At 69.7% G+C, this 57,671-nt stretch carries 49 protein-coding genes and 1 pseudogene (2 of these 50 running past the window's edge); 20 read left to right on the forward strand and 30 right to left on the reverse strand.

Annotation, left to right across the window (positions count from 1 at the left end; translation table 11 throughout):
• A protein-coding gene (locus tag PFX91_RS16580) for a non-reducing end alpha-L-arabinofuranosidase family hydrolase (protein ID WP_285733017.1) crosses the window boundary here: on the reverse strand, window positions 1–1,137 show its 5' portion. 288 nt of this gene lie to the left of the window's left edge; the window shows 1,137 of its 1,425 coding nt (coding positions 1–1,137); it begins with the start codon at window positions 1,135–1,137; the stop codon falls past the left edge of the window.
• A 346-nt stretch (window positions 1,138–1,483) separates the two neighbouring features.
• Complete coding sequence (locus tag PFX91_RS16585) at window positions 1,484–1,684, reverse strand: hypothetical protein (protein WP_285732888.1); 201 nt, start codon at window positions 1,682–1,684, stop codon at window positions 1,484–1,486.
• A gap of 386 nt (window positions 1,685–2,070) precedes the next feature.
• On the opposite strand from PFX91_RS16585, the gene PFX91_RS23165 reads away from it, so the two are divergent.
• The 3 genes from PFX91_RS23165 (at window position 2,071) to PFX91_RS16600 (ending at window position 4,706) form a co-directional block, all read left to right on the forward strand.
• Window positions 2,071–2,592 (forward strand): VOC family protein, encoded by a 522-nt coding sequence (locus PFX91_RS23165; RefSeq protein ID WP_352231695.1) that lies wholly within the window; start codon window positions 2,071–2,073, stop codon window positions 2,590–2,592.
• A gap of 225 nt (window positions 2,593–2,817) precedes the next feature.
• Window positions 2,818–3,795 carry an aldo/keto reductase gene (locus tag PFX91_RS16595; protein WP_285732892.1) on the forward strand — a complete coding sequence of 326 codons (978 nt, stop codon included), beginning with the start codon at window positions 2,818–2,820 and terminating at the stop codon, window positions 3,793–3,795.
• 209 nt (window positions 3,796–4,004) lie between these two features.
• Window positions 4,005–4,706 (forward strand): response regulator, encoded by a 702-nt coding sequence (locus PFX91_RS16600; protein ID WP_285733020.1) that lies wholly within the window; start codon window positions 4,005–4,007, stop codon window positions 4,704–4,706.
• Window positions 4,707–4,751: 45 nt separating this feature from the next.
• Here the strand turns inward: PFX91_RS16600 and PFX91_RS16605 are convergent, their stop codons facing one another.
• Together PFX91_RS16605 and PFX91_RS16610 are read right to left on the reverse strand one after the other, a co-directional pair.
• Window positions 4,752–5,513, reverse strand: coding sequence for a hypothetical protein (locus tag PFX91_RS16605; protein ID WP_285732894.1), 762 nt, complete (start codon window positions 5,511–5,513; stop codon window positions 4,752–4,754).
• A complete protein-coding gene (locus PFX91_RS16610; protein ID WP_285732895.1) occupies window positions 5,510–6,418 on the reverse strand; it encodes an ABC transporter ATP-binding protein in 909 nt (302 codons plus the stop codon). The genes PFX91_RS16605 and PFX91_RS16610 overlap by 4 nt, the downstream gene beginning before the upstream one ends.
• A gap of 118 nt (window positions 6,419–6,536) precedes the next feature.
• Here PFX91_RS16610 and PFX91_RS16615 point away from each other — a divergent pair, with 118 nt between their 5' ends.
• Window positions 6,537–7,838, forward strand: coding sequence for a sensor histidine kinase (locus PFX91_RS16615; RefSeq protein WP_285732897.1), 1,302 nt, complete (start codon window positions 6,537–6,539; stop codon window positions 7,836–7,838).
• 52 nt (window positions 7,839–7,890) lie between these two features.
• Here the strand turns inward: PFX91_RS16615 and gdhA are convergent, their stop codons facing one another.
• From gdhA to PFX91_RS16630, 3 genes are all read right to left on the reverse strand, one after another.
• Window positions 7,891–9,261 (reverse strand): NADP-specific glutamate dehydrogenase, encoded by a 1,371-nt coding sequence (gdhA, locus tag PFX91_RS16620; protein WP_285732899.1) that lies wholly within the window; start codon window positions 9,259–9,261, stop codon window positions 7,891–7,893.
• Window positions 9,262–9,578: 317 nt separating this feature from the next.
• Window positions 9,579–10,895 carry a hypothetical protein gene (locus PFX91_RS16625; RefSeq protein ID WP_285732901.1) on the reverse strand — a complete coding sequence of 439 codons (1,317 nt, stop codon included), beginning with the start codon at window positions 10,893–10,895 and terminating at the stop codon, window positions 9,579–9,581.
• A 794-nt stretch (window positions 10,896–11,689) separates the two neighbouring features.
• Window positions 11,690–11,899 (reverse strand): hypothetical protein, encoded by a 210-nt coding sequence (locus PFX91_RS16630; RefSeq protein WP_285732903.1) that lies wholly within the window; start codon window positions 11,897–11,899, stop codon window positions 11,690–11,692.
• On the opposite strand from PFX91_RS16630, the gene PFX91_RS16635 reads away from it, so the two are divergent.
• A complete protein-coding gene (locus PFX91_RS16635) occupies window positions 11,894–12,064 on the forward strand; it encodes a hypothetical protein (RefSeq protein WP_285732905.1) in 171 nt (56 codons plus the stop codon). The genes PFX91_RS16630 and PFX91_RS16635 overlap by 6 nt on opposite strands.
• Window positions 12,065–12,362: 298 nt before the next feature.
• Here the strand turns inward: PFX91_RS16635 and PFX91_RS16640 are convergent, their stop codons facing one another.
• Together PFX91_RS16640 and PFX91_RS16645 are read right to left on the reverse strand one after the other, a co-directional pair.
• Entirely contained in the window at window positions 12,363–12,866 is a 504-nt protein-coding gene (locus tag PFX91_RS16640; protein ID WP_285732907.1) for a DUF4265 domain-containing protein, read from the reverse strand.
• Between the two features lie 657 nt (window positions 12,867–13,523).
• Window positions 13,524–14,093 (reverse strand): dihydrofolate reductase family protein, encoded by a 570-nt coding sequence (locus PFX91_RS16645; protein ID WP_285732909.1) that lies wholly within the window; start codon window positions 14,091–14,093, stop codon window positions 13,524–13,526.
• Window positions 14,094–14,327: 234 nt separating this feature from the next.
• On the opposite strand from PFX91_RS16645, the gene PFX91_RS16650 reads away from it, so the two are divergent.
• Window positions 14,328–15,287: an EamA family transporter gene (locus tag PFX91_RS16650; RefSeq protein WP_285732911.1), complete on the forward strand. Its 960-nt coding sequence runs from the start codon at window positions 14,328–14,330 to the stop codon at window positions 15,285–15,287.
• A gap of 52 nt (window positions 15,288–15,339) precedes the next feature.
• Here PFX91_RS16650 and PFX91_RS16655 read toward each other — a convergent pair.
• The 7 genes and pseudogenes from PFX91_RS16655 to PFX91_RS16685 all read right to left on the reverse strand — a co-directional run bounded on the left by PFX91_RS16655 (window position 15,340) and on the right by PFX91_RS16685 (window position 23,632).
• A pseudogene (locus PFX91_RS16655) lies at window positions 15,340–16,486 on the reverse strand (RNA polymerase sigma factor).
• A gap of 6 nt (window positions 16,487–16,492) precedes the next feature.
• On the reverse strand, window positions 16,493–16,900 hold the full coding sequence (locus PFX91_RS16660; protein WP_285732912.1) for a YciI family protein: 408 nt from the start codon (window positions 16,898–16,900) through the stop codon (window positions 16,493–16,495).
• 171 nt (window positions 16,901–17,071) lie between these two features.
• The gene (gene rox / locus PFX91_RS16665; RefSeq protein ID WP_285732914.1) at window positions 17,072–18,502 is read right to left on the reverse strand and encodes a rifampin monooxygenase; all 1,431 of its coding nucleotides are present in this window, start codon (window positions 18,500–18,502) and stop codon (window positions 17,072–17,074) included.
• Between the two features lie 792 nt (window positions 18,503–19,294).
• Complete coding sequence (locus tag PFX91_RS16670; protein WP_285732917.1) at window positions 19,295–20,185, reverse strand: dihydrodipicolinate synthase family protein; 891 nt, start codon at window positions 20,183–20,185, stop codon at window positions 19,295–19,297.
• A gap of 266 nt (window positions 20,186–20,451) precedes the next feature.
• On the reverse strand, window positions 20,452–21,777 hold the full coding sequence (locus tag PFX91_RS16675) for an ABC transporter substrate-binding protein (RefSeq protein ID WP_285732918.1): 1,326 nt from the start codon (window positions 21,775–21,777) through the stop codon (window positions 20,452–20,454).
• An 18-nt stretch (window positions 21,778–21,795) separates the two neighbouring features.
• Window positions 21,796–22,671: a carbohydrate ABC transporter permease gene (locus PFX91_RS16680; protein ID WP_285732920.1), complete on the reverse strand. Its 876-nt coding sequence runs from the start codon at window positions 22,669–22,671 to the stop codon at window positions 21,796–21,798.
• Complete coding sequence (locus PFX91_RS16685) at window positions 22,661–23,632, reverse strand: carbohydrate ABC transporter permease (RefSeq protein ID WP_285732922.1); 972 nt, start codon at window positions 23,630–23,632, stop codon at window positions 22,661–22,663. Before PFX91_RS16685 ends, PFX91_RS16680 begins: the two co-directional genes overlap by 11 nt.
• Window positions 23,633–24,061: 429 nt before the next feature.
• Here PFX91_RS16685 and PFX91_RS16690 point away from each other — a divergent pair, with 429 nt between their 5' ends.
• The 5 genes from PFX91_RS16690 (at window position 24,062) to PFX91_RS16710 (ending at window position 29,535) form a co-directional block, all read left to right on the forward strand.
• Window positions 24,062–25,381, forward strand: a complete 1,320-nt coding sequence (locus PFX91_RS16690) for a Gfo/Idh/MocA family protein (protein ID WP_285732924.1) — start codon at window positions 24,062–24,064, stop codon at window positions 25,379–25,381.
• Complete coding sequence (locus PFX91_RS16695; protein WP_285732926.1) at window positions 25,378–26,550, forward strand: Gfo/Idh/MocA family protein; 1,173 nt, start codon at window positions 25,378–25,380, stop codon at window positions 26,548–26,550. The genes PFX91_RS16690 and PFX91_RS16695 overlap by 4 nt, the downstream gene beginning before the upstream one ends.
• Window positions 26,547–27,392 (forward strand): DUF6807 domain-containing protein, encoded by an 846-nt coding sequence (locus PFX91_RS16700; RefSeq protein ID WP_285732928.1) that lies wholly within the window; start codon window positions 26,547–26,549, stop codon window positions 27,390–27,392. The genes PFX91_RS16695 and PFX91_RS16700 overlap by 4 nt, the downstream gene beginning before the upstream one ends.
• A gap of 108 nt (window positions 27,393–27,500) precedes the next feature.
• Window positions 27,501–28,436 carry an NAD-dependent epimerase/dehydratase family protein gene (locus PFX91_RS16705; RefSeq protein ID WP_285732930.1) on the forward strand — a complete coding sequence of 312 codons (936 nt, stop codon included), beginning with the start codon at window positions 27,501–27,503 and terminating at the stop codon, window positions 28,434–28,436.
• Window positions 28,437–28,503: 67 nt separating this feature from the next.
• Window positions 28,504–29,535: a LacI family DNA-binding transcriptional regulator gene (locus PFX91_RS16710; RefSeq protein ID WP_285733022.1), complete on the forward strand. Its 1,032-nt coding sequence runs from the start codon at window positions 28,504–28,506 to the stop codon at window positions 29,533–29,535.
• A 290-nt stretch (window positions 29,536–29,825) separates the two neighbouring features.
• Here the strand turns inward: PFX91_RS16710 and PFX91_RS16715 are convergent, their stop codons facing one another.
• The 6 genes from PFX91_RS16715 to PFX91_RS16740 all read right to left on the reverse strand — a co-directional run bounded on the left by PFX91_RS16715 (window position 29,826) and on the right by PFX91_RS16740 (window position 36,640).
• Window positions 29,826–31,133 (reverse strand): MFS transporter, encoded by a 1,308-nt coding sequence (locus tag PFX91_RS16715; RefSeq protein ID WP_285732932.1) that lies wholly within the window; start codon window positions 31,131–31,133, stop codon window positions 29,826–29,828.
• Window positions 31,134–31,358: 225 nt separating this feature from the next.
• A complete protein-coding gene (locus tag PFX91_RS16720) occupies window positions 31,359–32,447 on the reverse strand; it encodes a mandelate racemase/muconate lactonizing enzyme family protein (RefSeq protein WP_285732934.1) in 1,089 nt (362 codons plus the stop codon).
• Complete coding sequence (locus PFX91_RS16725) at window positions 32,448–33,353, reverse strand: 5-dehydro-4-deoxyglucarate dehydratase (protein ID WP_285732936.1); 906 nt, start codon at window positions 33,351–33,353, stop codon at window positions 32,448–32,450.
• Window positions 33,354–33,414: 61 nt separating this feature from the next.
• On the reverse strand, window positions 33,415–34,332 hold the full coding sequence (locus tag PFX91_RS16730; RefSeq protein ID WP_285732937.1) for a sugar phosphate isomerase/epimerase family protein: 918 nt from the start codon (window positions 34,330–34,332) through the stop codon (window positions 33,415–33,417).
• Window positions 34,329–35,489 carry a dihydrodipicolinate synthase family protein gene (locus PFX91_RS16735; RefSeq protein WP_285732939.1) on the reverse strand — a complete coding sequence of 387 codons (1,161 nt, stop codon included), beginning with the start codon at window positions 35,487–35,489 and terminating at the stop codon, window positions 34,329–34,331. The genes PFX91_RS16730 and PFX91_RS16735 overlap by 4 nt, the downstream gene beginning before the upstream one ends.
• The gene (locus tag PFX91_RS16740) at window positions 35,486–36,640 is read right to left on the reverse strand and encodes a Gfo/Idh/MocA family protein (protein WP_285732941.1); all 1,155 of its coding nucleotides are present in this window, start codon (window positions 36,638–36,640) and stop codon (window positions 35,486–35,488) included. The genes PFX91_RS16735 and PFX91_RS16740 overlap by 4 nt, the downstream gene beginning before the upstream one ends.
• A 1,041-nt stretch (window positions 36,641–37,681) precedes the next feature.
• On the opposite strand from PFX91_RS16740, the gene PFX91_RS16750 reads away from it, so the two are divergent.
• Entirely contained in the window at window positions 37,682–39,226 is a 1,545-nt protein-coding gene (locus tag PFX91_RS16750; protein WP_285732944.1) for a sodium-dependent transporter, read from the forward strand.
• Entirely contained in the window at window positions 39,226–39,339 is a 114-nt protein-coding gene (locus PFX91_RS16755) for a methionine/alanine import family NSS transporter small subunit (RefSeq protein WP_285732945.1), read from the forward strand. Before PFX91_RS16750 ends, PFX91_RS16755 begins: the two co-directional genes overlap by 1 nt.
• A gap of 83 nt (window positions 39,340–39,422) precedes the next feature.
• On the opposite strand, the gene PFX91_RS16760 is transcribed toward PFX91_RS16755, so the two are convergent.
• From PFX91_RS16760 to PFX91_RS16770, 3 genes are all read right to left on the reverse strand, one after another.
• Window positions 39,423–39,968 (reverse strand): type 1 glutamine amidotransferase domain-containing protein, encoded by a 546-nt coding sequence (locus PFX91_RS16760; protein ID WP_285732947.1) that lies wholly within the window; start codon window positions 39,966–39,968, stop codon window positions 39,423–39,425.
• 177 nt (window positions 39,969–40,145) lie between these two features.
• Complete coding sequence (locus tag PFX91_RS16765; RefSeq protein ID WP_285732949.1) at window positions 40,146–40,847, reverse strand: hypothetical protein; 702 nt, start codon at window positions 40,845–40,847, stop codon at window positions 40,146–40,148.
• Window positions 40,848–41,004: 157 nt separating this feature from the next.
• Window positions 41,005–42,387: an FAD-binding oxidoreductase gene (locus tag PFX91_RS16770; RefSeq protein WP_285732951.1), complete on the reverse strand. Its 1,383-nt coding sequence runs from the start codon at window positions 42,385–42,387 to the stop codon at window positions 41,005–41,007.
• Window positions 42,388–42,585: 198 nt separating this feature from the next.
• Between PFX91_RS16770 and PFX91_RS16775 the strand changes: the two genes are divergently transcribed.
• A complete protein-coding gene (locus tag PFX91_RS16775) occupies window positions 42,586–43,338 on the forward strand; it encodes an SDR family oxidoreductase (protein WP_285732953.1) in 753 nt (250 codons plus the stop codon).
• Window positions 43,339–43,396: 58 nt separating this feature from the next.
• On the forward strand, window positions 43,397–43,816 hold the full coding sequence (locus PFX91_RS16780) for a DNA-binding protein (protein ID WP_285732955.1): 420 nt from the start codon (window positions 43,397–43,399) through the stop codon (window positions 43,814–43,816).
• A 175-nt stretch (window positions 43,817–43,991) separates the two neighbouring features.
• Here the strand turns inward: PFX91_RS16780 and PFX91_RS16785 are convergent, their stop codons facing one another.
• The gene (locus PFX91_RS16785; protein ID WP_285732957.1) at window positions 43,992–44,534 is read right to left on the reverse strand and encodes an MOSC domain-containing protein; all 543 of its coding nucleotides are present in this window, start codon (window positions 44,532–44,534) and stop codon (window positions 43,992–43,994) included.
• Window positions 44,535–44,700: 166 nt separating this feature from the next.
• Between PFX91_RS16785 and PFX91_RS16790 the strand changes: the two genes are divergently transcribed.
• Both PFX91_RS16790 and PFX91_RS16795 read left to right on the forward strand, forming a co-directional pair.
• Window positions 44,701–45,426: a Mut7-C RNAse domain-containing protein gene (locus PFX91_RS16790; RefSeq protein WP_285732959.1), complete on the forward strand. Its 726-nt coding sequence runs from the start codon at window positions 44,701–44,703 to the stop codon at window positions 45,424–45,426.
• A gap of 198 nt (window positions 45,427–45,624) precedes the next feature.
• Window positions 45,625–51,087: an ATP-binding protein gene (locus tag PFX91_RS16795; protein WP_285732962.1), complete on the forward strand. Its 5,463-nt coding sequence runs from the start codon at window positions 45,625–45,627 to the stop codon at window positions 51,085–51,087.
• 260 nt (window positions 51,088–51,347) lie between these two features.
• Here the strand turns inward: PFX91_RS16795 and PFX91_RS16800 are convergent, their stop codons facing one another.
• Complete coding sequence (locus PFX91_RS16800; protein ID WP_285732964.1) at window positions 51,348–52,088, reverse strand: VOC family protein; 741 nt, start codon at window positions 52,086–52,088, stop codon at window positions 51,348–51,350.
• A 519-nt stretch (window positions 52,089–52,607) separates the two neighbouring features.
• Between PFX91_RS16800 and PFX91_RS16805 the strand changes: the two genes are divergently transcribed.
• A complete protein-coding gene (locus PFX91_RS16805) occupies window positions 52,608–53,612 on the forward strand; it encodes a DUF2804 domain-containing protein (RefSeq protein WP_285732966.1) in 1,005 nt (334 codons plus the stop codon).
• A gap of 60 nt (window positions 53,613–53,672) precedes the next feature.
• Here PFX91_RS16805 and PFX91_RS16810 read toward each other — a convergent pair whose 3' ends face one another.
• Window positions 53,673–54,269: a helix-turn-helix domain-containing protein gene (locus PFX91_RS16810; RefSeq protein ID WP_285732968.1), complete on the reverse strand. Its 597-nt coding sequence runs from the start codon at window positions 54,267–54,269 to the stop codon at window positions 53,673–53,675.
• Window positions 54,270–54,348: 79 nt separating this feature from the next.
• Here PFX91_RS16810 and PFX91_RS16815 point away from each other — a divergent pair, with 79 nt between their 5' ends.
• Both PFX91_RS16815 and PFX91_RS16820 read left to right on the forward strand, forming a co-directional pair.
• A complete protein-coding gene (locus tag PFX91_RS16815) occupies window positions 54,349–55,332 on the forward strand; it encodes an NAD(P)/FAD-dependent oxidoreductase (RefSeq protein WP_285732969.1) in 984 nt (327 codons plus the stop codon).
• 25 nt (window positions 55,333–55,357) lie between these two features.
• Window positions 55,358–55,978, forward strand: a complete 621-nt coding sequence (locus PFX91_RS16820; RefSeq protein ID WP_285732972.1) for a class I SAM-dependent methyltransferase — start codon at window positions 55,358–55,360, stop codon at window positions 55,976–55,978.
• A gap of 19 nt (window positions 55,979–55,997) precedes the next feature.
• On the opposite strand, the gene PFX91_RS16825 is transcribed toward PFX91_RS16820, so the two are convergent.
• Together PFX91_RS16825 and PFX91_RS16830 are read right to left on the reverse strand one after the other, a co-directional pair.
• On the reverse strand, window positions 55,998–56,780 hold the full coding sequence (locus tag PFX91_RS16825; RefSeq protein WP_285732974.1) for a putative protein N(5)-glutamine methyltransferase: 783 nt from the start codon (window positions 56,778–56,780) through the stop codon (window positions 55,998–56,000).
• A gap of 647 nt (window positions 56,781–57,427) precedes the next feature.
• Window positions 57,428–57,671 carry the final stretch of an HD domain-containing protein gene (locus PFX91_RS16830; RefSeq protein ID WP_285732976.1) on the reverse strand. The gene runs 395 nt beyond the window's last position, so the window shows 244 of its 639 coding nt (coding positions 396–639); the start codon falls outside the window, past its right edge; its stop codon occupies window positions 57,428–57,430.

Raw genomic sequence — 57,671 nt, forward strand, 5'->3', positions numbered from 1 at the left:
GATCGCCTCGACGAGCATGAGGTACCGGTTCTCGCCCTCCAACTTGTAGACCTGCACCCCTTCGAACAGGTTGTTGGTGCTGTCGGACATGATGGTCGTGTAGGTCGATCCGAAGCTGCCCGGGAAGTCGCCGATGGGCATCCTGGACCGGTAGATCCTGCCGTTGTCTCCGGCGAAGAACAGGTACATGTGCGTGTCGTCGCCGATGAGCGCCTGGTCGATGGGGCCGGTGGAGGAGTCGGCGATGCTTCCGTCGAAGAGCGTCCGCGCCGACGACCAGCTGTTCACATCGGTGGGGTCGGTCGATGTCCGGTAGGAGAAGGCGGGGCCGCCCCACTGGTAGGCGAGCACCCAGATGTCCCGGGGAGCGAAGTAGAAGAGCGTCGGTGCGACGGCGGCGAAGGGCATCGGGTTCTGGGCGGCCGAGGCCATGTCGGACCAGTCGTCGAAGAGGCCGAAGTTCATCGAGCCCCAGGACGTTCCCGTGTCATGGGTGGTCGCGTAGACGAGGTGCCGGCCCTCGTAGGGGGCGTGGGTGAAGTCCTTGAGCGAGACCCATCCCGGTCTGGGCTGCGCCAGCGGGCCGCTCGAGGCCCAGTCGTACGTCGAGGGAAGCGCGCACGTACCACCCGGGCCTTCGGCGTCGACGCGGACGAGTCGCCACTGCTGGTTGTCGCCGCCCCAGTCGCGGTACTGCACGATGTCGGCGCCGTCGGCGGTCGAGGCGCCCTGCACCTCCACGGCCTTGCCGCTGTGCCGGTTGATCAGTCGGAGGTGGCCTGCGGAGGAGTCCTCCAACCGGAACTGCTGGTTGGCCTGGTCATGGTCGGTCCACTGGACGATGGCGGCGCCATCGGCGGTCGACCAGTCGTGGACGTCCAGTACCTTGCCCGAGAGGCGTGACTCCAGCCGGTAGTAGCCGCCGCCGGAGTCGATGAACCGCCACTGCTGTTGGTCCTGGTCGTTGCGGGCCCATTGGGTGATCCGCGCCCCGTCACCGGTGGCCCGGTTGTACACGTCCAACGCCTTGCCGCTGCCGCGGTTCACCAGCACGTACCAGGCGTCGGTGTCGACCTCCGCCGCGGCGGCGGGCATCGGCGCCATCATGGCACCGGCGCTGCCGGTCACCAGGGCCATCACACCGGCGGTGACGAACCGCAGTAACCGTCCTCGCCGGTGTGAGGGTGGTGAGCTGGGGAACCTGCTCAATGTCGCCATGGTCCTTCTTCCAAAGGCCTGAGCCGCACGGTCCGCCCGAGGGGGGTGTGTTCGCGGGTCCTGGGCCTGCACTCGGGAATGTTAGCGTTAACATTTGCTCGGACGATCCGCCGCATGCCTGGATCGGGTTCCGCCGCGACAGTCTTGTCCGGAAGCCGGGGCGTCCTTGCCCTTGCCGTCGAATCTGAGCGACGACACATCGGAAGTCAAGACCCGTTTTGCAGAGAAGTTCCGGAAAAAGAAGGTCCGCCGCCTCGTCATGGGGTCATCGTCGACCCCTTCTTGTGGGCGTGGACCAGGACCATCGCGTGACCGCGTCCCAGCCCGTGGTCCTGGGCGGGTCACTCGAGGACGGTGTCCGGGCCGAAGAGGCGTCGTAGCCCTTCTCTTCCACGCGATCGACCAGAAGGCGGGGCACCAGATCGGCCTCGTCCTCGATGGTGTCCAGATAGGCCTGAAACGACACGGAGCCCTCCTCTGCCGGAAGGGAACCCGAGGTCCTCGGCTCGGCTGCCCAGGACATTTCGAGGAAACCCCGAGTGCGTCCGCCCCTTGGCCTTGAGAGTGACCCGGATCACCGGGCATGAGAGCGGCGGATGTTTAGCCCTGACGAAGCGGGTAGGAAGTCGAGCACGCGTCTGTGAGCCTCATCCGATCGGACGCGGTCGGATGGAAGGGGTCGCAGACGCGGGGCCGAGCGCCTACGGGGGACGTACGGGGGATGTGTGCCGCTCGGCCGCGCCGGACCGACGGTGTCGGGGGGCCCGAAGGTCCCGGCGGTGACATGAGGAAGCCCCCGCGTGACCACGCGTTGCGCGGGGGCTTCCTCATGTTCTGGCTCCTCTCCTTCCGATGGATCGGATCGGCGGGGTGGGCGGCCCGGCCTCGATCATCCGTATCCCCCGGAGTGGATCGGGCCTTGCCAGGCGGCCAGGGAGAAGGCACGCGCCGGGGCACGCCGGCACGGCCCCTTGTGCTCGTGCGCCTTCGGGCGTGTACAGGTGGAGCCCCTGTACAGGGGTGTGTCCGTGCGGCGACGTCGGTACCGGACGTTCGTGGGGCCGAGTCGGTGGTCGCCCTTCAGGGCGATGGCGATCCCCCGTCCGGTGCCGCCGGAGTCGAGACTCGACCTCGGCGGCGGCCTCGCCCGCGCGAAAGGAAACGGGCACACGGTCGTTTCCTCCCCACCAGGTGGACGGCGCCTTCGACGCGGCCGTGCGGGCCGGTGCCAAGGCCGTGGCCGAACCGGTGGAGCGTCCCTGGGCAGGGCGGTCCGCCTACGTCGCCGACCCCGAGGGCGACCGTTGGGAGATCGCCTGGGTCCCCGGGGCCGGGTTCGACGAGCGAGGCGCGCTGACCGGCTTCGGCGGCTGACACCGTCCCGGGACCGCCACCGCGGCCATGTCCCGAAACCGTGCGGCACAGCGGCACAGCCGTACCCGCTGTGAGATGCGGGGCCTTGGCCGTCACCGTCCGGCGTCGTGAGGTGCGCGCCCCAGGCCCCGGTGGGGCGAAAGAGCGGGCCGATGCTGTGGGAGGGGAGACAGAACACAGTGGTCACCCGCCTGGGAACGCTCCCACGGTCGTAGGATCGCAGTCATGGAAACACGTGTACTCGGCCGTACCGGCACCAATGTGGGCGTCATCGGCTTCGGCGCCTGGCAGATCGGAGACGCCTGGGGTCAGGTCAGCGAGACCGACGCCATGGCCGCCCTGCACGCGGCGGCCGACGCCGGGGTCACCTTCTTCGACACCGCCGACGTCTACGGCGACGGCCGCAGCGAGCAGCTCGTCGGCCGACTGCTCAAGGAACGCCCCGACATCACCGTGGCCACCAAGATGGGACGGCGCTCCGAGCAGGTCCCCGCCAACTACAACCCCGACAACTTCCGGGCCTGGAACGACCGCTCCCGTAAGAACCTGGGCGTGGACACCATCGACCTGGTCCAGCTGCACTGCCCGCCCTCCCAGGTCATCGACACCGACGCCGTCTTCGACGACCTGGACGCCATGGTCGCCGAGGGGCGCATGCGCGCCTACGGGGTGTCGGTGGAGACCTGCGCCGAGGCTTTGGCGGCCATCGCCCGACCGGGCGTGGCCACCGTCCAGATCATCCTCAACGCCTTCCGGCACAAGCCCCTGGAGGAGGTGCTGCCCGCCGCGCGCCGGGCCGGCGTCGGCGTCATCGCCCGCGTCCCGCTGGCCAGCGGCCTGCTCTCGGGCAAGTTCACCGCCGCCACCTCCTTCGGCGAGGACGACCACCGCAACTTCAACCGTCAGGGCCAGGCCTTCGACAAGGGCGAGACCTTCTCCGGCCTCGACTACGACACCGGCCTGGAGGCGGTGGAGCGTTTGCGTCCGCTGGTGCCCGAGGGCGTGGCCATGGCCCAGTTCGCGCTGCGTTGGATCCTGGACCAGCAGGGTGTCAGCGTGGTCATCCCCGGTGCCCGCAACGCCGACCAGGCGCGCGCCAACACCGTGGCCGCCGAGCTGGCTCCGCTCTCCGCCGAGGTCCGGGCCCGGGTGGACGAGGTCTACGACGAGCTCGTCCGTCCCCAGGTCCACCACCTGTGGTGAGGGTCGGCCGACAGCGGGAGGCGTTCTTGGCGTCGCGGGACGCCGGGCCGGCTTCCGCCCGGTAGCTCCGCACCCGTGTGAGCGGTCCCCCTCTTCGGACGGGGACCGCTCCTCGTCGTGGGTCCGCTGGGCCGCCGCGGCCCTTCGACCGGCCTAAGACCCCTGCTCAAGGTGAGGGCCTGGTAGCGGTATCGCCTACGATGAGCGGCGTGATCCGGGTACTGCTGGTCGATGACGAGGCGATGATGCGGGCCGGGCTGCGCGCGATCCTCTCGGCCGCCGAGGACATCGAGGTGGTCGCCGAGGCCGCCGACGGTCGGGCCGCTGTGCGGACCGCGTTGGCGCACCGGCCCGACGTGGTGCTGCTCGACATTCGCATGCCCGTCCTGGACGGGCTCAGCGCCGCCGACGAGCTGCGGCGGGTGCTGCCGCGAACGGCCGTGATCATGCTGACCACGTTCTCCGAGGACGAGTACATCGCGGGTGCCCTGGAGGCCGGGGTGTCGGGGTTCCTACTCAAGTCGGGCGACCCCTACGAGCTGATGGCCGCAGTGCGCGCGGCCCACCACGGGGCCTCCTACCTCTCCCCCAAGGTGGCCCACCGGGTGATCCAGCACGTCAGCACCAGTGCGCTGACACGGCGTTCGGCCGCCAGGGAGCGCGTGGAGACGCTCACCCCGCGCGAACGCCAGGTGTTGGCGTTGGTGGGCGCGGGGTTGTCCAACGCCGAGATCGCCCAGCGCCTGTTCCTGGTGGAGGGGACGGTCAAAGCGCACGTGAGCACCGTGCTGACCCGGTTGGGGTTGCGCAACCGGGTGCAGGCGGCGGTGCTCGCCCACAAGGCCGGCATCGTCGACGAGACCGAACCCGACCCCGCCGAGGGTCCCGGCACGGGCCCGGCGCACGGGTAGAGCCGGTCGGGCGCCCATGAACGCCCCTCCCGCCCCCTGCGGGGGTCACACGTCGCGCGCCCGCAGCACCCAGGCTCCGGCTCCCACCGCCGCCGCGGCCCAGGCCGCCAGTACCGGCGCGTACTCCCACCGCCCCGACATCAGCAGCCACCCGGCCGGTGAGGGCGTGTACTCGGCGAACGTGGCGAGCCAGGGGGCGGAGAGCCTGTCCGCGGCGAAGCCCAATAGTTCGGGGACCAGCAAAAGCAACACCACGAGGATCGCCAGCGCCCCGGCGGTGCGCCGCACCAGGGTGCCGACGCCCAGACCGAGCACCGCCAGCAACGCCAGGTACAGGCCCATCGCCACCACCTGACCGGCGTGCTGGGCGCCCATCGTCCCCAGTTCGTCGAATCGTGCCCCGGCCACGCCCACGCCCAAGGCCGCGATCGCGGTTCCGACGGCGAACACGGTCGTGCCCACGACCAGGGTCTTAGCTGCCAGGACCCGGGTGCGTGAGGGGGTGCAGGCCAGTGTCACGGTGATACTGCGGGAGGCGAACTCGCTGGTGGCGACCAGGACCCCCAAGGCGAGGAGGATGTACTGCACGTAGTACAGCAGTGCGTGCACGGCGGCCGTGACCGCCGGCACGGTGGTCGGGTCGCCGTCGTCGGGCTCGGACAGTGTGGACGCGAGCATGACCGCCGCCGCGCCGCCCAGGAACCACCAGGTGGAGCGGACGCTGGCGAGCTTGTACGTCTCCGCCAGGAAGGTCGAGAACGTGGTCGCGGCGGCGGGTGCGGGGAAAGCGAGGGAAGGGGTGTTCACGTGTTCTCCTGTGGTGCGGTGGCGACTTCGGCGGCGTACTCCACGCTGTGCGCGGTCAACTTCATGTAGGACTCCTCCAGCGAGGGCTCCACGGCCTCCAGCCCGTGCAGTCGCACCCCCAGTCGGTGCGCCAGCTCTCCGACCCGTGAGGGCGGCACGCCCGGCACGGTGAGTTCGTGGGGGCCGCTCCAGGTGGCTTCGGTCAGCGTTTGGGCCAGCGGCCCAAGGTCGGGGCCGCGGACCGTGGTGCCGGTCGCGGCACGAAGACCGGCCATCGTGGTGTCGGCGACGAGCCGACCCCTGCCCAGCACGATCAGCCGGTCGGTGGTCTGTTCCATCTCGCTCATCAGATGGGAGGAGACCAAGACCGTGCGCCCCTGTTCGGCCAGGGATCTGAGCAGGGTACGGATCCAGCGGACACCGTCGGGGTCCAGGCCGTTGACGGGTTCGTCGAGCATGAGGATCTCGGGGTCGCCCAGCAGCGCGCCCGCGATGCCGAGCCGTTGACTCATTCCCAGCGAGTAGGTGCCGGCCCGGCGTCGCGCGGCCTGGGTCATGCCGGTCAGTTCCAGCACCTCCTCCACCCGCCGCAACGGGATGCGCTGGCTCAGGGCCATGGCCCGCAGGTGGTCGCGCCCCGAACGGCCCGGGTGCACGGCCTTGGCGTCCAGCAGCGCGCCGATGGTGCGCAGCGGCTGCCGTAGTTCGGCGTAGGGCACGCCCTTGACCAGGGCGCTGCCGCCGGTGGGTGTGTCCAGGCCCAGGATGAGCCGCATCGTGGTGGACTTGCCGGCGCCGTTGGGGCCCAGGAATCCGGTGACGGTGCCCGGTCGCAGTTCCAGGGTCAGGCCGTCGACGGCGGTCTTGTCCGCGTAGCGTTTGGTCAGTCGGTTCAGTCTGATCACGGTGGTGAACCTACGGTCGCGTGCACCGGCCCGCACGAGCCGATCGGCATCCCGGGCCCCTGACTTTCGTCGGGGGTGGGCGGGGCCCGCGGCGGCATAGTGTGGGGCCGTGTAAGGGATGGAGAGGATGCCGGGCGGCCGGTGGATGATCGACGCCCTGGTGGCCCTGGTCCTGTTGGTGCCGGTTCTGGCGGCGTCCGGTCTGCCTTCCCAGGCCCGGATGTCGGTCACGGAACTACAGGTCCTCGCCGTGCCCGTGGTCGTCGTCGCGGTCCTGGTCTCGCGCCGACTGCCCACGGTCGCCGCCGCGGCCCCCGCGGTGGTGTCGGTGGTGGTGACGGGCAGCCTGTACACCGACCACCTGGCCTTCACCGGGATGCTCCTGGCCTGTCTTTTGGGCCGTCGGACCGGGGGAAGGCGGGCCGTGGTCTCACTCGCCGCCTGTCTGGGCGTCATCGCCCTGGCCCGGTTGACCTGGCCGGGTTCGGGCACCGACGACTGGTTCGAGTTGGGTAGTACCGCGTTGCTCCTGGTGGTGCTGCCATGGACGGTGGGGCAGTTCGTCCGTCGTCAGGAACAGCTCATCCGCGCGGGCTGGAACCTCGCCCGGCAGCTGGAGCACGAACAGGACCGGGTCGCCGAGCAGGTGCGGTTGCGTGAACGGACCCGGATCGCGGCCGACATGCACGACTCCCTGGGCCATGAGATCAGCCTCATCGCCGTGCGCGCGGCGGCGTTGCAGGTCGACCCCCGCACCGGGCGGGAGGGACGTCGGGCCGCGGGCGAGCTGCGCCAGAGCGCGGCCGATGCCACCGAACGTCTGCGGGCGATCATCGGCATGCTGCGCGAGGAGGGCGACACCGCACCGGTGTCGTCCACAGGTGATCCCGTGGCCGAACTGGTGCGCCGCGCGGCCGTCTCGGGCATGGACGTGCGGCTGCACGGATCCATGGTGAACCCCGGTGCGGCCCCGCCGTTGTGGGAGGCCACCGCCCACGCCGCCTACCGCGTGGTCCAGGAGGGGTTGACCAACGCCGCCAAGCACGCTCTGGGCGGCCCGGTGCGCGTGTGTCTGCGACACCGGCGAGAACACCTGGTCGTGACCGTGACCAACGCCCTGACCACGACGGTCGAGCAGGAACCGGGCGGATATGGGCTGGTGGGGCTGGACGAACGCGTCCGCCTGCTGGGCGGCCGGTTGGAGGCCGGGCCCAGGGACGGTGAGTTCGTGCTCCGCGCGCATCTGCCGCTACAGGCGTCGGTGGTGCCCTCCCCGCCGTCCAGGGCCCCGCGTTCCCGTCACGCCGAGGCCGACGCGCGCCGTGCCCTGCGACGTGGCCTGGTCGGCACGTTGTGGCCCGCCGTGGTGATCGTGGTGCTCCTGGCGGTGCTCTACCTCGCCGACCACGGATGGGGGTGAGCGCGGCGGTGGCCGGCCCGGGGGGAGGGGCGCGGCCGGCCACCGTCGCCGATCAGATCAGGCCCTGGGCGAGCATCGCGCCCGCCACCCGCTCGAACCCGGCCACGTTCGCGCCCAGCAGGTAGTCGCCCGGGCAGCCGTAACGCTCGGCCGCCTCCTCGCAGCGGTCGTGGATGTCGGCCATCGTCGCGGCCAGCTCACCCTCGGCGTGCTCGAAGGACCAGGAGGTGCGTCGGGCGTTCTGACGCATCTCCAACACGCTGGTGGCCACCCCTCCGGCGTTGGCCGCCTTGCCGGGGCCGAACAGCACCTTGGCCTCACGCAGCACCTTGGCCGCCTCGGGAGTGGTGGGCATGTTGGCGCCCTCGGCCACCGCCACCACCCCGTTGCGGGCCAGAGTCAGGGCCGCCTGGGCGTCCAGCTCGTTCTGTGTGGCGGAGGGCAGCGCCACCTCGCACGGTACGTCCCACACGCTGCCGCCCTCCACGTAGTGGGCGCCGGCGCCGCGTCGTTCGGCGTAGACGCTGATGCGTGCCCGCTCCACCTCCTTGACCTGCTTGAGCAGGTCCAGGTCGATACCGTTCTCATCGACCACGTAACCGCAGGAGTCGGAGCAGGCCACCACCTTGGCGCCCAACTGCTGGGCCTTCTCCACCGAGTAGATCGCCACGTTGCCCGAACCCGAGACGACCACGCGACGGCCGTCCAGGCTCTGCCCCGAACGCTCCAGCATCCGCTGGGTGAACAGCACGGTGCCGTATCCGGTGGCCTCGGTGCGTACTCGCGAGCCGCCCCACTCCAGCCCCTTGCCGGTGAGGACCCCGGCCTCCCAACGGTTGGTCAGGCGCCGGTACTGGCCGAACATGTAGCCCAGCTCACGGGCGCCCACACCGATGTCCCCGGCCGGAACGTCGGTGTGCTCGCCCAGGTGACGGTACAGCTCGGTCATGAACGACTGACAGAACCGCTCGATCTCGGTCTCGGAGCGTCCCTTGGGGTCGAAGTCGCTGCCGCCCTTGCCTCCGCCGATGCTCATACCGGTCAGGGCGTTCTTGAAGATCTGCTCAAAGCCCAGGAACTTGATCACGCCCAGGTTCACGCTGGGGTGGAAGCGCAGCCCTCCTTTGTAGGGGCCCAGGGCGCTGTTGAACTCCACGCGGAAACCGCGGTTGACGTGCACGCGGCCCTGGTCGTCGCGCCAGGGCACCCGGAAGATGATCTGGCGCTCGGGCTCGCACAGGCGTTCCAGGATGCGCTGCTCGTCGTACTCGGGGTGGCGGGTCAGTGCGGGCGAGAGGTCGTCCAGTACCTCCAGTACCGCCTGGTGGAACTCCGGCTCAGCGGGATTGCGACGTACGACGTGCTCGTAGGCCGAGCGGACGCCGGGGTGGTGGTCGCGGCGCGCGTCAGAGGAAAAGGGCATGGGTGAGCGTTCCTTTCGACACGGATGGAACGGGCACCCCACACGCCGTTGTGTCGGGAACCTCGGGCAGGCGCACTGTGGCGCCGTACGTTGGGGATGACCAGGGGGCCTCGTGGAAGGCCATGCCCTCAGGTCGTGGCTGTCACAGCAGTCTATTACCTCGATGTGAACATAAATCTTCAGGTGCGGATGTGTCCCCAGGTACATGCCCCCAAAACGCACCACCTGCTCTCTTGGGCGAGGGAGCATGCCATGGCCTCCGCGCCGGGGCGCGCTCGCGGTGGCGGCGTCCACCGCCGGGGCCGTGACTCCCGTGCTCACTCGGGTTCGCGCGGGCGCAGCCGGGCCAGGCGGGCGCGCACCGAGCCGATCGCCTTGCGCGCCGCGGGGCTCAGAGCTGGGCCGATGTCCGCCGAGGGGGGTGTGGCGCGTGCACGGCCCGCTTGCTCCAAGGACTCCTTCATCAACCGTAGCTCCTCAGGGTCGATCTCGCATTCCTCCGCCGGATCGTCGGCCACCGGGTCCGGTTCAGGGGGCGGGGGTGTGTCGGCGGCGGGTGTGGGCGGATGCAGGATCTCTCCGGGAACCGACCGGCATGGGTCGCCGCACACACCGCACGCACCACCGGGCACATTGCGCACTCCGGGGTGTTCGGGGCAGGTCTGGGCGGCTCTGCCCTGGGAGTCGAGCACGAATTCAGGGGGATGGTCGAACAGGTCCCCCGCCTTCCACACCGAGGGCGAGGCGACGCCGGTCCCGGTGTTCTCGGCGGCTCGGTGCACGCCCGCGCCCAAACGCCCGTCCAGGAAGAGCCGGGCCTGCTCCAGGTCGGCCAGGCGCCGCATCAGCGCGGGGAAGGGACGGCGCAGGGCGTGTGTGTCCGCCAGGAGTGGGCGCAGCTCCCGCTCTTCCAGGCCTTGGGCGATCAGGCGGTCCACGGCCTGGGCCAGCGCGGCACGGTCGGAGCCGGGGCGGTGCAGCGCGGCGTCGGGGATGTGGGACAGCAGTTCCAGGGCCCTGCCGCTGGGCTCACGTTTCGTTTTCGCCGCGTCGTGTGCGTCCGGTGTCTGGCGCGCGCGTGCTGTGGTGGAGGTCCCACGGACGGACGGAACGGGTGTGTTCGGGTCAAGGTGTGTTGGGTAAAGGTCTGTGGGTCGTTCTGAACCGGGGTCGGGGTCAGAATGACCCCTCGTGGTTACCGATGGGTAGGGTCGCGACGTCTCGGTGAGGGGCTCCTCCCCCAGTTCGGCCCGGACATGGTTGATCTCCTCCACCACCGGTGCGGGAAAGGCCTCGGCGGGGATCATCAGTTCCATCACCATCGGAAGGCGGTCGGCCCACCGGCGGCCGGAGGCGATGTCGGCGGAGAAGAACTCCCGTGTGCGTTCGGGTGAGAGCTTGCGGACCAGGCCCGCGTCGACGAGGTCGTTGAGCGAGCGTTTGATCGTGGACAGGCTCAGGATCCCCCCGCAGCGCTCGAGCATCGTCTCCAGGTGCAGAAAACACCAGCGGCCGTCGACGTCGGCCGCTTCGGCGATGACCGTGGCGACGACGTACGCCGCGGGGGTGGGCACAAGGCCGCTCCGCAGAGCCCGGGCCAACCAGCAGACAGGGATGAAACCGATGCCGCGCATCGCATTCAAGGGGCGTTTGCGTGGATATGGGGGGTCGGGGGGTATTCGTTCCGGCTCCATGGGGAGATCTTCGGCGTCGAAATCAGGGGGAACCGCTGTCATGACGGAGCCGGGGGCGCTAGACTGCTTCATGCGTTGCTTCCTTTTTTCGTGGTTGAGGAGGGAAGCGAGCCGCTTTCCTTGGTACAGGGAGTGGCAGGGCCCCTGTTCTGCTTACGCAGGCAGAAGGCCGAACCCGGTCTGGTGTTGTGAGCACCAGGCCGGGTTTTTTCTTTCCCGAGATCAACATAGTGGAGCGAACACAGGTCCGGGTCCGGTTGGAAAGAAAAACGTCCTGCTTTCCCTGCGCCTTCCACCAGGAAAAACGCGCAAAACAGCATTTGTCATCTCATGCTTTCAAAGCCCCTGCCCAAGCTCCCGAAGGAGCGCCCTTCCGGGGTGGGTCGAATGCATTCGAAAGGGACAATAGGCTGATGCTTCCTCAAGTCAGGAAGTAGGCCGATGCGGAGAATCCGAGTGATCTGGTGATCCAATATGGTCCGTGCCGGTATCGACCGGCTCTGGCCTTGGAGCTGCTCTTTCCCCGGTGCTCAGGCCGCCCTCAAGCCTCGCCGTCGAGCTTCCGCTACCCCTTGGTCTTGCGCGGCCCTGTTCTCCCGAGGTCTTGGCAGAACAGGACGAGTGACCTCGCGAGTGACTTGATCGGGCCTCGCGCAGAACCCATGATGGGGATCGAGACTGGCAGGAGTCGTTGATCGAGTGATCTGTATTCTTCTGGGCTTCCAGCACTCTGATCACTGTGTGTGGTCGCTGGGTGTGTAACGGTTCCAGCTTTCTCCGGCTTCGGTGAGGACTTGTGTGGTGGTCTTGGAATGGGACCCCAGCGCCTGGGCGATGACCGGTGCAGGGGTCTGAAGCCCGAGGTGGCGCAGCGCGGAGGTGCGCATCGCCGTTCCAGGAACGCCAATGTCGCGGATCAGTTCGGCGAGGCCGTGTGGATGCATGGGGCGACCGGCTTTGCGGCCGGGGACGTTGCCCAGCTCATCGCGATGCTCGACGCCGCTCCTGCCGGACTGGCCGGGCTGCGTGGCCGCACCCTGCTGCTCGGGTTCACCGTGATGGATCGCGGCTCGGAGCCGACGGCCTCGCCCTCGGGGACGTGCGCCTGATGACCTACGGGCTGGAGGTGTTCGTCACCACTCCCAAGACCGACCAGGACTCGGCCGGCGCCATCGTGTGCGTCCCCTACCGGGATCCGAGTCCTTGGTAGGTTTTGCGCGACTCGATCACCAAGGAGTGCGCAGCAGCGCCATCGGTTGCGTAGGAGGAAAACATCGGGCCTGCGGACTGATCGAGACTCTCGGCGAACGGCTCCGAGCTCTCGGCCAAGACGTCGAGGTCCAGCGCCTCCACGCCCACCCCACTCGTGCCGAGCGTGACGTGGTGAAGCAACTACTGATCTTTGGGTTAGGCGTTGCGCCAGGCGTCGGTGACGCAGGAAGCTTCGAAGTGCCACCAGCCCTTTTCCTGACCACAGACCAGCAGAGCTTTGATTTGAGCAAGATCTGCTTCGGCCGGCACGGTGAAGGCGACCAAGGGGAACTCCTCGCTGAACGCCTCACCTTCCAACCCGAACAGGGACAAGCGCTCGTACACCGCCTGAGCGCTTCGCCCCAGCGGGCCGGCAGGAACGGGGAGGACCCGGATGGTGCAGTTATCTGACGCCTCCACCCGCTCCTTCGCCCAGTGGAGACCATCAGCGTCCGTGGTGAACCGCACGATCTCACCCTGGGCGACCCCGTCCTGCAGAAATGGGGCGTTTTCCACACGGGCGGTATCACCGCTCAACCGCGTGGCCCACAACCCCTCAGTGTCATGAGGAAGCCAGCCTTCACGCGGCACAAACCGATACCACACCTTGATCCGATCGCTCTCAGCGCGGACAGGCTGGGGTGGAGCCAGAAAGGTCATGGCTCCAATGATCGCGCACTGCTCTTATCAGCGCGGTCAGAGGAAATTTTCCGGCGTACCTGATTCGCCCCCCGGTACGGGCGAATACCGCCCCACCATGACACCTGGACCCGTCTGTGTACATGGGCACCACACAGACGGGTCCAGGCCGTCAATGTCCAAGCCGGACGAAGCGCCCGCGCGAGGGCGCAGCACCAGAAGCACCCTCGCCAGGAAGAGCATCGCGCTGAGCCCCCACGCGCACCACCAGATAGGCGCCGACCGCGATCGGCATCCCAGAGCAGTCGCGGCACCCTGGTCACCGTGCCGTTTCGGGTTACGTGCTGTAACCTTCCGCCGATTACATCAAACGAAAAGATCTTTCATCAGATGTAATCGGTTGGCGAACATGCAGGTGAGAAGGGTCTTTCTGGGGTCTCGTGGGGGGCGCTAGGTTGCCTGTCCTTCTCCTGAGGCAGTGCGGGAAGCCCTCCAGAGCAGCGGGTTCCCCGGATTCCCCTGAACTTCTCCGTGGTCGCACGCCGCCCCACCTGAACCCCACCACCCCTGCGAGGCCGCCGGGCCCACCGACCACACCCACCGGGCTCGGTCACGGCCGCGCACCGGGCTCCCACCGAGCGGTTCGGCGCTCACAGGCGCCCCCACACCGGGGCGCCCTCACCCCTGGACGACGTCGAAGACCTGTTTCTGCACACCGTTGGAGTACGCCTCGTGCTCGACCAGTTTCAGCTTCCGGGCGTCCTTGTCGGTGTCGCTGAAAAGCCTCTTACCCGCTCCGAGCAACACCGGGAACACCAACAGGTGATAGCGGTCGACCAGCCCGGCGTCGGCCAGGGCCTTGCCCAGGGTGGCGCTGCCGTGGACGGAGATCGGACCTTCCCCCTCCTGCTTGAGGTCGGCGACGTCGTCGACCGACCTCAGGATCGTGGCGGGCCAGCGCGAGTCGTCCTGGGTCAGCGTGGTGGAGACCACGTACCGGGGCATGGCGTTGTACCCGGCGAACTCCTCCACCATCGTCGGCCAGACCGGTGCGAACGCCTCGTAGCTGCGGCGTCCCAGCAGTAACGCCGTGGCCTCCTCCTGCTCCCGGGCCTTGATCTCATAGGCGGCCGGATCCATCTCCACGCTGTTCATGGTCCAGCCGGTGTTGCGGTATCCGGGTTCGCCGCCGGGGGCCTCCATGACGCCGTCGACGGACACGAACGCGGTGACGATCAGCGGGCGCATCTTGTCTCTCCTCGGTTGTTCCTGTGGTCCTTTCACCACTACGTCGAACAGGCCCGCCCCGAGTCGACAACCGGCTCGCCCCTTTTTCGCAAAGATCGGCGACGGCACGTCATATCCCTCCGGGCCGCTGACGGGACCCCTCTTCGAGGTCTTCGAGCCCGCCGACCAGGGCACTTGTGTGGGTCGTATGCTCGACAGCGGTCCCATGTCCCCACCATTTCCGGGAGTGTCGCCGTGTCCGCAGCACCCGCACGCCACCGCCCCTCGGGCTTGGCCTTCGCGCTGGCCTCGGCGCTGGCCTTCGGCGGTTCGGGCGTCTTCGCCCGTCCCTTGTTGGACGCGGGGATGGATCCTCTACACGTCACCTGGCTGCGTGTGAGCGGCGCGGCGCTGCTGCTCCTGCCCGTGGCACTGGCGTACTGGCGCACCGCCCGGAACCGCCTCCTGCTGATCCTGGCCTACGGTGTCTTCCCCATGGCGGGGGTCCAGGCCCTGTACTTCGCCTCCATCGCCCGTATCCCCGTGGGCATCGCCCTGCTCATCGAGTTCCTGGGCCCGGTCCTGGTCCTGGTGTGGTTGCGCGTGGTGCGCCGCACCCGTGTGTCGTCCGCGGCCGTGGTCGGTGTGGTCCTGGCCGTGGCCGGACTGGGGCTGCTGCTGGAGGTGTGGGCGGGCATGCGACTGGACGCGATCGGCGTCGCCCTGGCCCTGGGCGCTGCGGCCGCACAGGCCGCCTTCTTCCTGCTCTCCGACAACCTGGGCGAGGACACCCATCCCCTGGCCGTGGTCGCCTTCGGCTCCCTGGTCGCCGCCGTCCTGTTGGGTGTGCTCGCCCGACCCTGGGCCCTGCCCTGGCACATGCTGTCCGGTCCGGTCGACCTGGGCGGCCTCACCCTGCCCGGATGGGCCATGACCCTGTGGTTGGGCCTGGTGTGCACCGCCCTGGCCTACTTCCTGGGTATCTCCGCGATCCGGCGGTTGTCGCCACCCGTGGCCGGAGCGGTCGGTTACCTGGAGGTGGTGACCGCGATCGTGCTGGCCTGGGCGTTGCTGGGCGAGGCCCTCTCCCCGGTGCAGATCCTGGGCGCGGTCGTCATCGTCGCCGGGGCCTTCATCGCCCAGACCGCGGTGCCTTCCGCCGCACCGGACACCGCCGGCCACGAGGAGAGGAAGGAGGTCCCCTCTCCGACGTGAAAGACGGAACCCCTGTCCGCACCGGCCGGGCGGGCACCGGAGGCAGGATCCCTCAGCCCCGCGGCCTCGCGTTGAGACGCGCGGCCTGCCGCATCAGGTGGTCGCGTTCGGGAAGGTTGGAGGCCGACCGTGCCGCCCGGGCGTAAAGCCGTGCCGCGATGGTCAGGTCACCGCCGCGCTCGTGCAAGTACGCCGAGGCCGCGGTGTGGCGTGGCAGAGAAGGGTCCAGTTCCGCCAGGGCGGCCAGGCCCGCGCGCGGGCCGTCGGCCTCACCGACCGCCACGGCCCGGTTCAGTCGCACCACCGGACTGTCGGTGAGCCGTACCAGTTCGTCGTACCACTCCACGATCTGCACCCAGTCGGTCTCCTGGGCGGTCCGTGCGTCGGCGTGCAGCGCGGCGATGGCGGCCTGGGCCTGGAACTGGCCCAGGCGGTCGCGGGCGAGGGCGGCCTGGAGCACGTCGACGCCCTCGGCGATCATGCGGGTGTCCCACAGTCCACGGTCCTGCTCGGCCAGGGGCACCAGGCTGCCGTCGGGTCCGGTCCGTGCCGGGCGTCGCGCGTGGTGCAGCAACATCAGCGCGAGCAGACCCGCGACCTCCCTCGTGGTCGATCCGCTCCGCCAGGTGGCGGGTGAGGCGGATCGCCTCCTGCGCGAGGTCGACGTCACCGGAATAACCCTCGTTGAAGACCAGGTAGAGCACGCGCAGCACGGTGGCCACATCCCCTGGCCGGTTCAGACGCACATCCGAGACGGTCCGTTTGGCCCTGCTGATGCGTTGGGCCATGGTCGCCTCCGGCACCAGGTAGGCGTGCGCGATCTGACGGGTGCTCAGGCCGCCGACCGCACGCAACGTGAGCGCCACGGCCGAGGCCGGGGTCAGGGACGGGTGCGCGCACAGGAAGTACAACCACAGCGTGTCGTCCACCGCCCTTGCCGGGCCTGGTGCGGGTTGGCTCTCCACGCGCACCTCACGCCGCGCCCGGGCGGCGTCGGCGCGCGCGGCGTCGAGGAACCTGCGCCAGGCCACGGTGACCAGCCAACCCTCGGGGTCGCGCGGCGGCTCCTTCGGCCACACGCGTACGGCCTCTACCAAGGCCTCCTGCACGGCGTCCTCGGCCGCCGCGAAACCCGCTCCGCGACGGGCGAGGACACCGATCACCTTGGGAGTGAGCGCCCGCAGCAGGACTTCGTCCACCTGTCCTCACTCCGTGGTGGTCGCATGCTCGTTCAGGAACGGTCGCACCTCGAGCCACTCGTGGATCGGCCGGCCGCCCGCGCCGGGGGCCGCCGACAGCTCACCGGCGAGTTCGAGCGCCCGCTCATAGGTCTGCACGTCGATCACCATCCACCCGGCGATCAGGTCCTTGGTCTCGGGGAAGGGGCCGTCGGTGACGGGCGGGCGCCCCTCGCCGTCGTAGCGGACGAACGTGCCCTCCGGGGAGAGCGCCTGACCGTCGACGAACTCACCTGTGCCCTCCAGTCGGGCGGCGAAGTCACGCATGTACTGCACGTGGGACGAGATCTCCTCCGGCGACCACTGGTCCATCGGCACGTCGTTGACCGCCGCCGGCGCACCCCGATAGTGCTTGAGCAACAGGTACTTGACCATAGTGTCCTCCTGTGCGGTACGGCCCCTTACGACCGTGTTCACTCCGGGGACGGAGCAGTGCGCGGGTTCTCGACATTCCGTGAGGATGCTCTTCGATTTTTTCTACCCGGTGTGCTCCCTGATCCCACGGAGCACACCGTCAACGCCCGGAGGGATCCGAACAGGGTGCGTTCAACCGCGGGCGGCGCCGAACCACGTGGGCAGGTGGCCGAGCAGGTCCTCTTGTTCCTGTCCCACCCACGCCACATGGCCGTCCGGCCGTAGCAGCACCGCGGGCACCCGTGGTTCCTCACCGTCGTCGACGACGTGGTCGACCCGGTCCGCCCAGCCCGCCACCGAGAGGCCGCCGGTGCGGTCCAGCAGCAGCCCACGGCCACCGCGCATCAGCTCATACAGGCGGCCCTGCCCCAACGGCACGTCCCGCAGCCTCCTGCCGACGAGTTCATGGTCCCCGCCGAGGTCGTAGCGGATGCCGATCGCGGTGATCTTCTCGGTCAGGTACCGGTTGACCTCCTCCAGGTCCATCAACTCCGACACCAACCGGCGTACCGCCTGGGAACCCGGGGTCGGTGACATCAGCTCCATCTGGGCGCGAGTGTTGTCCAACACTTCGGCGGCCACCGGCCGACGCTCGGTGTGGTAGCTGTCCAGCAGTCCCTCCGGAGCCCAGCCGCGGACCTGCGCGGCCAGCTTCCATCCGAGGTTGAACGCGTCCTGGATCCCCAGGTTGAGCCCCTGCCCACCGGTGGGAGGGTGGATGTGCGCCGCGTCCCCGGCCAGCAGAACCCGACCGACCCGGTAGCGCTCGGCCAAGCGGGTGGCGTCACCGAAGCGGGACAGCCAACGCGGTGAGTGCACGCCGAAGTCGGTACCGGCCACCACCCGTAGTCTTCGTCGGAACTCCTCCAGGGTCGGCGGGACGGAGCGGTCCTCGGCCACCCCTTCGGCGGGAACGACCACGCGGTAGACCCCCTGCTCCCCCATCGGTCCGACACCGAAGCGTTTGTGGGTTCGGCGGACCTCGGCCACCAGGGCGGCGATCCTCGCCGGATCCTCGGAGACCTCCATCTCACCCAGGAGTGTGTCGACCCTGCTGGGCTCACCGGGAAAGCCCACGCCGAGCAGTTTGCGCACCGTGCTGCGACCTCCGTCGCACCCCACCAGATAGCGCGAGCGCAGCCGGGTACCGTCGTCCAGCTCTGCGGTCACCCCCTGCGCGTCCTGACTCAGCCCCACCAGCGCGCGACCGCGCCGGATCCGAGCCCCGGCCTCGGTGGCGTGCTCGGCCAGCAGGCGGTCGGTGGTGGGTTGGGGGATGCCCAGGACGTAGGCGTGCGCGGTGTCCAACCCCTCGGGCGAGGGCTTGGGGATGCCCGCGAAGAAACCACCGACCGGGTACCGCCGGCCCAGGGCGAGGAAGCGCTCCAGCAGGCCACGTTGGTCCATCACCTCGATGCTGCGTACGTGCAGGCCCAGTGCGCGTACGTGCCCGGTCGGCTCGGTGTCCCTCTCCAGTACGAGCACGTCCACGTCGTGCAGTCGTAATTCACCGGCCAGCATCAACCCGGTCGGTCCGCCGCCGACCACGATCACGTCGGTCATGACATCCCCGTTCAACGGTGTCGTTGTTCAGGCCGGACGTCTTCGTGGTGAAGTGCCGCGCACGTCGCGCTCGCGACCGCTCCGGGGCGGGTTTTCTCGCCCCACCCCCACCGACCACGGCGTACAGACTCCGTGAAACTGCGAGTTCTCGCGGAATTCCCGGCCCGGCTGGAAATTGTGCAGCATGACCGGGGCCTTGCCGCAAGGCCCGGGGTGCGCTATATATTGAAAATGGCAAGGAACGAATTTCCTTGCCTTTGTTCTTTTCCGCCCCTTGTGGTCGGGGCGCCTCCTGCGGCCGGAATGGCTCCCCTCTTCGGAGCCCCATGGCCGGACGGGTGCCCGCGAGGATCTGTGGGCTGCGGGAACCGCCGCGCTCTGGAGCCGGTCACGTCGTCGCCGACCGGCCTCGCTCCGCTCCCCACTCCCTCACAGGTTCACGGCCGAGGGGCGTCGCGGTCAGAGCGGTCGGTTCGAGGACCTGTGAGGGCGACCCACCACAGAAACCCTATGCGAACAAATCCTCACTCTTGGTGACTATCGTGTCTGGGGTGTGCACACGTCCGAGCCCGGCGTGAGAGGAGTGGACTCGCGCCGGGCCCGGCTGAGGCAAGGGATCCGGTGAGGACGAAAGCCCGATGACCCGCCCTGCCTCGGCCGATGGCCCTCGGGAAGTGGGAGCGCACACCGACGCCGGCGGGCGGGCCGTGATCGTCGGCCGAACACGACGCGACGGCCGCATGGCCACGACGTCGCGGAACGCCCCTCGCCCCTGGCGTGTACGCGCGCGGCTCACCTCAGGCGCAGCTCCCGCACCACGCGGGCCACCTGTGCCCGCTGTGCCGTGCCCAGCCCCTGGACCGGGCGAGGCAGACAGCGCGGGGCGACCAGGCCCAGGTGTTCGGCGATCGCCGCCGTCACGCGCAGACTGCCGTGCGCGGCGAACAGGTCCCACAGCGGCTGTAGACGCGCCGACTCCGCCGTCGCGGTCGCGGGATCGCCGCCCAAAGTGGCGCGGACAAGGGGCAGGACGGCCTCGGGCACGGTCCCGCCCACCACGGAGAACCAGGACCGACACCCGGCGTTCAGCCCGGTGGCGGCGGACCCGTCACCGGAGACACCGATGCGCACGTGCTCGGGGATCGCTCTACGGATCGCCGTGACGAGCGCGCGGGCGGCGGCCGGGTCCGACGGAACCGGGGGGATCTTGATCGCGGCCACGTTCGGCAGCGCCGCCACACGCCCGTACAGCTCGACGGAGAAAGCGAAGTGCGTCGTGCCCGGGTTGTCGTAGACCACCAGCGGCACCGACAGGTCCGCGGTGACGTCCTCATAGAGCCCGAACACCTCGTCCTCACTGAGGGCCTGATAACTCATCGGGGCGAGCAGCACACCGGCCGCGCCGGCCTCCTGGGCGTCCTCGACCAAAGCCCGCACGTGAGAGGTGCGCAGCGCGCCCACACCGACGATCACCGGGGTCCCACCCGCCAGCCGCACCGTGGCCCGGGCCACCCGACGACGCTCGTCACGGTCCAGGTAGGCGTAGGAACCGGTCGACCCCAACGCGCCGATCGAGTCCACGCCGGCGTCGACCAGACGTGTGACGAGCCCGGCGTAGGCGTGTTCGTCGAAGCGGTCATCGTCCAGCGGGGTCAGGGGGAAGGCGCTCAGACCGGTGAACATGCTCTCTCCTGGAGGATCGGGCGAGGGTGGTGGCCGACCACGCGAGGAAAGGGATCGCGTGCGCGGAAGGGCGCGACCCCTTGGCCACGGAGAGGGGGACACCCACGGCCCTCACGACAGCGGGCCGAACCGAGGCGGACGGGCGCGGGACGCTCCCAGTGTGCCCGACGCCGGGATCGAGCCGCACCACCGGCGCACACGGCCGGGCCCGGCGCGAGGGGAGTGAACTCGCGCTGGGCCCGGCCAGGGGAAGGGGACTTCGCGGGTCAGGAGGCCCCGGTGGCCTGCTCGACCTCGGCCATGAACTGCTCGGCGGCCTCGGCGGGGGTGAGGTTGCCGAACGCCATCTCATCGCTCAGGCGCTTGGTGATCTCCACGACCTGACCGGCGCCGATGGGCGGCGGCGGGTTGCCGTCCACGATCGTGTCCTCGATCTCGGACAGGAACACCGCGCTGCGGGCGTCGGCCTCGGGCAGCGAGTTCAGGATGTGGGCGCGCACGTTGACGTTGGCGGGCAGACCACGGTCGGCCAGGATCAGCTCGGCGGCCTCGTTGCTGTTGAGCAGGAAGTCCACGAAGCGGGCCGCCTCCTCGGGGTGATCGGTGCCCGAGGAGATGGAGTAGAACATGGCCGGCTTGAAGTACATGCCGGTGCGTTCGTGCTCGGTCTCCCCGGGGTAGCGCAGCAGTTCGATGTCGCGACCCGAGGAGGCGGAGATACCGCCGAGCTGGTTGGTCCAGAAGTGCGCCATCGCGCCCTGGTTGGTGGCCAGCACCGACTGGTCGGGGCCGCCCGACTCGATCTCCACGCTCTCGGAGGCGCTGGGCTGACCGCCGTTGTCCAGCAACTCCTGGGTGATCGCGAACCACTCCGTCAGCGTCTCCTGGGAGAAGCCGAGCGAGCCGTCCTCGGCGTAGAGGTTCTCCCCACGCTGGCGGGCGAAGATCTGAAAGCCCGTCTCGTTGTAGCTCATGCTCTGGGTGCCGACGATCTCGCCGTCGGTGGCCTCGGCGATCTCGGCCGAGATCTCGACGTAGTCCTGCCAGGTCCAGGAGGAGTCGTCGGGCATCTCCACGCCCGCCTCCTCGAAGGCCTGGGGGTCGGCCAGGATCGCGTAGGCGTTCACCCCGGTGGCCACACCGAAGGTCTTGCCGTCCAGGTCACCGCTCTCGGCGACCAACGGGTCGATACCCGACAGGTCCAGGTGTTCGCCCAACTCGCCCAGGTCCAGCAGGGCGCCGCGGTCACCGTACTCGCGCAGGTAGCGCTCCTCCTGGGTGATGATGTCGGGGGCGTCGTCGGCGGCGGTGCTGGTGGCCAGGCGGTCCCAGTACCCACCCCAGTCGGTGTAGTCCGGCACGATCTTGATACCGGGGTTCTCGGCCTCGAACAGGTCGATGACCTGCTGGGTGGTGGAGTGGCGGTCGTCGGCTCCCCACCAGGAGAAGCGCAGTTCGACGGTGCCGTCGTCGGAGCCGGAGTCACCACAGGCGGTGGCCGCCATGAGGACGGCACCCACCCCCGCGGCCACGGACAGGAAAGGATGACGGCGACGGGCCTGGGGGCGCCCGCTGCCAGGGTGTGCACGCATGTGTCGGTTTCCCTTCGACTACTTGATTCCGGTGGTGGCGATGCCCTTGACCAGGTATCGCTGTCCGGCGAGGAAGAACCCGAAGACCGGTCCCAGGGCGACCACCGACATCGCGAACAGCGGACCCCAAGAGGTCTGCGAGGTGGAGTCGACGAAGGTACGAAGTGCGACGGGGACGGTGTACATGTCCGGACTGGTGAGAAAGATCAGTTGGCTGAAGAAGTCGTTCCAGGTCCAGATGAAGGTGAAGATCGCGGTGGTGGCCAGGGCCGGCATGGACAGTGGCAGGATCAGCTGACAGAAGATCCGCACGTGTCCACAGCCGTCGATGCGCGCCGCCTCGTCCAGGTCCCTGGGCAGCCCGCGGATGAACTGCACCATCAGGAAGATGAAGAAGCCGTCCGTGGCCAGCAGTTTGGGCACGATCAGCGGCAGGAAGGTGTTGATCCAGCCCAGCTCGGAGAACAGGATGTACTGCGGCACGATCACCACGTGGATCGGCAGCATGATCGTGGCGAGCATGACGGCGAAGAACAACCTCTTGCCGCGAAACTCCAGCCGGGCGAAGGCGTAGGCCGCCATCGAACAGCCGATCAGGTTGCCGATGATCGCCCCGGCCACCACGATCGCCGAGTTGAGCAGGTAGTGGTGGAAGGGGAATTGCAGCGCCGTCCAGCCCTCGGTGTAGTTACCGGGGGTGAAGGTGTCGGGGATCAGGCCGGGAGCGCGGAAGATCTCCTCGGTCGGCTTGAAGGAGCTGGAGAGCATCCACAACAGCGGGTAGAGCATGATGAGCCCGAAGGCGACCAGCCCCAGGTGGATGAACAGTCGTCGTGTGCGTTCGGCCCGCGTGCGCCTGAGGGAGGTCGCGGGGGCCCTGGTCTCAGTCGCCATAGAAGACCCAGTACTTGGAGGCGAGGAAGTTCACCGCGGTGAACCCGCCGATGATCATCAGCAGCAACCACGCCATCGCCGAGGCATAGCCCATGTCGAAGGCGCCGAAGCCGCGCTGGTAGAGGTAGAGGGTGTAGAAGAGCGTGGAGTCGGAGGGGCCGCCGGTGCCGCCGCTGACGATGAACGCCTGGGTGAAGGTCTGGAAGGCGTTGATGATCTGCAACACCAGGTTGAAGAAGATGATCGGGGTGAGCATCGGCACGGTGATGTTCCAGAACCGGTGGACGGGTCCCGCGCCGTCCACCGCCGCGGCCTCGTAGTACATGGCGGGGATCTGCCGAAGGCCCGCCAGGAAGATCACCATGGGTGCGCCGAAGGTCCACACGTTGAGCACGATGAGGGTGCCCAGCGCGTAGTCGGGGTGGGAGACCCACCCCTCGCCCTGGATGCCGAAGAAGCCCAGGACCTGGTTGATCAGGCCGTTGGCCCCGAAGACCTGACGCCACAGGATGGCGATGGCCACGCTGCCGCCCAGCAGTGAGGGCAGGTAGTACACCGATCGGTACAGCGGCAGGCCGCGCACCCCCCGGTCCAGGACCATCGCCAGTGCCAGGGCCAACGCCAGCTGGAGCGGCACCGACACGAACACGTACACGAACGTGACCTTCAGCGCGCTGTGCAGCCGGGTGTCGGAGAGCATCCGCTCGTAGTTGTCCAGACCGACCCAGGCGTGGTCGCCGATGAGGCTGTAGTCGGTGAAGGAGAAGTACAGGGAGGCCAGCAAAGGGCCGGCGGTGATGAACACCAGGCCCAGGAACCACGGGGCCAGGAATCCGTAGGCGGCGAGGTTCTCACGACGCCTCCCGCCCGGGGCCGGCCTTTTGCCGACGGGACGGGACGCACCTGAGGAGGACGGCTCGCTGGGAGTGGTGGCCGGCCGCCGTTGCAGGAGGGCGCTCACGGGGATCCACCCTCCTGTGGGGCCAGAGCCGGGGCGCTGGCGGACGCGTGAGGTCCTGGGTTCATGGAAACTGCCAATCTCGTTGGGAAAGGGCGCCGTACGCTCTGTGCGCAAGAACACGTGGTGAACTGCGGAAACTTGGTTTGGTAAGCGCTATCCACGTACTAAGATGTTCAGTTTCTAGCACCGGGCCAGGGGAGTGTCAACGCTTCGTTTGCCCGAAAGTGTGATCCACACCCCATATCGTTACCGTTCACCGGACCCTGCCGCACCGAAGGCGCCGCCCCCGATCGCGACTTCAGGCCTGCTTTCGGAAGAAAAGTGACTCTGGGTATCCGTGCCAAAGCATGCCGTTTCGGTCACGATGCCATGGACGCTCGTGCACTTCTTGGCCCCCGCCCTTGTCGGCCAGTAAGGAAAGCGTTTACCATGCCTGTCGTGAACCACACCACCCCACGCAGGTACGCGATCGTCGGCACCGGCTCCCGGGCCCGGATGTACACACGAGCCCTGACCACCACCCACCGGGACCGGGGGGAACTGGTCGCGTTGTGCGATCCCAACACCACCCGCATGGCCGTGCACAACCGGATCGTCACCGACGCCGGGCTCGCCCCCGTGCCGACCTACTCCCCCGACGAATTCACCCGGATGCTGCGTCAGGAGCGCGTCGACGAGGTCATCGTGTGCACCGTCGACCACACCCACGCCGACTACATCGTGGCCGCCCTGGACGCCGGATGCGACGCCCTGACCGAAAAACCCATGACCGCCGACCTGGACGGACTACGGCGCATCGAGCAGGCCCAGGCCCGTACCGGCGGGCGGGTCACGGTCGGTTTCAACTACCGCTACAACCCCGTCCACCGCCGACTGCGCGAACTCATCGCCTCCGGCGTCATCGGCGAGGTCGGCTCGGTCCACTTCGAATGGCTGCTGGACCTGCGTCACGGCGCCGACTACTTCCGACGCTGGCACCGCGACAAACAGCAGTCCGGCGGCCTGCTCGTGCACAAGGCCAGTCACCACTTCGACCTGGTCAACTGGTGGATCGCCGCCCGCCCCACCGACGTCTACGCCTCGGGACGGCTGTTCTTCTACGGCGACCACAACGGCCGCCGCCACGGCCTGGCCGCCGACTACGAACGCGTCCACGGCCACAGCGCCGCCCAGGACGACCCCTTCGCCCTGCACATGGACGACAGCCCCGACCTCACGGCCCTGTACCTGGAGGCCGAACACGAGGACGGCTACCACCGCGACCTCAACGTCTTCGGTCCCGGCATCACCATCGAGGACGACATGTCGGTGCTGGTCTCCTACGACACCGGCGCCCGCCTGACCTACCATCTGGTCGCCTACGCCCCCTGGGAGGGCTACCGGATCTCCATCACCGGCAGCAGGGGCCGCCTGGAACTGGACATGACCGAGTTCGAGTACACCTCCCCCCACCAGGACCGGACCACACCCGTACGCGGCATGCCCGCCCCCAAGGAGCACACCACCGCACGACTGTGGCTGCGCCGCCACTGGCAGCCCCCCGAGGAGATCCCCGTCACGGTCGGTGAGGGCACCCACGGCGGCGGAGACCAGGTCATGCTCGACTCCCTCTTCGGCGACATCGACGACGGCATCCGACCCGACCACGCCGACGGCGGCAACGCCCTGCTCACCGGACTGGCCGCCAACGCCTCCATCGCCTCGGGGGCCCCGGTCCGCATCGCCGACCTGCGCAAGGACGAGCGATGAGCACCCCCGTCCCCGTGCTGTTGGCCGGAGTCCACGGACACGGCCGCTCCCACCTACGCTCCCTGCGCACCCTGGCCCACAGCGGCCTGGTCGAACTCGTGGGCCTGTGCGACCAACGCCCCGTCCTCGACGGCGACGACCTGGAGGGCCACGGCCCCCTGCCCTGCCACACCGACCTGGGCCGGGCCATCGAACGCACCGGCGCACAAGTGACCATCCTGTCCACCCCCATCCACACCCACCTGCCCCTGGCCCGCACCGCCCTGGAACACGGCTCCCACGTGTTACTGGAAAAACCCACCACCGCCACCCTGGCCGAGTTCGAACAACTCGACACCGCCGTGAAGACCTCCGGCCTGGCCTGCCAGGTGGGCTTCCAAAGCCTGGGATCGACCGCGGTGCAACAGGTGCGCGCCCTCATCACCCAGGGCGAGATCGGACGCCTGCGTGGTATCGGCGGCACCGGCACCTGGGTGCGCACCTCCCACTACTACGACCGCGCCCCCTGGGCGGGGCGGCGCCGCCTGGACGGACGCGACGTGGTGGACGGCGCGCTGACCAACCCCTTCGCCCACGCCCTGGCCACCGCCCTGGCCGTCACCGGAACCCACACCCGCGCACCGGCCCGGGTGGAACTGGAGATGTTCCACGCCCACCCCATCGAGGCCGACGACACCTCGTGCGTGCGCCTGCACACCGACGAGGGCGTGCCCATCACCCTGGCGGTGACCCTGTGCGCTCCCGAACACCTGCCTCCGCGCCTGGTGGTGCACGGTGAGCGGGGACGCATCGAGTTCGAGTACACCCTGGACCGCGTCACCCTGCACCGGCCGGGCCGTGCCCCGACCACCACCACCCACCCGCGCACCCACCTGCTGGTCAACCTCCTGGACCACATACGTCACGACCGGCCCCTGCTGGTCCCGCCCTCGGCCACCCGCGCGTTCATGCACGTGCTCGAAGCGGTACGCACCGCACCCGACCCGGTGGCACTCCCCGACCACATGCAACAGGTCCACCGCACCGACGAGGGCGTGCGCCGCGTCATCCCCGGCATCGACACCCTCATCCACCGCAGCGCCGAACACCTGGCGCTGTTCTCCGAACTCGACCCCGCCTGGGACCCGGCCTCCTGGACGCGTCCCGCCCGCACGAAGGCCACACCATGAACGCGCTGACCCTGAACGGTCGTGTCCTGGCCGTCCTTCGCGACGGAACCGACATCGAACAGACCCTGTCCCCCCGCCCCCACCTGCACCCGGTGCACACCCTCGCGGGCACGGTGGTCACCGAACGACGGCCCGCCGACCACCTGCACCACTTCGGGGTGAGCGTGGCCGTGCCCGACGTGTCGGGGACCAGCTTCTGGGGAGGACGCACCTTCACCCCCGACCGGGGATCGGTGCTGCTGGACAACCACGGCACCCAACGGCACGTGTCCTGGCTGGAACTGGCCGAGGACCGCCGCGTCGAACTGCTGTCGTGGACCGACCCCCGGGGCGACGAACTGCTCAGCGAGGAGCGCACCCTGCGGGCCGCGCACCTGGACGAGCGCACCTGGGTGCTGGACGTGCGCACAGGGCTGCGCAACACCAGCGGACGCGACCTGAGCATCGGCAGCCCCGCCACCAACGGCCGACCCGGCGCCGGGTACGGGGGTCTGTTCTGGCGCGCGCCCCTCGCCGCGACCACACCCCGCATCAGCGGGGCGGGCGGACTGCGGGGCGAGCGGGCACTGCACGGCTCCCGCGCCCCGTGGCTGGCCATGGCCGGCCACACGCAGAGCGCGTGGACCCTGCTCTTCTGCCAGCCCCAAGAACACACCGACCCCTGGTTCCTGCGCGCTGAGGAGTACCCCGGCGTGGGGCCCGCCCTGGCCTGGGACCACCGCCTGCCCCTGCCCCGGGGCGCGCGTCTGGAGCGGCGGCTGCGCGTGGCGGTGCGCGACGGACACCTCGACCAGGAACAAGACCTGGAGGAGTTGGCCGCGTCCGTGCGGAACCTACCCTGACGCGGGCCCCAAGCCCAACGTGACCTCACACCCGCGGTCACCGAACACGACCACCGGGGTGGAGCCCGCCAGGGCGTGCCCCTCACACCATCGGAAGGACAACACCCCATGCGCGTTCTCGTCACCGGCGGCTCCGGGCGGTTGGGACGCAGCGTCGTCTCCGTCCTGGCCGACCGCGGACACACCGTGACCTCCGTGGACACCGCCCCCGCCGACCAGCCCCCGGGCGTGGAGACCATCACCGCCGACCTGCTCGACGACACCGCACGCCAGGAGGCCTTCACCCGCGCCCGCCCCCAAGCGGTCGTCCACCTGGCCGGAATCGCCGTGCCCTTCGCCCGCCCCGACGTGGAGACCCTCCAGGTCAACACCGGCCTGGCCTGGGCGGTGCTCTCCACGGCGGTGGCACACGGCGCCCACTCGGCGGTGGCCGCCTCCAGCCCCACCGTCTACGGGTACAACACCCCCTCCTGGACACCCCGCTACCTGCCCCTGGACGAGGCCCACCCGGTCGCCCCCTGGCACGCCTACGGGCTGAGCAAGGCCATCATCGAGGACACCGTGCGCGCCCTGGCGCGCACCAGCGACTCCTGCACCCTGTCGTGCGTGCGCCCCGGTTACGTGGTCGCCCCCGAGGAGTGGCGGGGCGCCCCCACCCAACAGGGTCACACCATGGCCCGAAGACTGGCCGACCCCGCCCTGGCCGCCACCTCCCTGTTCAACTACGTCGACGCACGCGACGCCGCCGAACTGTTCGCGCTGGTCGTGGAGAACCCCGACAAGGTCGACAACGGGCAGGTGTTCAACGCCATGGCGCCCGACCCCTTGGCCACCGGCCCGGTCCACACCCTGTTGCCCCGACACCACCCCACCACCGCCGCCGCGGCCCCCGCTCTGGCCGACGGGCGCGCGGTCTTCTCCTCCCACGCCGCCCACACCGCCCTGGGATGGACCCCCACCCGCACCTGGCGCGAACAACTGCACCCCCGGTCCGACACCGAACCACACCCCGACCAGCGGGCCTCAGCGTCCCAACGTCCATGAGCAGGGCGAGGACTCCGCTAGTCTAGGAAAGAGTTTTCCCGTGGTCCGAGGCAGGAAAGGCGGCGGCGTGGAGTCCGGTTACGTGACACTGGAGCAGGTCGCCCAACACGCCGGGGTGTCCTTGGCGACGGCGTCCAGGGTGATCAACGGCAGCACCCGGCAGGTCAGCCAACGCCTACGGGAAAAGGTCACCAAAAGCGCCCAGGAACTGGGCTACCTGGCCAACGCCTCGGCCCAGACCCTGGCCCGCAACAGCAGCTCCCTGGTCGGCCTGCTCGTCCACGACATCTCCGACCCCTACTTCTCCTCGATCGCCGCAGGGGTGACCCGCCACACCGAGGAACAGGGACTGGTCCTGGTCCTTGGCACCACCGGCCGCTCCACCCAGACCGAGAGCCGTATCCTGTCCACCCTGCGCGCACACCGCGCCCGTGCGGTGGTCCTGGTCGGCTCACGCTCCACCGACGAGGAGAGCAACCGCCGTCTGGCCCAGGAGATCCACCTGTTCCGCCGCCAGGGCGGTCGGGTGGCGTGCGTGTCCCAGGAGGGGCTGCCCGCCGACACCGTCACCCCCGACAACCACGCCGGCGCGGCCGACCTGGCCCGCCGCCTCATCGCCCAGGGACACCGCGAGTTCGCCATCCTGGCCGGACCCACCGACCTACAGACCGCGCGCGAACGCCTGGACGGGTTCCACTCCGCGCTCTCGGGCGCGGGCCTGCAACTGGCCCACCACAACGTGGTGCACGGCGCCTTCACCCGCGACGGAGGCTATGAGTCCACCCGACGCCTGATGGCCGTGGGCACCGACGCCACCTGCCTGTTCGCCGTCAACGACGTCATGGCCACCGGTGCGATGGCGGCCCTGCGCGATCTGGGCCTGCGGGTGCCCACCGACCTGTCGGTGGCCGGGTTCGACGACATCCCCACCCTGCGCGACCTGACCCCCGCGCTGACCACCGTGCGCCTGCCCCTGGAGCGGATGGGCGAGCAGGCCGCCGCACTGGCCCTGGACGGCGAACCCACCGACCAGCCCCGCGTGGTCACCGTCAAAGGCGAGGTCGTCGAACGCGAGAGCACCGCACCGCCCACCCGCTGATCCCGAGCGGTGATCCCGTCCCGTTCGGAGCCCCCGCCTCGCCGGTGGGATCGGCACGGGCCGGCTCCCTGAGGAGGAGGGCGGGGCCGGCCAAGTCGTCGTCGCCATGCCGGCGGGTGCCGGCCTGGAACCCCAGGGCGAACCGCTCGGGTGCGTGCCCCCGACGGCGGCCGGGCCGGGTGCCCGCCCTGTCCCGCGACGCCCCAAGGCCATGCGGTCCCACACCCGGGAACCCGGTCCCGAAGAACACGAGCCGCACCACACCAGGGCACCGCCGCCCCTTGCCGGACTCACCCGTTTCGCCCCTGAGCAGCGGCCTCGGCCGCGCGGATGCGCGCGGTGGCCAGTGCGCGCACCGCCACGGCCGCCAGCACGATGCTGATGGCCCCCGCCACCAACAGGGGTGCGGTCAGCGCGACCCGGCGTCCCAGCTCCGGTTCGACAAGGGTGGCGATCACACCTGCGAGCAGCATGCCCACCGGAGCCGTCCCCCACCCGATCGTGCGGTAGGCGGACAGGACCCGGGAGAGCAAAGGGGCGGGGATGATGCGCTGGCGCAGGGAGAGCGTGACCACGTTCCACCACACGGCGGCGAACCCGACCAGCAGCCAGAGCACCGCGAACAGCACCGCGCTGGGCGCCACGGCGACGGTGACATAGGCAAGGCCCTGGACGGCCAAGGCCAGAGGCAGCGCGACACCGGGCGGGACGTGGGGGACCAGCCACGGCACCACCTGAGCGCCGATGACCATCCCGGCCGCGACCGCGGTGAGCAGCAACCCGTAACCGCGTGAGTCCAACCCGAGGACGTCCTGGGCGAAGAGCACCAGGACGGCGGAGTTCATAGCGGTCGCCATGGTGGACAGACCCAAGAACACGGCCAGAGTGCGCAGCAGGCGGTGCCGCCACAACCAGCCCACACCCTCGGCGAGCATCTGACCAGGAGAACCCGAAGGACCGTCCTTCGCCGTCCGAGCGGGGTGGAAGTCCCCTCGCAGGCCCCACAGCACCAGGGCGGCGCAGCCCACGAGCAAGGCCTGGAATCCGAAGGCCCACACCATGGACAACGCCACGAGGAAACCGGCGACGGGGGTCCCCACGAAGCGGCTCGCGATCTCCTCCACGCTCCACAGGGTGCCGTTGGCGCGCTCCAGACGGCTGCGAGGCACCACCATGGGCAGCAGGGCCTGAGCGGTGTTGTCGAAGAAGACCTCGCACACACCCACCAGGAGAGCCACCAAGAGCACCACCGGCAGGCTGGCCACCTCCAGAGCCATCAAGGTGGCCAGGGCGGCCAGGACCGCGGCCTTGCCGCCGGCGGCCATCGCCATGAGACGGCGCCGATCGACGCGGTCACCGACCACGCCCGCCACCAAGGCGAGCAGGAGCCAGGGCAGACGGGTGGCCATACCGACGGCGGAGACCGCCAAGGGGTCGTCGGTGAGGGTGGAGGCGTACCAGGGCAGGGCGACCAGGGCGATGCCATCGCTGAGATTGCCCAGCGCACTGGCCGTCAGCAGCCTGCCGTAGTCGCGCCCCAGAGGTTCGCGAGCCTGCGCGGGGGGTGGAGTGGAGGAGTTCTCCGGCAGGGAGTCCATGCAGATGTGATCCGTTCCGGGGGGCGATCACCTTGCGCAGCGGGGGCGTGCCGCCGAGCCTTCCTAGGACAAGGTAACGCTGAGTCACGCCACTTCGCACGTGAAGCCGCATCGCGTTCTGCGGAATCCGTCCACGGCCACGGCACACCCCGAGCCCACACGCCCACGCGGGCCGGAGCACCCATGGCAGGGCGCCCCGACCCGCGTCCGGTCGCGTACCCGGTGCTAGGGGGAGGCTTCCGCGACCGGGGTGAGCGTGTCGGCGAACACCAGGCCATGACCGGGCCCGGTGTCGGCACGCACCCGCCCCTGGGCGAACTCCACCCCGCTGGGACGGGCCAACGCCCCCAACGCGGCGAAAGAGGCCCGATCGATGTCCTCGACCATGGCCACCCGGGGCAGACACAGCGCCAGCTGACCCGACAGCTCGGGCAACAGGTGCGGAGCCACCGGCACACCTCGGCGCGCCATCGACTCCGCGATCCGCAGGAACGGGGTGATACCGCCCACCCGCACCACGTTGGGCTGGGCGACATCGCACACCCCCAACTCCACGGCCCGCTCGAACTCGGCGATCGTGCGCAGGTTCTCCCCGATCGCGAACGGCACCGAGGTGCGTTCACGAAGCCGAGCATGCGCCTCCAGGTCCTCGGCCGGCAGCGGCTCCTCCACGAAATGCACGGAGAAGTCCTCCAACGCCGCCAACGCACGGGCCGCCCCCAACACGTCCCAGCGCTGGTTGGCGTCCACCATCAGCACACGCCCCTCCCCCAGCACCCGACGCACCGCCTCCACCCGCTCCACGTCGCGGGCGACCTGCGGCGAACCGACCTTGATCTTGGCCGCCTCGTGCCCGGCCTTGACCCAACCGTGCACCTGCTCCACCAGGTCGGGCAGGGGATAGTCCAGATTCACCCCGCTTCCGTAGGCCGGCGCCGACTCCCGACGCCGACCCACCAACTCCACCAGACTCATCCGTGCGGCTTGGGCGCTCAGATCCCACAGGGCGATGTCCACCCCGGCCAGCGCCATCAGAGTGAGCCCGCTGGTGCCCGCCTCCCGCAGATGCCAGCGCAGCTCGTCCCACAGGCACGGGTGGGCCCCACGGCCCACCACCGCCCCGGCGATGTCGTCGTTGACCAGGGCGGCCACCGCCCCGGCCCCGATCAGCGGGGTCCAGGAGAACCCCGTACCGACCAGGCCGGAGTCGGTGACCACCCGCACCACCACCACGTCGTTGCGGTCCACCCCGCCGTCCCAGGGCCGATGCAGCGGCAACCTGAAGGCACGGGCGGCTACCTCGGTGACGCGCACTCACTCCCCCTTGACCAGGGACAGCCCGGTCTCGATGAGCTCGGCCAGGTCCGCCTCGTCCTGGGAGGTGGGATCCACCAGCGGCGCCCGCACCCCGCCCACGTCCATCCCGCGCAACCGCGCCCCCGCCTTGACCAGCGACACCGCATACCCCGGGACGCGATCACGCAGGCGCACCAGGGGATCGAAGAACTCGCGCATCAAGGTGTCGGCCAGCGCGTCCCCCGCGTGGAAGGCGGTGTAGAAGGCGTTGGCCACCTCGGGCACGAAGGCGAAGGCGGCCGAGGAGTACAGCGGAACCCCCACCCCGCGGGAGGCCGCCACCGTCAGCTCGGCGGTGGGCAGCCCGTTGAAGAAGGTGAACTCCTCACCGCGCACCCGGCGTGCCGCCAGCACGATCTGGTGCATCGACCCCAGGTCACCGACACCGTCCTTGAAACCCACCACCGACGGGATGCCCGCCAGCTCCGCGACGCTGTCGGCGGTGAAGACCATCGACCCGCGCTGGTAGACCACCACCGGGATGTCCACGGCCGAGGCCACCGTGCGCACGTACTCCACCAGCCCCCGCTGCGGCGCCGCCACCAGGTAGGGGGGCAACAGCAGGATGCCGTCGGCCCCCGCCCGCTTGGCCGCGTGCGCCTGCTCGATGGCGGTGCCCACACTGCCGCCCGCCCCGGCGACCACCGGCACACGACCCGCGGTGACCTCCACCGAACGCCGCACCACGGCGGCGTGCTCGGCGGCCGACAACGCGTGGATCTCACCGGTGCCGCAGGCCGCGAACACACCGCCCGCACCGTGCTCCACCCCCGAGGAGACGTGCTCGGCCAGCACCTCCTCGTTCACCCCGCCCGCGGAGTCGAAGGGGGTCAGCGGAAAGAACAGGATTCCGTCGAAGTTCATCTCTTCCTCGTATCTGCTTGCCGGAACCCCGGGGGCGTCAGGACACGCCCCCGGGGAGTGTTCACAGGACGTGTTGGACGTGGCGGCGGGCCACGGTGGCGATCACGTCGTCACCGTCACAGGACCAGATCCGCTCGTTGAAGATCTCCACCTCGATGTCGCCGTCATAGCCGGCCTCGTCCACCGCACGGCGCAGACCGCGCACATCGGCATGGCCGTCACCGACCATCCCCCGCCCCAGCAGGGCGTCGGCGGGAAGGGGCAGCTCCCAGTCACAGGCCTGGAAGGAGGCGATACGCCCACCCTCCCCCGCACGGGCGATCTGCTCCCACACCTGCGGGTCCCACCACACGTGGTAGGCGTCCACCACCACACCGACGGTGGCGGCGTCGAAGCGCTCGGCCAGGTCCAGGGCCTGGCCCAGGGTGGACAGCACCGCCCGGTCCGCACAGAACATCGGATGCAAAGGCTCCAGGGCGAGCCGCACACCGCGTTCGGCGGCGTAGGGGACCAAACGCGCGACGGCGTCGGCCACGCGCTCACGGATCCCCACCAGGTCGCGTTCGCCCTCGGGCATACCGCCCACCACCATGACCAGGCAGGCGGCGCCCAGTTCGGCGGCCTCGTCGATCGCGCGACGGTTGTCCTCCAAGGACGCCTCCTGCTCGTGCCCGGTCAAGAATCCGCCGCGACAGTAGGAGGACACACGCAGCCCCGTACGTCGCAGCAGGCGGGACGCCCTGGCCAGCCCCATCTCGGCCACCGGCTCACGCCACACACCGATCGCCGGCAGCCCGGCGCGCAGACAGCCGTCCACGGCCTGGGGCAGGTTCCAGTACTTGACGGTGGCCTGGTTGAGGGAGAGCCGGGCCAGCCGGGCATCGCCCGGCCGGGGTGTGGGCAGGGTGGCGGGAAGCCCGGAGGGCACGTCCACGGCCGCTGGCCCGACCGCCGCGGTGTCCGTCGAAGTCGTACTCACTGCTCCACCCCCGACACCTCCAGGAGCGTTCGCATGCGCGCCGCCGCCAGGTCCGGATCGGACAGCACCCCGGCGGCGTCGGCCAGGCGCAGCGCCCGAGCCAGATGGGGCAGGTCGCGGGCACTGTGCAGCCCGCCCACCATGTGGAACCCCTTCTGGTGGCCGTTGAGCCAGGCCAGGAAGGCGATACCGGTCTTGTAGTAGAAGGTGGGCGCGGCGAACAGGTGCCGGGCCAGGGGGACGGTGGGATCCATCAGCGCCCGGTAGCGGCCGGTGTCGCCCTGGTCCAGGGCGGCCAGCGCACGGGCCGCGACCGGGGCGATGGCGGCGAAGATCCCCAGCAGGGCGTGGGAGTGGCCGTCATCGTCGCCCAGGATCAGGTCGGGGTAGTGGAAGTCGTCCCCGGTGTACAGGCGCACCCCTTCGGGCAGCAGTCGGCGCAGCTCCACCTCCAGGGAGGCGTCGAGCAGGGAGACCTTGATGCCCTCCACCTTCGCGGCGTGCTCGGTGATCAGGGCCGCCACCGGTGCGATCGCCTCGGCGGGGTCGGCGTGACCCCAGTAACCGGCCAGGGCGGGGTCGAAGGCGGTGCCCAGCCAGTGCAGGATGACCGGCCGGTCGGCCTGCTGGAGCAGGCGTCCGTAGACCTTGGCGTAGTCGTCGGGGCCCGAGGCCAGGGCCGCCAGGGCCCGGGAGGCCATCAGGATGGGCGTGGCGCCGGCCTCCTGGACGACGTCGAGTTGCTCACCATAGGCGGTGATAACGCTTTCCAGAGTGGCCTGCGAAGGGTCGATCTGGTCGGTGCCCACCCCGCAGGCCAGGACCGCGCCGCGTGCGGCGGCCTCGGCCCCCGACCTGCGGATCAGCTCGGCGGTGGCCTGCCAGTCCAGACCCATGCCGCGTTGGGCGGTGTCCATGGCGTCGGCCACGCCCAGACCTTGGTCCCACAGGTGGTGCCGGAAGGCCAGGGTGGCCTCCCAGTCCAGGTGGGCCGGCGCCCCGGGGGCGTTGGGTCCCAAGGGGTCGGCCACCACGTGGGCCGCCGCGTAGACGGTACGGGAGCGGGCCGGGGACAGCGGGGAGGCGTCCACGGGGGTGCCGCTCAGGGTGTAGGCAGCGGTCGTGCCGTCGGCCTGGGGAAGAAGGAGCGTGCTCATGCGAGGGTGACCTCGTCCAGTTCGATCGTGCGTCCGGTACGTGCCGACCGCAGCCCGGCCTCGGCCATCTGCAGGCCGCGCGCCCCGGAGAGCAGGTCGTGCGGGAAGGGGGCGTCCACGACCACGTGGCGCAGGAAGTCCTCCCACTGGGCGCGGAAGCCGTTGGGGAAGTCGGTGTTGTCGGGCACCCGGTCCCACTGGTCGCGGTAGCGGGCGTCGTCCTCCAGGTCGGGGTTCCACACCGCCTTGGGCGTGACCGAGCGGTGTTGGACGCGGCAGGAGCGCAGACCCGCCACGGCGCTGCCGTGGGTGCCGTCGACCTGGAACTCCACCAGTTCGTCGCGGGCCACGCGCACGCTCCAGGAGGAGTTGATCTGGGCGATGGCGCCGTCGTGCAGCTCGAAGATGCCATAGGCCGCGTCGTCGGCGGTGGCCTCGTAGGGGCGGCCGTCCTCGTCCCAGCGGCGCGGGATGTGGGTGGCGACCTTGGCGGTGACCGTCCGCACCGGGCCGAACAGGTGCTCCAGGATGTAGTGCCAGTGCGGGAACATGTCCAGCACCATGCCGCCGCCCTCCTCGGCGCGGTAGTTCCAGCTGGGACGCTGGGCGGACTGCCAGTCGCCCTCGAAGACCCAGTAGCCGAACTCGCCGCGCACCGACAGGATCCGACCGAAGAAGCCGCTGTCGATGAGTCTGCGCAGCTTGAGCAGCCCGGGCAGGAACAGCTTGTCCTGGACCACCCCGTTGCGCACGCCCGCGTCACGGGCCAGTTTGGCCAGCTCCAGGGCGGAGCTGAGGGTACTCGCGGTGGGCTTTTCGACGTAGACGTGCTTGCCCGCGGCGATGGCGGCGCGCACGGCGGCCTCGCGGGCGTGCGTGATCTGGGAGTCGAAGTAGATCTTGGTGCTCTCCTGGGAGAGCACGGCGTCCAGGTCGGTGGACCAACGTTCGATCCCGTGGCGTTCGGCGATCTCGCGCAGCTTGCGCTCGGAGCGCCCGACCAGGATGGGTTCGGGGATGATCCGGGAGCCGTCGGGCAGGCGGACGCCGCCCTCCTCCCGGATGGCCAGGATCGACCGGGTCAGGTGCTGCCGGTACCCCATGCGACCGGTGACGCCGTTCATGGCCACATCCAGCACATGATCACCCATAGGTTGTTGCCCCTTTCCTTGTGAAAGCGCTTTCCAGCGTACGGCAAACCGCCCCTTCGCACCAGAGGGACCCCCGACCAGCCATGACGCCGACGTGCCCCCACCGCGCGCACGGGCGCCCCGTGAGGGGAAGGACCCCCTCACATGAGCGGCGCGTCACGGCAATTTTTCGGAAAAGTCCTGCGCGCCCCGAAAGGACACCGCTGACACCGCCAATACCGGCCACATCGCACACCCACGTCCTTGGGAAGGCCTTCGGTGAGCGTTCCCCCACCGCCGACGCTCCTCGTGGGATGTGGACAAAGAGCCGACGAAGACCCACAGTTGAGCAACACCATGTACAGCCGATTCACCTGACGACGCTGGTCAGGCCGGTTCCTGCCACCGTGCGGGGCGCCCGGGCACAAGGTCGCCCCCTTCTCCTCGAAGGGGGACCTCGGCGACCACGCCGAGGACGACCCGGAACCCTCGCCTCGTCACGGGCCATCCGTGGCCTGACCGCTTCGTCAACGGTCGCCCCGTCCGGGAGGAGTGCCGTTGAGGTCTCACACCGGCCCCACAGGCGGACACCGCCGGCCCGGCGCCCCTGATCCGGCGTGCGGCGTCCCCGTCACGGCCAGGGGTGCTCAGTTGATGTGCGCACGTGCAGGTGCTCACGTTCAACGGCGATCTCCCTGCCTTGCAGGCCGCGTCCCAAGGCCCGGCACGGTCGGGAGGGAGCGCGAGCCCACCACCTCGCCCGCACCGAACGACCCCCACCCGGGAAACGACCGCGATCGGCCCCATCCCCCGGTGACGTGGGGCCACACGTGGTCCCGGACCGCAGAACACCTTCTCCGAAGGTGGCCGGCGGTCTTGCCGCCCGCGCCTTCGGTGTGCGGAGACGGTGCCCCAACGCCTCCCTCACCGCCGCCCCGGTCATGTCCACCATGGCCGTCCGGTGTTTCCAAGCGCCCGGATCTGGAAGGAGAAAGGCGCTCTCCTTCCTCCCCAGAGCGCAGGCTGCACGTTCGACGACCTGATGATCAAGGAGACCTGAACATGGTCCAACAGACTCGCGAGCAGTGGGGGACGCGCGCGGGCTTTTTGATGGCGGCGATCGGCTCCGCCGTCGGGCTGGGCAACATCTGGCGATTCCCCTACGTCGCCTACGACAACGGGGGCGGCGCCTTCCTGGTGCCCTACCTCATCGCCCTGCTCACCGCCGGCATCCCACTGTTGATCCTTGAGTACAGCATCGGACACCGCTACCGGGCCTCCGCACCACTGGCCTACCGGCGTATCTTCCGACCCGCGGAGGCCATCGGCTGGTGGCAGGTGGCCATCTGCTTCGTCATCGCGGTCTACTACGGCGCCATCATCGCCTGGAGCTGCGCCTACCTGGTCTTCTCCATCCGTGAGTCATGGGGCGATGACCCCGACGGTTTCTTCTTCGGCGAGTACCTGCAAACGAGCGAGGCCCCCGGCGCGATCTCCGGCTACGTCCCCGGGGTCGCTCTGCCCCTCATCGGCGTGTGGGCGGTGGTCCTGGTGATCCTGGCGTTGGGCGTGCGCAACGGCATCGAAAAGGCCAACCGGATCTTCATCCCGCTGCTGGTGGTGCTGTTCCTGATCCTGGTGGTGCAGGCGGTCACCCTGGAGGGGGCCGCCGATGGCCTCAACGCGCTGTTCACCCCCGACTGGAGCGCCATGCTCAACGGCAGCGTGTGGGTGGCCGCCTACGGGCAGATCTTCTTCTCGCTCTCCATCGGCTTCGCCATCATGGTCACCTACGCCTCCTACCTGCGCCGCAGGACCGACCTGAGCGGCACCGCGGTCACCGCGGGCTTCGCCAACAGCTCCTTCGAACTCCTCGCGGGCATCGGCGTGTTCGCGGCCCTGGGCTTCATGGCCGGCGCCGCCGGCACCACCGTCGACCAGGTGGCCACCTCCGGCATCGGACTGGCCTTCGTCGCCTTCCCACAGATCATCTCCACCCTGCCCTTCGGCGGAGCACTGTTCGGTGTGCTCTTCTTCGCCTCCCTGACCATCGCCGGTATCACCTCGCTGATCAGCATCGTGGAGGTCATCATCTCCGCCGTGCGCGACCGCACGGGACTGGGCCGGATCCCGACCGTGCTGCTGGTGGGCGGGACCACGGCACTGGTGTCGATCCTGCTCTTCCCCACACCCGAGGGGCTGTACTACCTGGACGTATTCGACCACTTCATCAACCAGTACGGCATCGCCCTGGCGGCCCTGGTGATGCTGATCGTCTTCGCGTGGATCCTGCGCAGACTGCCGATGTTCGACAGGCACGCCGCCACCTTCTCCTCCATCCCGCTGGGCCTGTGGTGGAAGGTCGCGCTGGGGGTCATCACTCCGCTCCTGTTGGGCTTCATGATGTGGGACAGCCTGCGCACGGAGTTGGCGCAGAACTACGAGGACTACCCCACCCAGTTCCTGCTCACCGCGGGATGGGGCGTGGCCATCGGCGCCATCGTCTTCGGCGTGATCGTCTCCCTCTTCCCCTGGAAGCGGGCCGGCACCACGACCGAGGAGGACCGCCGGAACATGACCGACCAGATCGAGGAAGGGGACCGCTGATGTCCGCCAGCGCGATCACCATGATGATCGTCTCCATCGTCCTGGTGTGGGGCGGCCTCGTCGCGGCCATCATCCACCTGCGCCGCCACCCCGACGAGTCCGGGACCGACTGACCCCGAAACCGTGAAGGACCCCGGATCAGACGATCCGGGGTCCCTTGCGTCCGTATGGCCGTCGCACAGGCCCGGACGGGCGTCTACTTCGCGGCGAACTCCCGCACGATGCGCTCACAGAACGCGGGCAGGTCGTCCGGGGCGCGGCTGGTGGTCAGGCCCTGGTCGGTGACGACCTCCTCGTCCACCACCGTCGCCCCCGCGTTGCGCAGATCGGTGCGCACACTGGGGTAGGAGGTGACGGTGCGTCCGCGCACCACGTCGGCCTCCACCAGGATCCACGGCCCGTGGCAGATGGCCGCCACCGGCTTGTCCGCCGCGACGAAGTCGCGCACCAGCCCCACCGCGTCCTCGTTCAGGCGCAGGTTGTCGGGGTTGACCGTTCCACCGGGGACCAGCAGGGCGTCGTAGTCGTCCACCCCGACCTCGGAGACCACCCGGTCCACCGTGAACCGGTCCGCCGGGTCGATGTCGCCCTTCATCGCCTGGATCTTCCCCGACTCCAGTGAGACCAGGTCGATACGGGCCCCCTCCTCCTGCAACGCCTCCCGCGGCTTGACGAGTTCGACCTGCTCGACTCCGTCCGCCGCCAGGATCGCGACCCGGCGGCCGTTGAGCGTGTCAGCCACAACTGCCTCCCATCTCCGAGCGTCGCGGCACCTCTTCGTGCCCGTGGGGGCGCCCCTACCCACACCGGCCCCGCTTCCAACGAACCTGGACGAAGGGCCGCCCCATGTCCGCGGCCCCTCCGGCAACGGCGCTCTCACCGCACAGAATCAGCCCGGCCGTGCCCTTGGGGCACGGCCTCAGCCCAGACGGCCCCGGGCGTCCTTGCCCGCCCCGGCGCAAAGGCGCTCCAACAGGTCGAGCAGAGTGTCGGCGCGTACCCGGACCCCTTCGCCCTCCACCGCACCCTCCTCCCAACCGAGCAGGAACCGACCGGTGAAACGGAAGGGGGCGACTCCAGGCCGGGACGACAACCACGTGCGCGTCGACTCGTCCAGAACCTCGCGGGCGAAGCCCTCGTCCTGGGCCATCACCTCGAACCGCTCATCGAACTCCGCCTGCGGCGAACGCCAGAGACGGACCTCCACCGAAGAGGGGAAGGACATCACCTCCGAAGAGGCCTGCCTCACCCCCAACTCCGGCACGGCGTCGGGCAGGGACACCACGACCACGGTGTACACGTTGACCACGGTCCGGTCGCGCTGCCGGGGGCAGGGCGCGGTGTAGGCGTACTCATAGGCCATGACCCGACGACCCCGCAGCTGGGTGCACAGCACGTGCCGGGCCCGGGCGTTGGAGCGCCGCTCCAGGAAGGGGGCACCCTCGAAACGGTCGACCAGTTCGGGCCGCTCACGGTCATAACTCCACCCCTCACGCCGCGCCCAGGCGGCCAGGGCACGGGAACGGCGGCGTTCGGCGGCCGACCCCGTCACGGCCATCGCACCGACGATCGTGACGACCAGGACCACGATCACCAGGACCAGGACGGTGGGGGGTTCCATGGGGGCTCCTCGTGCGGTGTGGCTCTTGTCACTGAGACGCCGCCCGCTCCCCCGCCGGTTCCGTCCGTACCCGTTCGTTATCGCGACTCCACCCCGGCGTGTCCCGCCCGCACCACACCCGCCTCCGAGACGACGACGCCCCTACCGGCCCCGCCGCTCAGTCCAGGGAGAAGACCTTGCCGGGGTTGAAGATCCCGGCGGGGTCCAAGGCGTTCTTGACCGCCCGGTGCATGGCCAGCACCTGTGGGCCCATCTCCCGCGCCGCCCCGCGCATCTTCAGCAGGCCCACACCATGTTCCCCGGTGACCGTGCCCCCCAGGGCGATCGCCTCGTCCACGATCACCTCGAAGGCCTCCTGAGCACGCTTCTTGGCGGCCTCGTCACCGGCCGGGACGATGAACAAAGGGTGCAGGTTGCCATCACCGGCGTGCGCGATGTTGCCGATATGCGTGGAGAAGCGTTCCCCGACCTGTTCGATGCGCTCCAACATCAAGGGGACCTTCGCCTTGGGAACGCACACGTCCTCGGTCAACAGGGGCCCCAGACGCTCCAACGCCGGGTAGGCCAGACGCCGCGCCTCGAACAGGGCCTCGGCCTCCTCGGCATCGGTGGAACGCACCGCATAGACCGCGCCCTGCGCGCGGAAACACTCCAGGACGAGGTCGGCCTCCTGCTCTCCCGCGGCCCCGGGCTGGTCGCTGCGCGCCAGCAACAGCACCTCGCCCTCGGCCGACAGGCCCATGTTCTTCCAGGAGTCCACCGCCTGTAGGCAGAAACGGTCGATCAGCTCCATCGCCGAGGGCACCACCCCGGCGGCCGAGACCGCCGCCACCGCACGCCCGGCTTCCGCCAGGGAGTCGAAGTAACCCACCACCGTGTGCTCGGTACCGGTGCGCAAGGGAAGCATCCGCAGCGTCACCTCGGTGACCATGCCCAAGGTCCCCTCCGAACCCACCATGAGCCCGCACAGGTCGTAGCCGGTCACCCCCTTGGCGGTGGTACGACCCAACCGCACCACCTCGCCCGAACCCACGACCGCCTCCATCCCCAGGACGTAGTCGCGGGTGACCCCGTACTTGACGCAGCACAGGCCGCCGGCGTTGGTGGCCACGTTCCCGCCGATCGTCGACCAGGCCGCCGAGGCGGGATCGGGCGGGTACCACAGGCCGTCCCGGGCCACGCGCTCACGCAGGGCGTCGTTGACCACGCCGGGCTGCACGGTGGCCGTCTGCTGGACGGGGTCGACCTCCAGCACCCGGTTCATCCGCTCGAAGGAGACCACCACCCAGCCCCGCCCGGAGTTGGCCGCACCCGACAGTCCCGTTCCCGCGCCGCGGGCGACCATCGCCACCCCCTGCTCGGCGCACACGCGCACCACCGCCGCCACGTCCTCGGTGTGGCGGGGGCGCACGACCGCGGCCGGAAGGGCGTGGTCGGCCCACTCGGCCTCGTCGTGGGAGTAACCCCCCATCACCTGGGGATCGGTCACGATCTGTTCAGCACCCACCGCTGCCGTCAACCTCTCGGCGATCCCGGACATGGGCACACTCCTCACCGCTCGCTCGGACGCCCCGTCGCGCCGATGCCGTCCAGCACTCTAACCAGACACGCCGCTCCCACGACGCCGCGACCACGCCCACCTGCGTGCGACACGCCCGCGACGCGGCGCCCCGCACGCCAAGGCGCGAACGGCTCACCGTCCTAACATGGAGGCCCACCGCCCGGCGAAGGAGAGCGTATGAGCACGATCCTGGTCACCGGTGGCACCGGGACCCTGGGGCGGCCCGTGGTGGAACGTCTACGCCAGGCCGGACACCCGGTACGCGTCCTGAGCCGCCACCCCCACCCCGAGGACCGCTCCGCCTTCGCCGTGGACCTGCGCCGGGGCACCGGCCTGACCCGGGCCCTTCACGGTGTGGACACCGTGGTGCACTGCGCCAGCACACCCACCGGCGGCGACATCACCGCGGCCACCCACCTGATCCGTGCCCTGCGTCGGGCCGAGGTGGCCCACGTGGTCTACATCTCCATCGTGGGCGTGGACCGGATACCACTGGGTTACTACCGCACCAAGCACACCGTGGAACGGGCCCTTGAGGCCTCCGGTCTGGGCTGGACGGTGCTGCGCGCCACCCAGTTCCACGACCTGCTCGTCCGCCTGTTCCAGGCCACGGCCCGCCTGCCGCTCATGCCCGTGCCCGACGTGGACGTGCAACCCGTCGACACCGACGAGGTGGCCTCCCGCCTGGCGCTCCTGGCCCAGGAGCCGCCGGCCGGGCGTGTGGCCGACATGTGCGGACCGCGCGTGGAGTCCCTACGCGAACTGGCCGGTGTCTACCTGGACCGCACCGGGACCAGGCGCACCACCGTGCCCGTGCGGGTGCCGGGCACCACCTTCGCCGCTTTCCGCGCCGGACACCACCTGGCGCCCGACCGGGCCGTGGGACGGGTGACCTTCGCCGAATTCCTGGATCGACACCCCATCGAGTGAACAAAACGTTGAAAATTCTTTGTTGACACCCGGGGGTTCCTCTCGCATGCTCAAAAGCATGACCCACACCGAGGACCCCTTCACCCCACCCGACCCCCGCGCGGCCCGCCGTCTACGCACCCACCAGGCCCTGGTCCGCCTCACCGAACGCCACGCCACCGGCGAACACCGCATCCGCTGGGAACACGACCGCATGCCCATGCCGCCCCTGGACGCCCTACGACGGGTGACCGACCTGGCCGCCGGCAGCGCCCCACCCGAATCGGACGCTCCGACCGTGGACCGTGACGACCTCACCGCCGCCCTGACCCTGGTGCCCTGGGCCCGCGCGGAGTTCGACCAACTGGAGGCGGGACTGTTGCAGATGTCCAAAGGACGCGGCATGACCTGGCAGGAGATCGCCTTCGGCCTGGGCCTGGGATCGGCTCAGGCCGCACGCCAACGCCATGACCGTCTGCGACAGCGCACCGACACCTGACACCCGACGCCCGCGACACCGTCCGGGGCCGCTGTGGTGGGGCGCTCCTGGTCAAGCACCCCACCACAGCGGTCCCACACCCAAGGACCAGGACACGCCGCCCCGCCCCGATCTCACCTCGTAGGCGATCGCACGCGAGAAGGACAACGACCGGGCGCGGGGGCAAAGGTCCCGATCAGACCCGCTCCAAGGGCACGTGCGCCCCCGAAGGCGCCTGTACCTCGATGGGCATTCCGGCCTCGACGACCCCACCGGTCAAGACCACGCCCATCACCCCGGCCTTGCGCACAACACCCCCCTCCCCGTCCCGGTGCACCACCTGCCCGAGCAACCCCGGGGAGAAGTCGTCGATCTGCCGGCAAGGGTTACGCAGACCCGTGATCCGCACACACGCCCCCTCACCGAAACGCAGCACCGTCCCGGTCGACAGGGCCAGAAGGTCAACGCCCCGCGTGGTGATGTTCTCACCCAACTGACCGGGCCCGACCACGAACCCGGCGTCGGCGACCTCCTCGAAGAGTTCGACGTGGATCAGATGGACCTGACGCAGATTGGGCCGGGTGGGATCGACCGCCACCCGGGAACGGTGTTTGACGGTGGTGCCCATGTGGGCGTCACCCTCCACGCCCAACCCCGCCAAAAGACGAATACGGGGCAGGACCGTCTTGCTGAAGGTGTGTCCAGAGCTGCTGCTGACCGACTCCACCACCGCGCCCACAGGCCTTCCCTCCACTCGCGTATGTCCCGCACCACAGCCTAGCCGGCCCCATGCGACCCTCCACCGCGCCCGGACCCGACCCTCTTCCCCACCAGACCCATGCCGCGCCCAAGACCCGGACGCGGACCCCACCGGCCGAACCGCGCCCCCGTGGCATGCTGGAAGAATGGGACGGACCACGCTGCAAGTGCACGTCGAACCCGAACTGCGCTTCTTCCTGCCTCCACGCCGCCGACACGCGACCGTGGACGTGGAGCACGACCCCACCGCGACCCTGGGCCACATCGTCCAGTCACTGGGCGTCCCGTTGACCGAGGTCGGCGCCCTGCACGCCGACGGCCGACCCGTCCACCCCTCCCACCGCCCCGCCCCAGGCCAGACCCTCCACGTCCTGGCCGTGCGATGGCCCCAACCCCCCGCCTTCGACCAGGTGCGCTTCGTCCTGGACGTCCACCTGGGCACCCTGGCCCGACGCCTACGCCTGCTGGGAGTGGACACCGCCTACCACAACGACCGCGACGACGACGCGCTCCTGCACCAGGCCAACGACGAACAACGCCTGCTGCTGACCCGCGACCGCGCCCTGTTGTGCCGCAGGAACCTGCGCGCGGGCGGCCATGTCAGAGCCGACCACCCCGACGCGCAACTGCGCGAGGTACTGGCACGCTTCGCCCCCGACCTGCACCCGTTCACCCGCTGCCCCGCCTGCAACGGCACACTGGAACCCGTGGCCAAGGACCAGGTCCAGGACCGGCTGCCCCCGGGAACCCGCGCCACCCAGAGCACCTTCACACGCTGCACCCACTGCGCTGGGGTGTACTGGCCCGGAGCCCACCACGCGCACCTGGAGAAGATCGTGCACCAAGCCCGGGAACTGGTGCCCGCCCACTGACCCCGCCACCACCCGCGCACACACCATCACCACCCGTACCCGGGCGAGGGCTTTTGGTCATTCTCCACAACAGAAACCGTCCGGCATGCGTTGGCTACGACATGGCGTGCCCGACGAGAAAACGAAAGAGTGGAACCTGCCGAGGACCGTCACGTCCCGGCCCGCACATCGTTGTGTCTACAGAAAGGGCTCGACCGGGTGTTCAGTCGCATCGCCATCGTCAACCGTGGTGAGGCCGCCATGCGGCTCATCCACGCCGTACGGGACATCGCCGCGCAGACCGGGACACGGATCGAGACCGTCGCCCTGCACACCGACGTCGACCGCACGGCCGCCTTCGTCCGCGAAGCGGACCTCACCTACGACCTCGGCCCCGCCTCTGAGCGCCCCTACCTCGACCTGAAGGCGCTGGAACGCGCCCTGGTCCACACCCGGGCCGACGCGGCCTGGGTCGGCTGGGGCTTCGTCGCCGAGGACCCGGCCTTCGCCGAACTGTGCGAGAACATCGGAGTCACCTTCATCGGCCCCCACCCCGAAGCGATGCGCAAGCTCGGCGACAAGATCGGCGCCAAACTCATCGCCGAAGAGGTCGGGGTGCCGGTCGCCCCCTGGAGCCGCGGCGCCGTCCACACCCTGGACCAAGCCCTGGAATCGGCGGAGCAGATCGGCTACCCGCTGATGTTGAAGGCGACCGCGGGCGGCGGCGGCCGAGGCATCCGCGTGATCAACGACGCCACCGAACTCGCCGAAGCCTACGAACGCACCAGCCAAGAGGCCGCACGCGCCTTCGGCAGCGGCGTCGTCTTCCTCGAACGCCTGGTCACCGGCGCCCGCCACGTCGAGGTCCAGGTGATCGCCGACGGCAAGGGGACCGCCTGGGCCCTGGGAGTACGCGACTGCTCCGTACAACGCCGCAACCAGAAGATCATCGAGGAATCGGCCTCCCCCGTCCTGACCCCCCAACAGGCGGACGAACTCAAGGCCTCGGCCGAACGACTGGCCCTGGCCGTGGGCTACCGCGGCGCCGCCACCGTGGAGTTCCTCTACCACCCCGGTGAGGAACTGTTCGCGTTCTTGGAGGTCAACACCCGCCTACAGGTCGAACACCCCATCACCGAGGCCACCACCGGCTTCGACCTGGTCAAGGCACAACTGCACGTGGCCGCCGGCGGCAAACTCCAAGGCGAACCACCCCGCGAACGCGGACACGCCATCGAGGCCCGCCTCAACGCCGAGGACCCCGACCGCGACTTCGCACCCTCCCCGGGCCGCATCGCACGACTGGACCTGCCCACAGGACCGGGCATCCGCGTGGACACCGGCGTCAACGAAGGCGACACCATCCCCGCCGACTTCGACTCCATGATCGCCAAGATCATCGCCCACGGACGCGACCGCGAGGAGGCCCTGGGCCGACTGCGTCGGGCCATGGCCCAGACCACCGTGGTCATCGAGGGCGGCGCCACCAACAAGAGCTTCGTCATGGACCTGCTCGACCAGCCCGAAGTGATCGACGCCGTCGCCGACACCGGCTGGATCGACCGCGTCCGAGGCCAAGGCGGGCTCGTCTCCCACCGGCACTCGGCCACCGCACTGGCCGCCGCAGCCATCGAGGCCTACGAGGAGGAGGAACGCCTCGAACGCCGGCGACTGCTGTCCACCGCCTTCGGAGGCCGCCCCCAGGCCCAGCACGAGAGCGGCCGCCCCCTGGACCTGAAACTGCGCGGCGCCGGCTACCGCGTGCGCGTGGCACGCATCGGCGCGCACCGCTTCCGCGTCGCCATCCAGGCCGGCCAGGACGTCCACACCGCCGACGTCGAACTGGACCGCTTCGACCGCCACACCGGCCAGATCACCGTCAACGGCACCCCCCACCGTCTGCTCACCGACACCCACGGCCCCACCCACCTGGTCGAGGTCGACGGCGTCACCCACCGCATCAGCCGCGACGAGGGCGGCGTCGTCCGCTCCCCCGTGCCCGCACTCGTGGTCGCCACACCCCTGAAGGTCGGCGACGAGGTCGAGGCGGGCGCCCCCGTACTGGTCCTGGAGAGCATGAAGACCGAGACGGTACTGCGCGCACCCTTCAAGGCACGACTGAAGGAATGCACCGTGTCCGTGGGCAGCCAGGTGGAGACCGGCGCCCCGATGCTGCGCCTGGAACCCCTGGCCGACACCGAGGACGAGGACACCGCCACCGTCCAGAGCATCGAACTGGACCTGCCCCGACCCCCCGGACAGGACCCCGCCCGCAAACGACTCACCCGCGGACAGGAGGACCTGCGCAGCCTGCTGCTGGGCTATGACGTCGACCCCCACGACGAACACCGCACCCTGGACGACTACCTCAACGCCCGCCGCGCGGCCGTCGACAGCGACCACCGGCCCCTGGACCGGGAACTGGACCTGCTCCAGGTGTTCGCCGACCTGGCCGAACTGAGCCGCAACCGGCCCGCGGGCGAGGAGACCGAAGAGGACACCAGCCACGTCCACAGCGCACGCGAGTACTTCCACACCTACCTCCAGAGCCTGGACGTCGAACGGGCCCGACTCCCCCAGTCCTTCCAGGACAAACTCGCCAGGGCACTGGCCCACTACGGCGTCACCGACCTGGAACGCTCCCCCGAACTCGAAGCCGCGGTGTTCCGCATCTTCCTGGCCCAACAACGCGCCTCCACCGACGCCACGGTCATCAGCGCACTCCTGCGCACCTGGCTGAGCGAACCCCCGCCCAACGAAACACTGCACGAACCCGCGGGACTGACCCTGGAACGGCTCATCGCCGCCACCCAGATCCGTTTCCCCGCCATCGCCGACCTGGCACGCGGCGTGGTGTTCGCCTGGTTCGCCCAACCTCTGCTGCGCCGTAACCGCGCCCGCGTCTACGCGGGCGTACGCAAACACCTCCAGCACCTGGACGCCCACCCCGACGCACCCGACCGCGCCGAACGCATCCACGAGATGGTCCGCAGCACCGAACCCCTGGTGCGCCTGCTCGGCCAACGCCTGGTCCGCCACGACCTGGACAACACGGTCATGCTGGAAGTCCTCACCCGCCGCTACTACGGCAACAAGGGACTCACCGGCATCCGCACCGACACGACCGCGGGTTGCACCTTCGTGGTCACCGAACGCACCGACGTCAGCGTGGCCTCCTGCGCGGTGCGCTTCCAGGCCCTGGACCAGGCCCTGCGCGCGCTGACGCAACTGGCCCAAGGCCATGACGCCCTCGACGCCGACGTCTACCTGGCCTGGGACGACCAGCCCGAGGACTTCGACGCGATGGCCGACGCCTTGCAGCAGACCATCAACCGACACCCCCTCCCCACGGGAGTACGCCGACTCACCACCACCGTCGCGGGCAGGGACGGCGCGGTGATGCACCACCACTTCACCTTCCGCCCCTGCCCCACCGGCATGGCCGAGGACCGGCTGATCCGCGGCCTGCACCCGCACATCGCCCAACGCATGCAGATGGAGCGGCTCCAAAAGTTCGACCTGACCCGCCTTCCCTCCTCCGACGAGGAGGTCTACCTCTTCCAGTGCGTGGCCCGGGACAACCCCTCCGACGACCGCCTCGTCGCCTTCGCCCAGGTCCGTGACCTGACCGAGCTACGCGACCACACCGGCAGGCTCATCGCCCTGCCCACGGCCGAGGGCACGCTGGCCGCCTGCCTGGACTCCCTCCGCCGCGCACAGTCCCGACAACCCGCCAAGAAACGCTTCAGCACCAACCGGATCGTGCTCTACGTCTGGCCGCCCAGCTCCATCACCGCCGAAGAACTCCAAACCTTCGCCCAACGCGTCCTGCCCATGACCACGGACGCCGGCCTGGAGGAGATCGAGTTCATCGGCCGCCGACGCGACCAGGACACCGGCGAGCTGACCAAGATCGCCGTGCGGGTCTCCTTCGGCGTCACCGGCCACGCCGAACTGACCATCGGCGAACCCACCGCCGACCCCGTCGAGCCCATCGACGCCTACCGGCTCAAGGTGCTGCGCGCACGTAGCCGCAACACCGTCTACCCCTACGAGCTGACGCCCATGCTCGGTGACTTCACCGAGTACGACCTCGACCAGACCCACACCCTGGTCCCCGTCGACCGGCCCAAGGGAGCCAACACCGCCGCGATCGTCGCCGGTGTGGTCACCACCCCCACCCCACGCCACCCCCAGGGCATCACCCGGGTGGTCCTGTTGGGCGACCCCACCAAGTCCCTGGGCGCACTGTCGGAACCGGAGTGCCGCCGCGTGATCGCCGCACTGGACCTGGCCGAGCGGATGCGGGTGCCCCTGGAGTGGTACACGCTCTCCTCCGGAGCCCGCATCTCCATGGAGTCGGGCACCGAGAACATGGACTGGGTGGCCGCGGCGCTCAAACGCATCGTCGAGTTCACCCAGGACGGCGGCGAGATCAACATCGTGGTCGCCGGCATCAACGTCGGCGCCCAGCCCTACTGGAACGCCGAAGCGACCATGCTCATGCACACCAAGGGCATCCTGGTCATGACCCCGGACTCGGCGATGGTCCTCACCGGAAAACAGTCCCTGGACTTCTCCGGAGGGGTGTCGGCCGAGGACAACTTCGGCATCGGCGGCTACGACCGGGTCATGGGACCCAACGGCCAGGCCCAGTACTGGGCCCCCGACCTGGTCTCGGCCCGGGACGTCCTGATGTCCCACTACGAGCACACCTACATCGCCCCCGGCGAGGACGCGCCACGGCCGACCACCACCACCGACCCCGTCGACCGTGACATCCGCGACTTCCCGCACACCATGGCCGACAGCGACTTCACCACCGTCGGCCAGATCTTCTCCGCCCAGGCCAACCCCGACCGCAAGAAACCGTTCGACATCCGAACCGTCATGCGGGCCCTGTCCGACCAGGACCACCCGGTACTGGAACGCTGGGCGGGCATGGCCGACGCCGAGACCGCGGTGGTGCAGGACGCCCACCTGGGCGGCACACCGGTGTGCCTGCTGGGCATCGAGTCACGCCCGGTGCCCAGGCACGGCTTCCCACCCACCGACGGACCCGACACCTACACCGCCGGCACCCTGTTCCCGCAGTCGTCGAAGAAGGCCGCCCGGGCGATCAACGCCGCCAGCGGCAACCGGCCCCTGGTGGTCCTGGCGAACCTGTCGGGCTTCGACGGCTCCCCCGAGTCGATGCGCAAGCTGCAACTGGAGTACGGCGCCGAGATCGGCCGCGCGATCGTCAACTTCCGCGGCCCCATCGTGTTCTGCGTGATCTCGCGCTACCACGGAGGCGCGTTCGTGGTCTTCTCCAAGGCACTGAACCCGAACATGACCGTGCTCGCCCTGGAGGGTTCCTACGCCTCGGTGCTGGGAGGGGCCCCCGCCGCCGCGGTGGTCTTCTCCGGCGAGGTCAACACCCGCACCGCCTCCGACCCGCGCATCAGCCACATGCAGGACCGCATCGCGGCCGCCACCGGTACCGAACGCGCCGCTTTGGCCGCCGAACTGGAGGAGCTGCGCTCGACGGTGCGCGCGGACAAGCTCAGCGAGGTGGCCGCGGAGTTCGACGGCGTGCACGACATCCAGCGCGCGGTCCAAGTCGGCTCGGTCGACGCCGTCGTCAGCGCCGCCGAACTGCGCCCGCGCGTCATCGAGGCCATCAAGGCCCACCGGCGCTGACACCACCGCACCACACCTCAAAGGGCGCGGCCGGCACGTTCTTCACGTGCCGGCCGCGCCCTTTGAGGCCCTTGACGGGACCGACACACCTTGCGGTGGAGAACCGGCCGTGCCCCCACCACGTTCCACTGCGCTTCCAGGCGCGGAGGAGGATCACCACGGCACTGACGGGCCTCCTCCCGCCCCCGGGGCGGTGCGGGCACCGGGCGTTCGACGAGGGCGGGGGCGTCCCTCACCTCAAGGGACGACCGAGCCCGACCTCAGGCGGGGGTCAGAACACAGAACTCGTTGCCCTCCGGGTCAGCCAGGACCGTCCACGGCACATCACCCTGCCCCAGGTCGACGTCGGTGGCGCCAAGGGCACGCAGCCGCTCCACCTCCACCGCCTGATCGTCACCGGGGTAGGGACGAAGATCCAGGTGAACACGGTTCTTCACGGTCCTGGCCTCATCAGAGCGGACGAACTCCAGATACGGCCCCACCCCCTCACCGGACCGCAGCAGAGCGTGGGCGTCGGTCACCTCGTGCACGGCCCAGTCCGTGGCCCGCCCCCAGAACCGGGCCATGGCCCGCGGATCCGCACAGTCGACCACCACCGCGGCGATCGGGCCGGTGTTCCGGTACGGCGACCGAGGCTCCAACACACGGAACTCGTTGCCCTCCGGGTCGGCCAGGTGCGTCCCCCCGGCCTCGCCCTCACCCCGGCCGAGGAGAGTCGCACCGAGGCCCCTCACACGCGCGACCACCTCCACCTGGTGGTCCGTGGAGGTGGTGGCCAGGTCCACGCGCACACGGTTGCGCACCGTCTTGGCCTCGGGCACACGAAGAACATCGACGTAGAGCGCGGCGGGGTCGGGATAGCCCAACAAACCCTCGGGTTCCACATTGATCACACCGGGTCCCTCGCTGGAGGTCCGCCACCCCAGCACCTGCCCCCAGAAACGGCCCAGGGCGATCTCATCCTGGGCGTTCATCGCGATCTGCACGAGTCGTAAAGCCATGGCGTCGAGCCTAGATCCGCGCCAAGCACCACGGCCACCCGTTTTCCTCGGCCGAAGACGGGTCCGCTCCGGTCGGCCGCACGCGCCTTGTGCGCGGAACATCTCCCCATGACGGCTCCAAGGCCGACCCCCTCGCCTTACGACCGAGCGGAGATCGCCGGCGGCCTGGCGGTGTCACAGACCAAAGACCCACACCACGCACGAGCAGGACCACCGCGGCCCGGGACCGTCCGCTCGATCACACGTGCCAACTCCCGAACACCCGGGGTTCAAGGGGCGGGACTCGGAGCCGGCGTCGAGTCCCCCCTGTCACAGCGGGGCACGCACCCTACCGGCGTGGACGTCCAACTCAACGCGGTCGGCCTCCCCTCACAGAGCGTGCACCGAAAAGGAGGCACCCGCCAAACGGGGAAAGACGTGCAGGCGCAGGTGGAAGGTCTCCTGTCCCGCCGCCTCACCCCGACCCGCCCCGGCACACATCACCCGGTTTCCCCCTCCCACGGCCCTATGCTGCAACCCATGCCAACACACGAGCGGGAGATCACCGCGCCCGTCGACCTGTGCACACCCCAGGGCCGACTCAACCCCGAGGCCGTGGGCTGGTCTCGCACCCCACTGCACCACTGCGCGATGCCCGGCTGGGGACGACGCAAGAAGTGGGAGTACTGGTGCATCACCACCCCCACTCACCTTGTCGCCCTCACCGTCGCCGACATCGACTACCTCGGACTGACCAGCGTCTACCTGCTGGAATACGGACAACAGGAGATCACTCGCACCGCCCTGCGCCCACTCGCCCACGGCGTCCGCCTACCCGACAGCCTCGCCACCGGACCCAGCGCCGCACTCGGCCCCATCCGCGCCCTCATCCACGACACCGACAAGGCCACCCGACTCCACTTCTCCTGCCACACCCCCCAAGGGCGGCTCTTCGCCGACCTGACCGTCGACCTGCCCCAAGACCACCAGAGCATGAACGTGGTCATCCCCTGGAGCGCCGACCGCTTCCAGTACACCTCCAAGCACACCGCCCGCCCCGCCCGGGGCACGGTGCGTCTGGGCGACAGGACCCTGGACTTCACCGACGCCTGGGGCGTACTGGACCACGGCCGCGGCAGGTGGCCCTACGACACCCGATGGAACTGGGGCGCCGCCTCGGGCCGCACCGACGGCCACACCGTCGGACTACAGTTCGGCGGCCAGTGGACCAAGGGCACCGGCCTGACCGAGAACGCCCTGTGCGTGGACGGACACCTGACCAAGATCGGCGAGGAACTGCACTGGGACTACGACCCCCACGACCCCCACAGGCCCTGGCGGATACGCACCCCCCACTCCGACCGGGTCGACGTGGTGTTCACCCCCTTCCACGAACGCGTCGACCGCACCAACGCCGCGGTGATCGTCAACGACACCCACCAACTCTTCGGCCACTACACCGGCACGATCCGCCCCGACCAGGGCGATGCCCTCGACGTGGACGGCCTACTCGGTTTCGCCGAACACGTCCACATGCGCTGGTGAGACCCCTGCGCCCGGCACGTACCGCACACCGGCGTGCCGGGCACCCGCCCCGCCCCCGCCTCACCTGGGCGAGCGTCGATCCCTGGGGCGGGCACGCAGGTGCACACGTTCCCCCTGGGCCCCGAACAGGCTGAGGAACTCCACCGGCTCCGGACCGGCCGCACCGAACCAGTGCGGCACCCGGGTGTCGAACTCGGCCGCCTCCCCGGGCACCAACACCACATCCTGCTCCCCCAGAACCATCCGCAACCTCCCGTTGAGGACGTAGAGCCACTCATAACCCTCATGGGTCTGCGGATCGGGCCGCGCCGGGGTCTCACTTGCCGGGATCACCAGCTTGTAGGCCTGGATCCCCCCGGCCCTGCGGGTCAAGGGCACCACCGTCATGCCGCCACGGACGACCGGACGCAGGTGCACACGCGGATCCCCGGTGGCGGGGGCGTCCACCAGCTCGTCCAGGCTCACCCCGTGCGCCCTGGCCAGCCGAAGCAACAGCTCCAGCGTCGGCCGACGCGCACCCGACTCCAACCGGGACAGGGTGCTCACCGAGATACCGGTCGCCTCCGCCAAGGCGTCCAACGTGCTCCCACGCTGTCGGCGCAACGCCCGCAACCGGGGCCCCACCGCCTCCAGTGTCCGCTCAAGATCACCTTCCATCCCCCCACTTTGCCATAACGGCAAAAATCTTTGCGCCTTTGGCGGGGTGGGTCGCACAGTGGACATGGAGGTGATCGTGATGACGGATCGACTGGACAACGACTACGACGTGGTGGTCATCGGCGGCGGCGCGGCAGGACTGAACGGGGCACTGACACTGGCCCGAGCACGACGCACCGTGGCGGTCATCGACGACGGCAGACCACGCAACGCCCCCGCCACGGGCGTCCACGGACTCCTGGCCCGCGAAGGCATGCCACCCACCGAACTGCTCCGCCGCGGCCAAGACGAGGCACGCGGCTACGGCGCCCACCTGATCACCGGCCAGGTCCGAGCCGCCTTCCGCCACGACGACGGATTCACCGTGGAACTGGCCGACGACCGCACCACCCGCGCACGCCGCCTGCTGGTGACCACCGGACTGGTCGACGAACTGCCCGACATCCCCGGACTGCGACACCAGTGGGGACACGACGTGGTGCACTGCCCCTACTGCCACGGCTGGGAGGTCCGCGACCAGGCCATCGGCGTGCTGGCCACCTCCCCCATGTCGGTGCACCAGGCCCTGCTGTTCCGCCAGTGGAGCGCCGACATCACCTTCTTCACCCACACCATGGCACCGCCGACCCCGGAGGAGGCCGAACAACTGACCGCCCGCGGCATCACCATGGTCGACGGCGAGGTGGCCGCACTGGAGACCACCGACGGCCACATCAGGGGGGTACGCCTGCACAACGGCACCGTGGTCCCCCGCCAGATCATCGCGGTGGCCACGCACATGGTGGCACGCGCCGCCTTCCTGTCCCCACTGGGCCTGCACACCACCCCCCACCCCTCGGGCATGGGCCAGTACATCGCCTGCGACGCCACCGGCCGCAGCGACGTCCCCGGCGTGTGGGTCGCCGGCAACATCACCGACATGTCCGCCCAGGTCGGCGCCGCCGCTGCCGCGGGCGCCGCGGCGGCGGCCCAGATCAACGCCGACCTGATCACCGCCCAGACCCGACTGGCCGTGACCGCCCACCGCGCCGCGCTCGCCGCCGCCTCTGCGGCGGAGCGGTGACACACCCTCGACAAGGAGAACCCCGGTGTCCCACACCTTCGACGCGGCCTTCTGGCAAGAGCACTACCACCGGCCCGCCTCCCACCCGCACCCTCCACACCCGCACCTGGTGGCCACCGCCCAACACCTGACACCGGCAAGAGCACTGGACGCCGGAAGCGGAGAGGGAGCCAACGCCCTGTGGCTGGCCTCCCAGGGCTGGCAGGTCACGGCGGTGGACATCGCCCAGACCGCCCTGGACCGCGCCCGTGAGCACGCCGACGCCCTGTCTGCCGCACTCACCGGCCACGTGGAATGGGTCCGGGCCGACCTGACCTCCTCACCACCGACCAAGGAACACTTCGACCTGGTCTACTCCCACTACGTGCACACGACCACCTCGGACCGGGCACTGCTGGACAGCCTGTCCCAGGCGGTCGTAAGCGGCGGCACCCTGCTGATCGTGGGCCACGCACCCCAGCAGGAAGGAGACCACTCGCACGAACCGGCCCCCGGATCCCACATCCGAGTCGAGGAACTCGCCGAGCTCTTGGACCCTCGACAGTGGCGGGTGATCCTGGCCAAGACCCGCACCCGCACGGTCACCGCACCCGACGGTCACCGGATCACCCTGCACGACGGCATCCTGCAAGCGCGCAGACACTGACAAGGACCAGGGAAGGAGGTCAACCCTTCCTTCCCCTCACCACCCACGTGCCCGTCTGCTCACAGACCACCGAGTCGGCGGACAACCCACCCCGGACAAAAGCACGCATCGCCGCAGCGACCTGACCGGGGTGGGCCTCCACCAGCAGACGACCACCCGGCGCCAACCACCCACGGGCCTGGGCGGCGACCCTGCGCACGACGTCGAGCCCGTCCCCACCACCGTCCAACGCCACCCGCGCCTCATGCTCACGCGCCTCGACGGGCAACAACGCGATCTCCTCGGTGGGGACATAGGGCACGTTGGCCACCAGCACCTCCACACGCCCGTACAGGGACCCGGGCAAAGGCGAGAACAGATCCCCCTGATGGACCCGCCCGCCGAAAGGGGCGAGGTTACGACGCGCGCAACGCACACTGGCCGCGTCGATGTCGGCGGCGTGCAGTTCCACCACCCGGCGCTCGCCGGCGAGTACGGCTCCCAGGGCACCGGTGCCACAACACAGGTCCAACACCACCGCGCCGGGACGGGTCAGGGCCAGCGCCCGCTCGGCGAGGAACTCCGTACGCGGACGGGGAACGAACACCCCCGGCTCCACCACCAGACGCAGACCGCGAAAACACGTCCAACCCAGCATGTGCTCCAGGGGGACACCACCGACCCGAAGGTCCACCAGGCGAAAGAACTCACGCCGAGTGTGCGCGGCGGCGGCGATCAACTCCGCCTCCTCCTCGGCGAACACACACCCCGCCCGACGCAGACGAGCGACGGCGGCGGACAGCGGCGACGATACAGGTGACAAGGGAGCCTTCCAGGATGCCCGGGGGCGCTCCCGCTCCCACCTACCCCCGTACGGGGAAAGCGACCACGAAGGGGAGCACCCGGTCTGCGACCGTGGTGATCGGCCCCACCTCCTTGGCCTCCACGTGCGAGGCAACAACTATACGCACCAGAGCGCGGCCGGCCGTGCGAACACCGCAAGGATCTCCTTGCCTCCACACGCTCGGAGCGGTTCTCCTGCCCACCCTCATGCCCCTGCGCAGGGTCATCCCGCCCTCCCGTCCCGCAGGAACGACAGGCGTGCCCATCCTCCCGAGGGCGGGCGCTCGGACCCACGTTCGACGACCGTCGCTTTCGACCGAGCCCGCTCTGTGCCAGGACCGGCGACCAAGGCGAAACGAATGACAACGGCACGTGACAGCGGCAAGGCCCTCCGGCGGAGCGCACGGGCACACCCGGGCCTGCGTGACCCCGCGCTCGACCACGCCGCGAAGGTGGGCGCGCACGGGCACACCCGGGAAGACCGAGCGAACGACTTCCCCGACGAGCCAGGACGAAAGACCCGACACCAAGACCGTGTTCAGGACCCACCGAAGCCCCGGAGACAGTGATCGTGCCGCCACCGTGAACACGACGACGGCACGACCGACCACAACCGATGAACCCCGACTATTCGGGCCAGTCGGAATTCTTGACGACCTCCACGAAGTCACCGCGGACGAACCCCGGCACATAATGCGCCAACACGTCGGCCTTGACGTTGCCGAACGTGGTCTCAGGGCGATCCTTGATGCCCTCGGTGAACGCGGCCAGGATCTGCTCCTTGAAGTTCGGCCGAGGATGGGCCTCCACCACGGCCGCACGCTGGGCATCGGAGACCGCGTGGTAGCCGATGCCCAGCACGTCCAACTCC

Source organism: Nocardiopsis sp. ATB16-24 (assembly GCF_030271535.1).
Taxonomy (GTDB): domain Bacteria; phylum Actinomycetota; class Actinomycetes; order Streptosporangiales; family Streptosporangiaceae; genus Nocardiopsis.

Excerpts from the sequence above, each read along its gene's own strand:
- PFX91_RS23165 (WP_352231695.1), top strand. The coding sequence starts at position 2,071 with ATGGATCGGATCGGCGGGGTGGGCGGCCCGGCCTCGATCATCCGTATC.
- PFX91_RS16595 (WP_285732892.1), top strand. The coding sequence starts at position 2,818 with ATGGAAACACGTGTACTCGGCCGTACCGGCACCAATGTGGGCGTCATC.
- PFX91_RS16615 (WP_285732897.1), top strand. The coding sequence starts at position 6,537 with ATGGAGAGGATGCCGGGCGGCCGGTGGATGATCGACGCCCTGGTGGCC.
- gdhA (WP_285732899.1), bottom strand. The coding sequence starts at position 9,261 with ATGCCCTTTTCCTCTGACGCGCGCCGCGACCACCACCCCGGCGTCCGC.
- PFX91_RS16625 (WP_285732901.1), bottom strand. The coding sequence starts at position 10,895 with ATGCGCGGCATCGGTTTCATCCCTGTCTGCTGGTTGGCCCGGGCTCTG.
- PFX91_RS16635 (WP_285732905.1), top strand. The coding sequence starts at position 11,894 with ATGCATGGGGCGACCGGCTTTGCGGCCGGGGACGTTGCCCAGCTCATC.
- PFX91_RS16630 (WP_285732903.1), bottom strand. The coding sequence starts at position 11,899 with ATGCATCCACACGGCCTCGCCGAACTGATCCGCGACATTGGCGTTCCT.
- PFX91_RS16640 (WP_285732907.1), bottom strand. The coding sequence starts at position 12,866 with ATGACCTTTCTGGCTCCACCCCAGCCTGTCCGCGCTGAGAGCGATCGG.
- PFX91_RS16645 (WP_285732909.1), bottom strand. The coding sequence starts at position 14,093 with ATGCGCCCGCTGATCGTCACCGCGTTCGTGTCCGTCGACGGCGTCATG.
- PFX91_RS16660 (WP_285732912.1), bottom strand. The coding sequence starts at position 16,900 with ATGGTCAAGTACCTGTTGCTCAAGCACTATCGGGGTGCGCCGGCGGCG.
- rox (WP_285732914.1), bottom strand. The coding sequence starts at position 18,502 with ATGACCGACGTGATCGTGGTCGGCGGCGGACCGACCGGGTTGATGCTG.
- PFX91_RS16670 (WP_285732917.1), bottom strand. The coding sequence starts at position 20,185 with ATGTTCACCGGTCTGAGCGCCTTCCCCCTGACCCCGCTGGACGATGAC.
- PFX91_RS16675 (WP_285732918.1), bottom strand. The coding sequence starts at position 21,777 with ATGCGTGCACACCCTGGCAGCGGGCGCCCCCAGGCCCGTCGCCGTCAT.
- PFX91_RS16680 (WP_285732920.1), bottom strand. The coding sequence starts at position 22,671 with ATGGCGACTGAGACCAGGGCCCCCGCGACCTCCCTCAGGCGCACGCGG.
- PFX91_RS16690 (WP_285732924.1), top strand. The coding sequence starts at position 24,062 with ATGCCTGTCGTGAACCACACCACCCCACGCAGGTACGCGATCGTCGGC.
- PFX91_RS16695 (WP_285732926.1), top strand. The coding sequence starts at position 25,378 with ATGAGCACCCCCGTCCCCGTGCTGTTGGCCGGAGTCCACGGACACGGC.
- PFX91_RS16700 (WP_285732928.1), top strand. The coding sequence starts at position 26,547 with ATGAACGCGCTGACCCTGAACGGTCGTGTCCTGGCCGTCCTTCGCGAC.
- PFX91_RS16705 (WP_285732930.1), top strand. The coding sequence starts at position 27,501 with ATGCGCGTTCTCGTCACCGGCGGCTCCGGGCGGTTGGGACGCAGCGTC.
- PFX91_RS16715 (WP_285732932.1), bottom strand. The coding sequence starts at position 31,133 with ATGGACTCCCTGCCGGAGAACTCCTCCACTCCACCCCCCGCGCAGGCT.
- PFX91_RS16725 (WP_285732936.1), bottom strand. The coding sequence starts at position 33,353 with ATGAACTTCGACGGAATCCTGTTCTTTCCGCTGACCCCCTTCGACTCC.
- PFX91_RS16735 (WP_285732939.1), bottom strand. The coding sequence starts at position 35,489 with ATGAGCACGCTCCTTCTTCCCCAGGCCGACGGCACGACCGCTGCCTAC.
- PFX91_RS16740 (WP_285732941.1), bottom strand. The coding sequence starts at position 36,640 with ATGGGTGATCATGTGCTGGATGTGGCCATGAACGGCGTCACCGGTCGC.
- PFX91_RS16750 (WP_285732944.1), top strand. The coding sequence starts at position 37,682 with ATGGTCCAACAGACTCGCGAGCAGTGGGGGACGCGCGCGGGCTTTTTG.
- PFX91_RS16755 (WP_285732945.1), top strand. The coding sequence starts at position 39,226 with ATGTCCGCCAGCGCGATCACCATGATGATCGTCTCCATCGTCCTGGTG.
- PFX91_RS16765 (WP_285732949.1), bottom strand. The coding sequence starts at position 40,847 with ATGGAACCCCCCACCGTCCTGGTCCTGGTGATCGTGGTCCTGGTCGTC.
- PFX91_RS16770 (WP_285732951.1), bottom strand. The coding sequence starts at position 42,387 with ATGTCCGGGATCGCCGAGAGGTTGACGGCAGCGGTGGGTGCTGAACAG.
- PFX91_RS16775 (WP_285732953.1), top strand. The coding sequence starts at position 42,586 with ATGAGCACGATCCTGGTCACCGGTGGCACCGGGACCCTGGGGCGGCCC.
- PFX91_RS16780 (WP_285732955.1), top strand. The coding sequence starts at position 43,397 with ATGACCCACACCGAGGACCCCTTCACCCCACCCGACCCCCGCGCGGCC.
- PFX91_RS16790 (WP_285732959.1), top strand. The coding sequence starts at position 44,701 with ATGGGACGGACCACGCTGCAAGTGCACGTCGAACCCGAACTGCGCTTC.
- PFX91_RS16800 (WP_285732964.1), bottom strand. The coding sequence starts at position 52,088 with ATGGCTTTACGACTCGTGCAGATCGCGATGAACGCCCAGGATGAGATC.
- PFX91_RS16805 (WP_285732966.1), top strand. The coding sequence starts at position 52,608 with ATGCCAACACACGAGCGGGAGATCACCGCGCCCGTCGACCTGTGCACA.
- PFX91_RS16810 (WP_285732968.1), bottom strand. The coding sequence starts at position 54,269 with ATGGAAGGTGATCTTGAGCGGACACTGGAGGCGGTGGGGCCCCGGTTG.
- PFX91_RS16815 (WP_285732969.1), top strand. The coding sequence starts at position 54,349 with ATGACGGATCGACTGGACAACGACTACGACGTGGTGGTCATCGGCGGC.